We start from the raw sequence: 57,671 nt of genomic DNA on the forward strand, positions 1-57,671 counted from the left end.
ACTCGATGGGTATCACCCAGCACACGACCGGTGTCGACAACGTCAAATCGGTTGCAAATCTCCAGATGCTGACCGGCAACCTCGGAAGACCCGGCACGGGTATCTGCGCACTGCGTGGCCAGAACAACGTGCAGGGCGCCTGCGACATGGGAGCGCTTGCAAACGTGTACTCCGGGTACCAGTCGGTTATCGTTCCCGACATGAAGAAGAAGATGGAGACTGCATGGGGCTGTGAGATTGCCGAAGGAAAGGTCGGACTGACCGTCACCAAGCTGATCAATGTTCTTGCAGATGAACCCGGCAAGATCAAGGGCCTGTATATCATGGGTGAGAACCCGATGATCTCCGATCCGGACCTTCACCATGTTGAGAAAGGATTAAAGAACGCCGAGTTTATCGTCGTTCAGGATATCTTCCTGACCGAGACTGCACAGCTTGCACATGTAGTGCTCCCGGCAGCCTGTTTCGCCGAGAAAGACGGCACCCAGACATCAACCGAACGCCGTGTCCAGAAGTGGAGAAAAGCACAGGACCCACCGGGACAGGCAAAGGCCGACTGGCAGATTATTTCCGAGCTCGGAGCAGCAATGGGATATGCAAAGCAGTTCCCCTACAAGAGTGCAGAGGAGATCTTTACCGAGGTTTCAAAGGTTACGCCGTCCTATGGCGGCATGAGCTATGCACGGCTCGAGAAGCCCGAAGCACTCACCTGGCCCTGCCCGGCCGCAGATCACCCGGGAACCCCGATCCTGCACAAGGAGAAGTTTACCCACCCGGACGGTCTAGGTATCTTCACCCCTATCGAGTTCAAACCCCCGGCAGAAGTCCCGGACAAGGACTACCCGCTCATCATGACCACCGGGCGCTGCATCTGGCAGTGGCACACCGGTTCGATGACACGCCGCTCAGAGAGTCTCGAGCGCGAGGAGCCCACGGGCTGGGTTGAGATCAACCCCGAAGATGCAAAGGCACTGGACATCAAGGACAAGGAAATGGTCAGGGCAATCACCCGCAGAGGAGAGATCAAGATCGGCGCTCGCGTTACAAAGGACATCAAGAAAGGCGTTGTCTTCATGCCCTTCCACTATGCGGAATGCGCTGCAAACCTGCTCACCAACAATGCCCTCGACCCGGTTGCATCAATTCCTGAGTTCAAGGCCTGTGCTGTGAGAATTGAAAAGATACCGGTGGTGAAGTAACATGGCAAAGAAAGGCGATATGCTCTACGCATGGACCAATGACGCAGCTATCAAGGAGAAAGCAGAGCTCGGTGGCGCTGTCACCGCACTCTGGAAATTCGCGCTCGAGTCAAAAGCAGTCGATGCAGTCCTTGTTATCACCAAGGGTGCTGACCTCTACGATGCACAGCCGGTCCTGATTAAGGATCCAAAGGAACTCGCAAAAACCGCCGGCTCCCTCCACTGCGGTACCCTCCTGCTGCCAAAATATGTCAAAAAATACCTTGACGGCGCAAAAAACATGAAGATCGGTGTGACTGTCAAGGGCTGCGATACCATGGGCTTTATTGAGCTTGCCCGTCGCAAACAGATCAACTTAGACAACATCACCATGATCGGTGTCAACTGCGGGGGTTCGGTCAGCCCGATCTCTGCACGGAAAATGATTGCCGACAAGTTCGGTGTTGACCCGGACAAGGTCCACAAGGAAGAGATCGACAAGGGCCAGTTCATCATCGAGTACGAAGGCGGTCACAAGGGCATCTCCATTGACGAACTCGAAGAAGCAGGTTACGGCCGGCGCAGCAACTGCCGCCGCTGCAAGTATAAGATCCCCCGCCAGGCAGATCTCGCCTGCGGTAACTGGGGTGTCATCGGAGAGAAAGCCGGCAAGGCAACTTTTGTTGAAGTCTGCTCCGACAAGGGTGCAAGACTCTTTGACGGTGCGGTAAAATCCGGGGTCCTCGCGGCCGAAACAGCCAACCCGAAAGGACTTGAGATACGGGCAAAAGTCGAAGGTGCCATGCTCAAGCTCGGAGAGAAATGGCGAAAGAAGGATTTCACCGCTCTTGGGGCCAAAATGTGGGAGACCATCAACAAGGAGACCTCCCGGTGCATCAAGTGTTATTCCTGTATTGAGAACTGCCCGGTCTGTTTCACCGCAGCTGAAGCACTGACAAAGGGCTCTATCATGGTAAAACCCGGAGAGCTCCCCCCGAACCCGATGTTCCACATGAGGCGGTTTGCCCATATCTCGGATTCGTGTATCAACTGCGGTCAGTGCGAAGAACTCTGTGCAATGGATATTCCGCTTGCACTCTTCTCGCATGCAATCCGCGTTGAGGGGGACACTACCTTCGAACCAAAGCTGGGGAAAGCAACCTACAGCAATTAATTTTTTACCCGGAGGAATCTCACAAAAAGAGTTCAGTTCCGGGAAAAAACAGGACATCTCTCTCAAGAATAATACCGTACGTGAGTTTGAGTGCCGGGACATTACTCGCCTCTTGTCCCGGCATGCGACCCCCCAAAATCCCATTTATTCGCTTAAAACCGGAACATCAAAGTTCCCTTCTGTTTTTTAGGATATTTTTCGATGCTGAACCTGGAGGCTGGTCAGATCACGCGTGGCGGTTCAGCCGGGTTCCGGTGTTGAGGGGGCGCCCCGGGCCTATGATAATCGTGAGACGGGGCAACCATACGCCGTTTTTTCCGGGCTTGAACATCGTACCGGCAGGAGAAAATCCAGCCGTAAAAATGGCGATATTTTTGCACCGGAAGAACAATATCATATTCAGAGGAGGCTAAAAACCATTCAGTTGCCGGCAAGAAAAATGCGGGATTATCAACGAAAACGCAAAGGTCGTATCATTCATACCGGATTAGAGGTCTGGCTTTTTAGCAACGGGAAGGGGTGCACCTGATGGAATACCAGTTTGAACGGACGGACACTGCTGCCCTGTTCATTCTCGAAGGGCGGATTGACTCTTCAGGATCCCTTCAGCTCGACTCAGCAATGAAAGAGCGGCTCGTTCCTGCCGATCGTGCGGTGCTCTTTGATATGACCGGTGTATCGTATATGAGCAGTGCAGGAATCCGGGTCTTCTCGGGCCTCGAGAAACTGCTCCGGGAGAGAAACGGGCACCTGCTTCTCTGTGCAGTCCAGCCGGCGGTGGTAAAAGTCCTTGAGATCACCGGTTTCAACCGGATTTTCACACTCTGTTCCACGAGAGACGAGGCATTGCACCGGTGCCGCCTGGCAAAAAGCCCTGCAGAGATCGGGGAGGAAATAGCCCTTGAAAAAGCAGCCCATACGCGACTTTCTGTTGAATCCTTCCCGGACCACCCGGCAGTCCTGAAGCTCACCGGCTCCGGAGAAAAAATCTGCGCAGGAATTCTCAATCCCGAAGATCTCGTGCCCCGTATCTTTGCTCCCGATGAGTACTCCTTAGGTATCGGTGCCCCGGGAGAATCAGCAGCAGAAAGTTTTCCCGACCGGGGGGTACTCCTTACAACGGGAAATGCAATCTTCTGGCGACCGTTTGGGAGTTCTGATCCCCCGGATTTTCTTATTCCCCGGAAAGATGCTCCCCGGATCCTGCTGAATACCGCATTCTCCATCGCAGTAGACGGGCAGTTCCATGAGATACTTGTCGCCGAACCGGTCCGGCCGGAGGGAGTCAGTCTTTCTGACCTTTTCTCTGACATCATAGCACATGCAAAAGCCACACGAAAAGACTGCCCGCCGATCATCAGCGTCGTTATGTATGCGGGTATCAGCGATCTGGCCGGAACAACGGCGACCTGCATCACTAAAAACAATACGAGCTCATCCCCGCTCCCCAAGGACCGGACGCTGGTCTCGTTTGGCATCGGTATTGATACCACAGCCGACCTGTCGGCCTATAACCGGGAAACACTCGATGCTATCCTCTGCCAGAACGGGCCGGGTCAGGAGGAGAAGAACCTGTTCCTGTACCAGTCCGGCCTGATTTTTGGAACTCCTCCCGCGTTCACAACCCGGGACATCACCCGGCTCGTTACGACAACAACCGGGCAGGAACCCTGCATTGACCTCGTCCGGCTCTCTTCTGATACACTATTGTCCCGGGCAGTGCTCGGGGTCTGCTACATCTCCGCAATCGAGCATACTGACCGGATGCCGGTCCGCATCAGGGGAGAATGCCCCGGGTGGAACCGGACCTTTGAGACAATCACCCGCTGGCTGCATCCCGGGTGCCGGGATGTTGAACTTATTCCCCTGACAGGTGGCTTTTCCGGTACGCTCGTATTCCGGATCAATGCACGGGACAACCGGGGCAAACTGATGATGCCGCTTGTCATGAAACTGGGGGAGTGGCCGCTTATCGAGGCTGAGATCCGCGGATATACCGAGCATGTGAAACGTTACATCCAGAACAATGCGACCCAGATCATTGAGACAGAACGGATCGGGGACTACGGCGGCATTCTCTACAATTTCGTGGGGATCCGGGGGGTGGAGAGTAAAATATTCTCCTTAGAAGACTACTACCTGTCCCACAAGCCAGATGAAATCCTGCCGGTCTTTGACTCGCTTTTCCGGGTAGTTCTCCAGGGATGGTACGGGGAGCCAAAGAAGAAGGAGATCCCCCTGTACCAGGAATACAACCGGTTCTGGAAATACAACCTGATACGGGAATATGCGGCATCGCATTTTGGTGCTACACCGGACCAGGAGGAGATCGAACTCCCATTCGGCATCGGAAGATCCACAAACCCACTCTGGTTTGTTGAGACGGTCATACCCGGCCGGTTATCGCACAAATTAACCGTCTACGAGAGTTCGGTGCACTGCGACCTGAACATGAAAAATGTCCTGATGGATGAGACAAAGAACATGTGGCTGATCGATTTTGCCGATACCAGGTACTCGCATATCCTGCGGGACATCATCAAGCTCGAGGCAGTCATAAAAGGCGAGATGGTCCCGGTCAACTCCCGCAGGACACTTGAGGACCTCTCAAAGATGGAAAAGGTGTTTCTCTCTGCACGGTCACTCTCCGACATCCCCCTGCTCCCGGAAACTATCGATGACCCGGCCATGAAAAAAGCGTTCCTGGTTGTGCAGGAGCTGCGGCGGCATGCCAACCGGATCACGCTTGAAGATGATGACATCACGCAGTACTATCTCGGCCTGTTGCCATATACCCTGAACCTGCTCTCCTATATTTCCGTTAATGAATACCAGAAAGAGTACGGGTGGATCGCTTCATCGCTCATCTGCCAGCGTCTCATGGAAATGGGGAAGTGAGAGCGAGGCCGGGTTATAAAGGGCAAGGTTTTTCGTGAAGAAACCCGATTACCATTCATGAGAAAATCCGCCCTGCGATACGCATTCCTGTTCCTTGCAGTATCCCTTGTGGCCGGCATGGTCTTTTGTGCCGGCTGTACAACTACGCAGCCAACTACACAACAGAAGACCGGAAAACTCGATGGTTTTGATGATTTTGTCACCGCCAAAATGGGAGATTACGAAGTGCCGGGTGCCGTTGTCGGGATTGTCGAGAACGATACCGTTGTATACCTCAAAGGATTCGGCGTCCGGGAGCTTGGGAAACCGGAGAAGATCGATCCCGACACCCGTTTCCAGATTGCATCGGTGTCCAAGTATGTTACCGGGGCATCAATCGGCAGCCTGGTCGATGAAGGAAAACTGGACTGGGACACGCCGGTTGTGACATACCTGCCGGGCTTTGCGCTGAAAGACACGTACGCCGGAGAGCACGCGACCCTCCGCGACCTGCTCGCCCACCGCACCGGCTTCAAGCATTTTGACGGCGACCTGCTGGGCAGGCTCGGGTACTCGAACAAGGAGATGCTGTACCGGATGCGCTACTTAACCCCGGGCACCAGTTTCCGGGAGAAGTACATTTACTCGAATGCGGGTTTCTTCATTGCCGGGGAAGCCGCGGCAAAAGTAGACAACCGGAGCTGGGAGGACTTAACGGATGCCCGGATCATAAGGCCGCTTGGCATGACACGGTCAGGGGCACACCCGGAGACCCTCTACCTTGATGACAACCATTTCTACGGCCACGGCGGTGCCCCGGGGGATGTCCATACCATAGCATTTGAAGAAGCAGGTTTCCCCGCTGCAGGCCAGGTGGTCTCAACCGGCCGGGATATGACGCAGTACCTGCGGATGATGCTTGCCGATGGTTCGATTGACGGAAAGCAGGTCCTCACCCCGAAGACCGTACAGGAAATCCACGCCGCAAGCCTTGTCGCCCCGCACAGCGGGCCCTTAAACGACTTAAACGGGGCTGTGGGTCTCGGCTGCGACTCGTACCATTTCCTGGACCAGCGGGTCATCGAGAAGAACGGGGCGCTTGACGGAGTCCGCTCAATCGTGATCCTCATCCCCGGGAAAAAGACCGGCCTTGTCGTCATCGCAAACAAGCAGCTGACGGTTTTCCCCGAGGCGATCCGGGATGAGTTCCTTGAGCGGTATATCGGGAAGAGCGAAGTTGACCTGCAGGCTAAAGAGAAGGTCAACCAGCAGGGATGGAACTCGCTCATTAAATCCGTTGAACGACCCGCAGATGCAAAACCTGCAACGATCGCCCCCGCTGTCATCGCAGGAGCATACAAAAACGACCTGTACGGCACGATGCTGGTGAGCGAGGGCGCGGATGCCATGAACATGACATTCCAGCTTGGCCCGAACAAGTACCCGGGCACCCTCATGCACGTGACGGAGAATACCTGGTACTTCTCGTTCCCGAATCCGGATGACCAGGTCGGTTATCTCACATTCAAGACCAGTACACCGGGAGCAGTCATCGGATTTAATTCAGAGGAGATCGGCCCGTTCTCAAGGGCGTAGGAGATCTTCATGGTAAAAGGAAATGAGGGACCATGATGGGGAAGATTGCAGGTTTTATTATTGTAATTTTTATCTGTACTGAGGGTTGACTGAGATACCTGTGGTAAGATGCCAACGGGTCATTCCCTTCTTTTTACAGAGACACCTCCCCAGTCTTCCCGGCATGATCACAAGAAAGAAATGCCGGAAAAGATACCGTATCATCCATGCGCAAGGGAGCTGGTAATATTCTGAAAAATCCCACACCAATCATCATTGCAGGACTCATCTGCATCGTCCTCATTGCCGGCTGTGTCTCGTCCCCCGCAGGCCAGTCAGCGGAAGTCCGGACTCTGAACATGCCTTCAGGAACCACCGGGGTAAAAGACCTCAACCCAATCATCCCGCAATTCGATGCGTATGCCGGACAACTCTTCAGTAAAAGCAGGGTCCCGGGAATGGCAGTTGCTGTCGTAAAAGACGACTCCGTCATCTACCTCCGCTGTTTTGGGGTTAAGAACCTCACGACCCGGGAGCCGGTCGGTCCTGATACCCGCTTCCAGCTCGCGTCCATCTCTAAGACCTTCTCATCCGCTTCGATCGCATCTATGGTTGGCAGGAAAGAACTCTCGTGGGATGACCGGGTTGCCCCCCTGTATCCCGGCTTCCGGCTCTCCGACCCGTGGGTGTCTGACCATGTCACCATCCGCGACCTCCTCATGCACCGGACGGGACTTCCTGCCTATGGCGGCGATGAACTCCAGGAGATCGGGTACAACCGCTCAGAGATCATCAACAAACTCCGCCTGGTGCCGCTGACAGGGGATTACCGTTCATCCTACGCGTATTCAAATATCGGCATAACCTCGGCAGCAGAAGCAGCCGCAGGGAAAGCTGGGATGTCGTGGGAGGACCTCGTTGACGATCGGGTGATCGTTCCTGCAGACCTTACGAACACGAGCGCACGATTCGCGGACTTCGAGAGCGCCGCAGACCGGGCAGATACTTACTCCATGATGAACGGGACACCGGTGGCGGGCCCGCTCTTAAACGATGACGTGAACAGTCCCGCAGGAGGAGTGAGCTCCACGATCAATGATATGACACGGTACGCCCGGCTCCAGCTGAATGAGGGGAGTATTGATAGCAGGCAGATCATTGATGCCGCGGCCATCAAAGAAACCCACCGTCCGCAGAACATCATGAAGACCACCAGCACCAGTATTACGGCCTATGACCTCGGGTGGGAGACGGTTGCCGAGAACGGGAGAATACGGGTTGAACACGGAGGGGACCTGACAAGCGGGGTCTCTACGTACATCACGTTATATCCTGAAGAGAAGATGGCCATTGTTGTCCTTACAAACGGCTTTCCGGGCGGGCATGTCCTCAAAAAAGCGGTGATCAACGGTTGGGATGACCTGTACTTTACCGGGGCGGTCCAAAAGGACTGGTACAGCGAGATTGAGGCGGGGGTTGCCGCTGCAATGAAACCCGGCGCCTCGGCTGCCGGCCCTCTCGAACAGCTCCCGCCTGCACCGTTGGGTGCACAACCTTCCCGGCCCCATGCAACCTACCAGGGTTCGTACTCCCAGGACTATTACGGCATACTGCGGGTTGAACCGGATGAGGGCGGACTCCGGCTGTATGCCGGCCACCTTGAAGAACCGTTTTTCCTTGTGCCCTATGACGGGGACACGTTCAGTGAAAAGGGGACCGGAACCGCGGTGAATTTCACTACCGGCAGCAACGGGACAGTCACGGGCGTCCATGTTGCCATGTTCGACCACCCGTGGATCAAGGCGGACTTTGTAAAGGCCACCTCCTGATTTTTGCCAGATATGCCCGGGCGAGTGCACAGGCAGGGGGATCAACCCTGCGCGAAGTATTCCAGGTAAAAACCCGCAGGATCAATTCCCGGTTCGCGGTCTTTATATCCACTGCATCCCAATGCTCAAATAACTGCTTGTAGAAATCATTTGGAAAACTCTGACGTTCTCGGGGGCTTTTTCCCCCGCCACTGGGGCACCCCCCATTGCGATGACAACGTATTACCTGTAACCTTACCCGGGCTATCGCACTGCGCCCATCCCCCAACGGGGGACTGGTGGCGCAAGAGGGGGGCAATATATAATAAAAAAAAGTTTTCTACAGAGCACAAATAACAACTGACAAAAAGAAAAGGGTTTTGAGAATGACTGATATACAATCCGCACAATCAACGCTCGCGAGGCTCGTACTGTTCATGGTCTGCCTTGCGATCGCTGGCAGCGCTATTGTAGGAGCCTATTATGTTGCCGTGAACCTTCCGGCCCAGAAAGGGCTGACGGCTCCTGATAATGGCGTAAAGGCTGGTCAGAACAGATGCGAGATCTGCAAAGCCAACTGTGAAAACAAACCAGACCTTTATACCTGCCTGGCCTCCTGTATAATCTGATAATGCATCTTTTTTAGAACCGGTACCATCACAAAGGTATGAACACACAGAAAAGCAGGTGCGGGCGCCATGGACACCATTATTTGCCATTTCCGGCTCTGTTGAAACAGGCATGCACCAATCCGTTCACACCCGTTTTAAAAACCACATTTTTCAATCAGGAATTGGGGATTCTGCGTTCACCTATCTGCTGGCGCCACATTGCATAATACAAACCCTTTTGATCAAGAAGACTCTGGTGTGAACCGGTCTCAACGATCTTTCCCGCCTCCATGACATAGATCACATCTGCGTGCAGTATGGTAGACAGTCGATGAGCTATCAAAATAGTTATCTGGTCCCCACTCGTGGAAATATCCCGGATCGTATTGGTGATATCCTCTTCGGTCAGCGAATCGAGTGCCGAAGTCGCTTCATCAAAGATCAACAGGCGGGGATGACGCAGCAAAGCCCGGGCAATGGAGATACGCTGCTTCTCCCCTCCGGACAGCATCATACCACCTTCCCCGATGAGCGTCTCAATACCAGGGGCAGAACGGCTGAGTATCCCGTCACACGAAGCTTTGTGCAATACATCCAGGATTTGCTCATCGGTCGCATCCGACATCACGAACAGGAGGTTTTCCTTTATCGTGCCCGAGAACAACTGGGAGTCCTGCGTTACGAGACCTATCTGCCTGCGCAACGGGTTAAACCTGATAAGTGCTGAGGGCTCACCGTTAAAATATATCTCCCCGCTGTCAGGCCGGTACAATCCCGCCAGGAGCTTCATGAGCGTTGACTTGCCTGCACCGGAAGGACCGACAAACGCGATCGTCTCACCGGTCCTGACGTGGAAAGAAATCCCGTCAATCGCGTTGTAACTGGCAGTCTTGTGACGGAAGACAACGTCTTCAAAACGGATATCGCTAAGCTCGTCAATCTCGATCGGGTTTTCCGGCCGTTCCTCAATCCGCTTCTGCATCAGCTGGTGAAAATTACTGACGGAAGCTTCGACCTCGCGGTAATTCACGATGATGGCACCAAGGTCCTGCAACGGAACAAAGATGATAGCGGTGATGAACTGCATCGAGACCAGTTCCCCCGTGGTAAGGACGTTACGGAAGATTAACCAGAGGAGGATGAATAATATCGACTGCTTCAGGATGGAGAGCGTCGATCCCTGGAAAAACGTCAGCATCCGGACGCGTTTTACTTTCATCATCTCCAGGTTGAAGATCTTTAAATTCTGTTCCCGAATCCTCCTTATCTCGGGGAAGGTGAGGCCAAGACTTTTCACGAGCTCGATGTTCCGGAGGGATTCGGTGATCACCCCCGAGATCTCAAACGTTTCCCGGTTGATCTCTTTCTGCGTTGTCTTGATCTTTTTTGAGAGCAGCCAGGTGAGCGATCCAAGCACGAGGATACCAATGACAAACACCGGTACCAGGAGCCAGTTCTTGGTGAGGGAATACGCGATGAGAAAACCAATGCCCACAAAAGCGGAGAAGAGGACATTGATGAAGGAATTGAAGAAGGTCTGGGTATCCGACCGCACTTTCTGCAATATTGATAACGTCTCGCCGCTCCGCTGGTCCTCGTACTCGTCATAGGAGAGGCGGAGCGTCTGCTCCAGTCCGTCGTTGTAGATCTGCATGCCGAACTGCTGCACGGCAAGGCGGGCGAAATAATCCTGGAACGTTTTTGCAAACCGGGCGAGCACCGCGATCACTACGGCCACTCCCAGCCAGAAAAGCACCCCCGCAACCAGTGCATTTTCCGAAATGTGATTCGGGTTTAAGGCATAATCATCGATGATCATGCCAAAAATAATCGGGTCGACAAGGTTCAGCAGCTGGCTGATGCCCGCTAAAACGAGAGCGACAACGATAAGCCACTTCTGCGGCTTTAAATATTTCCAAAGGATCATCATTATTCTGGCAAACCGGCATTGTTTCTTTTTGTCATATATATTTGATGGCGTGTAAAAAAAGGGTCTGGCAAATTGCCGGCAAGGCCCCATCCGTCCCCGCTAAAGCAGAGAGGCTGGCCCTGCCTTTTTTGGTAAAACCTAAGAAACGCAATTAAAAAAACCTATTATCCATCATCGCACACCTGATAGCGCATGATTGATTCCGGCAAACCTGTTGTAGAGGATACCGAAGAGAACCGGCAGCTCTGCAGGAAGTACTGCATAAACTGCCAGAACTACAAGCGTCATTCCCTTGAAAAATACCAGCCCACCGAACTCTTCTGCTCACGCGGGCAGTCATCAGCCACGTCGATGAAAATTATAGGATGTTTCTGCCCGGCCTGCGAGCTCTTCACAAAGCACCATCTCCGCGGAGGATATTTCTGCGTCAGGCGCTAGACGAATTTTCTTTTTCTTTTGGGTAAAGTGTCAAAAGAGACCCCGACTTTTTTGGATATTACAACAATATTTTCAAAAATGTCGTCGTAAAAAAAAGGGCTGTATTGACACTTTACCCTTTATGGTACAACCTGTTTTGTCTGGAACTGTGGCCGGATCTTCTCGGAAAAGTATTTTCCAATCTCGCTTGAACGCATGAGATCCGCGTAGACTTTTGGAGGGACACCCGAATACCGGTACACAAGTCCGGATTGAAATTCTATCTCCAGGATTTTTGTGGGTTCGTCATATCCCACAGAGCGCAGAATTCGGGATTTAACGGGCATTCTTTCCAAGAGTATCACTACTGCCTTACAAGTGCGCTGAAGGGTTAAGGGTTTTTATAAAAGTATTGGATAGTCTGCGCTGCACCACTGTCAGTATTCCCGCGTAATGGTACAGCCATGGGCCGGTGCCGGGGTGGCTCCCACCAGGCCGGTATGGGGGGACAGGTCGTCTTATGGCAATCGAGAGGACTCGATATATGTGAAAGCGATAGGAGGTTTCGTGAAGAGACCGCCAGTGTACCTGAACCCGCAGACAGAGAGCATCACCCTTTGGGGAAAAAAGGATATGCAACCTTTATAATTCCCTGATACCATCATGCATATATGCCACCACATTTTGGTATCCCTTTTCTGACCGCGTGTACGGTTATGCTGGTACTTGCCTGTCTCTGCGCCGGTTGTGCTTCCAGCCAGAGCCCGCCACAGCCCGCAAGTGCGACCCCTTCTCCATCAGGTTCTGCAAACGCGATCACAATCAAAAACTTTGCTTTCAGTCCGGCAACGCTGACGATAAAAACGGGAGCAACGGTAACCTGGACCAATGACGACAGTGCGCCCCATACGGTTGTATCCGATGCAGGATCCCCGGTCCCGTTCACTTCACCCCAGCTTGCAACCGGGGCTTCATACCCGCAGACCTTCACCCGGGCCGGGACCTATGGCTACCACTGCTCGATCCATCCGTCGATGAAAGGTACAATTGTCGTGGAACCCTGATACCCCCTTTTTCCCGACCGCGGAGATCTGTTCGTTTTTCCCGCTCGTTAGTGAGACGGGTTCCGGCCGGGTTCCCGCATGGCGGTTGCAACCGTGGGCTGTGAGTAGCGTTCCGGGGGGTAATGGCGGGCCGGCCCGGGGATGAGTGGTGGGATCACAAACTCCCGAAATCCTCCCCCGCTATTACCAATAATTTCCCTGTTTGTTTTCATTCAGAGATTCTGTACGGGAACAAAACTGTTACCCGTCTGCATCATCATGGTCCGGGGCAGCTCAATGCCCAGTGCCTCTTTTAAGACCTCCTCTACCGTCTCTACGGGCACAAAGACCAGATCGGCCCGGACATCCCCGGGCACGTCCTGTAAATCCCGCTCGTTCTCTTTTGGCAGGATCACTTTTTTGATTCCTGCACGGTGTGCAGCAAGAACCTTTTCCTTGATTCCTCCCACCGGCAGGACTGCTCCACTCAGGGTAATCTCGCCGGTCATCGCAACGTTCGGATCAACCGTCTTTCCGGTGATCAGGGATGAGAGGGCCGTAAAGAGCGTGACTCCCGCTGATGGCCCGTCTTTCGGCGTTGCCCCGGACGGTACATGAACGTGGATGTCGCTCGTCATGAAATTGAACCCGTTCTGCGTGTTTGCAAGCCGCGACCGGATGAGGCTTAACGAAATTGTAGCCGACTCCTTCATCACGTCCCCGAGCTGGCCGGTGAGGGTGAGTTTGCCGGTCCCGGGCATGAACGTGCCTTCGATGAAGAGGATCTCCCCGCCGACCGGGGTCCATGCAAGCCCGGTGACTACACCGGGAACCGGTTCTTTCCGGGCCACTTCCTGACGGATTAACTCCTTTCCCAATATGCCGTCAAGCTTGTCCGTTGTGACAATGAAGGGAAGCTCGGCTGTACCGGAGACGATCTTCTCGGATACATGCCGTGCCGCTTTTGCAAGTTGCTTCCCAAGCCACCGGACACCCGCTTCACGGGTGTATTTCCCGATGATCACTTTCAACGCCTCATCATCAACCTGGAATTTGTCCGCATCGAGACCGTGCTCTTTGAGAGTCTCAGGGATCAGGTGGTCTTTAGCTATGGCGAACTTCTCGTTCTTCGTGTAGCCCGAGATCTCGATCAGTTCCATCCGGTCGAGAAGCGGGGCCGGGATTGTTGCAAGGGAATTGGCAGTAGCGATGAACAAGACATCAGAGAGGTCATAAGGGACTTCGAGGTAGTGGTCCGAGAAGGTATTGTTCTGTTCCGGGTCGAGGACCTCTAAGAGGGCGCTCGCCGGGTCTCCTGAGTAGGAGAGGGACAGCTTGTCGATCTCGTCGAGGATGAAGACCGGGTTTTTCGTTCCGGCTTTCTGTATGCCCTGGATGATCCTCCCGGGCAGGGCACCGACATAGGTTCTCCGGTGGCCCCGGATCTCGGCTTCGTCCCGGACGCCGCCGAGGCTGATCCTGACATACTTTCGCCCGAGCGCTTCGGCGATGCTCTTGCCTAAGCTCGTCTTTCCCGTGCCGGGCGGACCGGCAAAGAGGAGGATAGAGCCCTGCTTCTCGCTTTTAAGTTTCATGACCGCAAGGTGCTGGACGATCCGTTCCTTGACTTTCTCGAGGCCATTGTGATGGCTCTCAAGCACGCGGCGGGCCTCTTTGATATCGATGCTCTTCTTCTCTTCGGTGACCCACGGGAGATCGAGCAGGAGATCGAGATAGTTCCGGATCACCGAACTTTCATGATTCTGGCTGCCGCCGGTCTCGAGTTTCTTTGCCTCTGTCAGTGCCTTTTTGCGTACTTCATCCGGCATCTCTGCGTTCTCGATCCGCTCGCGGTACCCGCTGTCACCGGCAGTGCCTTCGCTCTCGCCCAGTTCATCCTGGATCACCCGGAGCTGCTCCCGCAGCATTGCCTCGCGGTTTGTCTTGCTCACGCGGTCGGAGACTTTTTTGGCCATCTCGATCCGGATGTTGATGTCTTCGCGTGTCTTGACGAGAAGCTCCAGGAACGAGATGTACCGTTGGCGGACCGAGACAATCTCGAGGAGTGCCTGCTTCTCGGCAAGGTGGATCGGCAGGAAGGGCATGACAAATCCCATGATCTGGTCGATGGATTCCATCCGGTCGATCGGCTGGGTGAACTGTTCTGAGCCGGAGAAGCGGCTGCTGATCTCGTGGATGGTGAGCTTGATATCTGCAAGGATCCGCTCTTGTAAGTCTTCTTCGAGATCCGGAAGATCCAGCACCGGCAGATACGACGCATAGAACCGTCCCTCCTTTTCGGACAGGGAGACTACCTTTACTCTCTGTATAACCTCGGCACAGATCAGGTAGCCGTCATCGGCCGGCTGCACGTGCGAGATCCGGAAAAGGTTGCCGGTCCTGTACAACGATTCGGCGGTCAGCTCTGACAGCCGGGTACCGCTTTTCAGCGTGAGACCGATTGCGTGTGCACCTTTGGTATCCTTCATCGCGTCCAGCAGGAGCACTCCGGTTGCCTGGTCAACCGGGAATTTCGTCCGGCTGTCCGGGAAGACAACGATCTCATAGAGCGGTATCACCAGTTTTTCCTGCGTATGATCATTTTTTTCCGATTGCATGGTTTCCTCATTCATTTAGTTCGAATTTGCCTAACTAAAGTCCGGCATAAAAAAAAATTACCTGACTTTCCCCAGGATCTCAATTAAGAGTTCCAGTTCGTGTTCATCCAGTAAATTTACCATTCGTTCAATCACCCGGCGCAAGGCATCGTGTTCTGCCTGTGCAATTTTCTTCCCCTTATCGGTCAGGCGGATGTACAGGATCCTGCCGTCTTCGGGACAGGGTTCCCGGTATACGCACTCCATCCGGACAAACCTGTTGACCATCTCGGTGATCGTGGGTTTTGAGTTCCGGGTGATCTCAGCAAGCCTGCTGAACGTCACATCTCTCTGTTCATCGATGACTTTCAGGTACCCGATCTGTTTGACCGTCATATCTGCAAGCCCGCATTCGGAGAAGATAGTACAGGAGCATTCGTTTTTCATCCTGAGGAGGTGTTCAAATACTTCCAACAGATGCTCATCTCTCTCCATCATACTCCGCTCCTTCGTTAGTTAGGGTTTGCCTAATAATAAAGATAGTGGTCCGGGTATTCCCTGAAAGGGCTCGACTCATGAGATCGCCAAAACCCTGTGGCGGATGAGGGAGAGATCCTGAAACACGTGGATAATCAAAACACCCGGTGACCTGTCACGGTTATACATTCCTGAACCCGAGCGATACCTTATGCACGATGAATTCAGCATTTTTCACCAGTTCATCGGGAACCTCGGAAATACCATTATCCATCCGGTTTTTTAATTGTCCGGATAACTCCAGAACCTCTGCCTTCACATCCCCTTCCGCATACTGTGCAAGATCAGATAAAAATGTGTATGCGGATGCAATATCACCGGTTACAAGGTTGATGAGAACCAGATCCCCGCAATAATATGCAGATTTTTTAAAGTCACGTGCAGTTACACTCATCTTTAAGGATTCTGCATAATTCATCCTGAGGTACAGGCCAAGGGCCTTCTGGAGTTCGAGAACTGACTGGTACCGCTCTGCCGGATCTTTCATAAGGCATTTCAGGATCACCGGTTCGATCGGTTTTGCACTCCCCGCAATTTCTGAGGGACGTCCTGGTTCCTTTGTTGCGATATTCATCCCAATCTCGATCATGCTCTCGCCGGTGAATGGCAACACTCCCGTCACGAGTTCATAGAGAATGACACCCAGCTGCCAGATATCCGTCCGCTCATCCTTATGCCGGCCACTGATCTGCTCCGGTGCTGCATAATAAGGCGTGAAAGAGGTTACGGTACTTGAAGACGACTCACTGATGACGCGGGAAAGTCCCCAGTCGGATATCTTCGGCACCCCGTTCTTTAAAAGAATATTCTGGGGTTTTAAGTCACGGTGGATTATCTTGTTTGCATGACTGAACTTCAGGCCTTCACAGATATTAAAGAGGATCCATGCTGCCTCCTCGCTGTCAATCGGTTTTTTCCTCTCCGCAAGGGAACTGTCACAGAGCTCCATCTCAAAATAAGGACATGGCATGATGTTGAAATTGTAGACACTGACAATATTGGGGTGGTCAAGGCGCGTCCAGTTCTGCAATTCTGCAATAAAAGATTTCCCGGTTGATTCATCCAGCGAGATCGGTATTTTCACGGCAACGTACTGCCCGTCTTTTCTCTTTGCCTTAAAGACCCGTGCAAACCCGCCTTTGCCGATGAACTCCGATTCAGTATAGCGGTCTGAAAGTTCCGGGGGCAGCCGTTTTAAGGTCACCGGCCCGGCAGCCTGCTTTTTCAGGATTTCTGAAGCCGGGATTATCCCTGCATCCTTACCCGGATAGGGGTCTGGCCGGTCAGAGACATCAATCCAGAATTCCTGGGTCTGATGGTATGTATTCTTATCAGTATCGTGATAGTCGAGGGCAATTTCAAGCGGAATATTTCCCTCTTTTTTGGGAAGGATCCCGATCTCCAGGTTTTTTGTTTCACCAGCGTCAATGGTTGTCGGTTTGATCCACCGCGTCTCAAATTCATCGGAGAACCTGAACGTTATGTCTGATGCGCAGGTATCTCCGGTATTTTTGATCTGGATGCCGACTTTATGCCATTTATCGGCTGCAAGGCGTGTCTGGTCAAGAGTGAGCGAAAGCAACGGTCGTACAATCTTTTTGGTTTCTTTGAGATTTCGGGTACTTGTTTCCGGTTCAGGTTCCGCCATTTTGGACACCGGTACCGGAACATACTGATTCCCCGGGCCAGGCACCGGGCCTTCGGAGGGTTCCTGCCGGATAGTAAGATCCGGAACCGTTGCAGACCTCCCTGTAGCAGGTGCTCTCTTTGCCCGGTTGTAAAAAAATCCGATACCGGCAGCTATCAGGATTAAAAAAATTACAGCCAGTACGAGCAATAATCCGGAATCTCCCGGCGGGGAGTCACGGGGAGCAATCGTGCCCGCCGGTGTGGATACGGCGGTCATTGGTTTCGGGGTTAAGGAGGCAACTGCCCCTTTTGTCAGCCGGATTTTGAGCCCATGATCTCCGTCACCGGTATAATGGTAGTAAGTTACCGTGTTTGTGCCCGCATGGAATTCTGAACTCAGATCATAGTACTGGTTGCGATACGCAGATTCGCTTACCGTCTTTCCCATAAGGTAATCGTAAATAGTGCTGTCTCCGGTATGCCTCCAGATCTTATCCCCGTTGATGGAGAGATAGGCATTCCACCCGCCATACCTGCCCGGTTCGGCACGGGCAGAATTGTAAACACCGATCTCCACCTTTTCTGTACCATCAAGGTTGAAAGTCCAGGTCTTTGGGGTTTCTGTATAATGAAGCAGCCCGAGATCATTCACCCCCTCGTTGAGCGGTGTCAGCGCGAGTACCGGTTGAGAGAGAACGAACCCCGCAAAAATCAGCAGGCAGATGACAGGGAAAAAATCTGGACGTGCTCTCATTGGTAAACCCCTTTTTTATGAGAATGGTCTAGATCTAGAATTATATCAGTCGGATAAATAATTTGCTGAACAATGAACGAGATAGTAAAACGATACTACCCATATGCGGGGAGACGGGCAAACCCTCGATCATCGGTGGCGAGGGGGAGGGCCTTCGTGTTCCGGGAATATGACCAGATCGCCATGACGATCAACGAGACCGAGATGTCGGTAAAAGGCTCAGAGCCCAAGTATGACGGTGCAAACACCTGGACGAACTTTGGCGATTTCGTTACGTTCATTGCAAAACCGGTGCCCCGCCCGAACATGCTGCAGGAGAACCGGGAAGTTGTCCGGTTTCCCTGATCGTTGCTTTTTCTGATCGTTATCCCGACCGGGACTCTCCCGCACAACTACCGGTATCAAAAAGATAATAGAGGGGTATCGACTACCAATAGTTATGACGCTCACGGAAGCTCAGAAGGCAGAAGTAATCGCAGCCATGCAGCAGTATGGCATGGCATACCAGAAGAAGGATGTAAAGGTGTTATCGGCGTTGTTCTCCCCCGAAATTACCGGATTTGGCAGCGGCCCCGATGAAGTCATCTCGAATCATACAGATTTTATCCGGCAGATAAAGCGCGATATAAGCCAGGCAACAGTTCTCTCGTTTGAATTTTCGGACAGGAAGATTTTTGGCGATGGCAGGATCGCGTGGGCAACGTCAAAGAGTACGATTACATTCACTATTGACGGGACAACGAAGCAGGTTATCCGTGGCAGATCGACGATGGTGTTGCGGAACACCGGGAGCCGCTGGCTCATTGAGCAGCTTCACTTCTCCATGCCCTATAGTGAACAGTCTGCGGGGCAATCGTTTCCCGGCGCATAAATCTCCAGGACTGGACTGGCGCTAAAGAAGGAATCTCTCTTAACCGATCTTTTTTAATCTCACAGAAACGAAAGGGCGGGGGCGAAGCACCCGAGAGCGTCAGAGTTTCTAAATGATTTCCCATGAAAATTATCCCCTTCAGGAATCATAATGGGGGTTGAAACCCCCATACCCCCAGATACGATAAACTCCGCCGACCTCAAAGGGCGCCCCGCGGGGGTTCAATGACAAAAAATACTAAAACCTCATTGCCCCGCCGTGCCTCGGAGAGGCCCTGAGGCGGGGGAGAATCATAAAAAACAATTTTCATGGTTCGGGTGTGAACTCCCGTTCATGTCCGTTTCTACAGAGCACTTTTTACTATTTTACGGTCCCACATTGCAGATGAAAGGCAATCCTTTTGTCTGGCATCGTCCTCTATTTTTGCGTAGGATTATGGTTCAGAAAAAGCGGATCGCAATTACAACAGCAGTAGGTATAGTGACCGGCATATACTGCGCCGGAAGCCTGCTTTTTGCCGCTCCCCCGGGAGTCACACCGGAACCCTGGTTCATGGTAATGATCTTTTACAGTCGTATGATCCAGGGGTTTATGATCGGTTTTGCTGACGGCATCTCTATCCACCCGGTAGTACGGGGAGGGGGAATAGGTGCAATCATGAGCCTCCAGCTCTGCATCGTTCCCCTGTTTGCCCATAATTACGTCCCTGCTCTACTGCTCTTTGTCTTTGGTATCATCTATGGTGTACTTGCCGACGGAATTGCAAGCTGGATGCTGCGGAAAAAAGATGCTGTATAAAATGAGCAGAGAGATGAGAACGAAAAAGCAGCATATCAGCGGATAATGGAATGATGAAATGACAACAATAATCGAAGCTCGGGATTTATCCAAAACCTACGGTGATGTACAGGCCGTGAATCACGTGAACCTCTCGGTCGGGAAGGGAGCGCTGTTCGGGCTCCTGGGCCCAAACGGGTCCGGCAAGACCACGATGATCAAGATGCTGACCGGCCAGACCCGGCCGACCGGAGGAACGGCAACTGTACTCGGGGTCGATGCTGTAGCGGACCCGGTTGGCGTTCGCGGAAGGGTGGGAATCATCCCCGAGCAGGAGACACCGCCCAGTTTCCTCACCGCAATAGAGTACCTGGAGTTTGTAGCCGCGGTCCGGAAGATTTCAGACATTGAAACAAAGGCTGACTGGTGGTTCGAGTTCCTCGACTTTGCCGACAAGAAGAATGTGCTCTGCAAGGATCTCTCGCGGGGCACCCGCCAGAAACTGATGTTTACGCAGGCCTTCATCCATGAACCCGAGCTCGCGCTGATCGATGAGCCCTTAATCAATTTCGACCCGATCATGCAGGACCTCGTCAAGGATTATCTTGCAGGATATGTCAAAAAGGGAAAGACGATCTTTATCTCGACCCATATCCTTGAAGTGGCTGAAGAGATCTGTTCGGGGTTTGCGATCCTCCACAAGGGCAACCTTCTTCACGCAGGACCCGTGGCCGAACTCACGTCCCGGGGCGAACACCTGCCCGCATTCTTCCTCTCGCTCGTCCGGAAGGATCGCCATGTTTGAGCTGTTCACCGCCATGCTGAAAGAGGAGTGGCGGGTCCATTCCACGATGTTTGGCAGCCTCTCCTTTGCCCTGTTCCCGTTCATGATCTTCGGGATTGCGTTCATGGGTGCGTTCCTCGTCCCCCTGATGCGGACTACGCTTCCTGCCGGCAATCTCACGCTGATCATCCACGCGAACTACCTGATGCTCGGGATCATGGTCGGCGGGTTCGGGCTCTTGGGCAACGAAGTGATGAACCGCCGCTTCGGCCAGGCAAGTCTCCTCGCGTACAGCGCCCGCAGCCTCCCGCTCTCCGAGCGGTTCATCTTTTTAAATTTCGTTGTCAAGGATACGGTCTACTACTTCTTCCTCTGGGTCCTTCCCTTTGGCTTTGGGTATATCGTGGCATCGCCGTTCACCAGAGTATCCCCTGCAAGTGCCCTGCTCCTCCTCCTCACCCTGACGCTCGCGTTTCTCTTCGGCCTCTGCGCCGTCTTCTTCCTCTCCACGGTCTACGCCCGGTCACGGACGGTGCTCGGCCTTGTCCTGCTGGCCCTTGGCGTGGGCTGGGGCAGTCTTGCGATCATAACCGGCACGAATCCCGTGCTCTTCTTCCCGCCACTACTGCTCAACAGCGCTTTCTCGTACACGAACCTGCTCATCTCCTGCGCCGTGCTGGCTCTTCTTTTCGCAGTCGCGGTCCTGCTCTTCAATCCTGAATCCGTGGGATCGGCAAAGATCTACAGGGACTCCTTTGCGCCCCTCATGAACCGGTTCTCGTTCCTGCCAAACCCCCCGCTCGCCGCCAAGGACACCATTGACCTGTACCGGAGCGGGAGCATGATCGGCCAGACGATCTTTTCGTTCCTCCTTCCCCTTGCCGTGATCTGGTTCTTCTTATCCCTGTTAGGCCCGTTTCTCCCGCCTCACGGCCTGCTCTTTATTTTCGCTATTACCACCGGTGTGATCGCGTCGACGATGTACACGTGGGTAACGATGTTCGATTCGTTCGGGCCGTATGCCTGCCTGCCCGTGGCCGTCAGCACGCTGATCACGAGCAAACTCACGACGTTTTCCGTGCTCCAGCTGATACCTGCGGCTTTCATCGCTGTCGTGGCGATTCTTTCCGGGGAGGCTGCATATCTCGTCCCTGCGGTTGTGCTCGGGTGCTCGGTCTCGTTTTACGCGGTGGGCGTCATGGCATGGCTCTGCGGGCTCTCCCCCAATGTTCTGGTGTATGACGTAAAGGTGCTCTTTGTGTACCTCATCCTTGTAGGAATCGTGCTGTCGGTTTTCACCGCGATTGCCTTTGCCAACCCATACTATGCACTCTCGGCAGTGATCCTCGCGATCCCGACGTGGCTGCTGGTACAAAAAGCAAAGGTCCGCTGGGATGCGGTGGACCCGGCAGGATTCTGAAAAGAAAAACGTGTGACACGGGATCAGAAAATACATTTTTTATCGGTTCTCTTTGTCACGATTGCGGGTATCTGCATCATTGCCTGTATCGTGACCTGGCTGACAAGAATCGATATGACCGGGTGTTCGCTTGAGGATAATAAAAGACGTTGCCTGAGTGCCCGGGAAACTCCATAAAAAACCTTTTATCCATCATCGTCCATCTCAACTATCATGATAAATCCCCGCAAAGATACGGTAGAGGATACGGAAGAGAACCGGCAGATCTGCCGGAAGTACTGCAAAGTATGTCCGAACTACAAGCATCATTCCCTTGAAAAATACCAGCCCACTGAACTCTTCTGCGCATGTGGAAAATCCACGGCCCCGTCAATGAAAGAGCTCGGCTGCTTCTGTCCGGCCTGCGAGATCTTCACGAAACACCATCTCAATGTCGGATACTTCTGCGTCAAGCAGTAGATGATTTTTTTGCTCTGTAGAAAACCTTTTTTTCACGTAATATATTGCCCCCCTCTTGCGCCACCAGTCCCCCGTTGGGGGACGGGCGCAGTGCGATAGCCCGAGTAAGGTTACAGGTAATACGTTGTCATCGCAATGGGGGGTGCCCCAGTGGCGGGGGCGAAGCCCCCGAGAACGTCAGAGTTTTCTCAATGATTTCTACAAAGCAAAAAAAACGGGTGAGAATTATTACCCTGCAACCCTACAGCCCGCCCTCAGGTTTCGGCATCTTCGGAAGCAGGTTGCGAAGGTGCCAGAAGAGAAGCCCGAGAACAACGCTTACGAGCACGCAGAACCAGCCGAACTCGCCGAGCATCGCCGCCCCGGCCCCGGTCGTTGCCGTGATCGCGGGGTAGAAGGTCTGGATGAAGTAGTTCCAGAAGCCATGGAGGAGGGCGGCCGGCCAGACGCTGCCGGACCGGAGCCGGATCCAGGCGAAGATGGTGGAGCCGCCAAAGATGGAGAGGAAGAACGTGACAATTGAGTACCATAGCGCACCCGAGCCGTGATATCCCCCGGCGAACATGACCGGCAGGTGCCAGCACCCCCAGATGAAAGCGGAGACAATCGCGATCCGGGTGAACGACTCAAACCTGCCGAGCTCGGGGACGAGCAGCCCCCGCCACCCAATCTCCTCGCCTGTTGCCGAGACGATACTGAGGCCAAGCGCGATCAGGATAGCCTGCAGCACCGGCAGCGTAAGCATGGCCGCCCCCTTATCCGGTAAAAACGGTGCAACGCCGGAGACCCACGCAGTGCCGAACATCGCGAGCCCGACCGCGACCGGGATGATGATCGCAAGGAGCCACCACCGGAGCTCGCCTGCCTTAAACCCGAATCCCGCAAGGTTCTTCTGGAAGTAAAGACGGGTCACGATAGCTGCGACCGCGGGACACCACATGAGAAGGAACCCCGAGTAGCGGAGGATGCCGGTGTCCACTGCAACCTGCGGTCTTGCTGCGATGATGTACCAGAAGATCGACGAGAGCGCGAACACGAGGATGAGGTATGTTACAACAACACGTTTCGGGTCGGTCGTCAGGGACGTTTCTGCCGGTTCTGCCATACTAGTGACTAGGGAGCCGCACAATATCAGAATATCGGGACCGGGAATGAACCTGCGGTCAACAAAATCATCGGGGGGCGGACCCGGTGCCATATTCTGCCGGAACCTGATGCCGGCATACCCATCTCATGCATATTCCGGCAAAGTCTGCGGTTTATTTCATGAGACGGCAATGATCTATCACAACAAGGAGCTGCAGTAGTATGTCCAGAGTATTGGCATCACCTTCAAAATATATCCAGGGACCCGGTGAGATTTTGCAAATAAAAGACCGCATTTCCCATCTGGGGGGACCGGTTCTTTTTGTCATGGGAAGGTTTGCGTATAAAAACCTGAAAGGTGTTATTGAAGAGAGTTTCAAAGATTCCGGCTCAACCGTGATCTTTGAACTATTCGGCGGCGAATGCACAAAAAAAGAAATTGACCGGCTACGAGCCATATACCAGACGCACCGCTGCACCGTTGTGGTGGGAGTTGGAGGGGGCAAGGCTCTTGATACCGCAAAAGGTGTGGCATATTATGAAAAAGCCCCGGTTGTTTCGGTTCCTACGATTGCGTCAACCGACGCTCCCACAAGCGCAATAGCCGTTACCTACACAGAAGACCATGTGTTTGACGGAAATATTCTCCTTCCCAAAAATCCGGAATTAGTACTGGTTGATACGGATGTCATTACCCGGGCACCGGTCAGGTTTCTTGTTGCCGGCATGGGGGATGCGTTATCAACGTATTTTGAAGCCGGGGCAAATGCTGCCTCGGATCATGATAATTTTGCCGGCGGAAAGACGACCAACACTTCTCTGGCACTGGCAAGATTGTGTTATGAAATCCTGATCCGTGACGGCCTGAAAGCCAAACAGTCTGCAGAGAACAGGATATGTTCCCCTGAGGTGGAAAATATCATTGAAGCCAATATTTATCTCAGCGGGGTAGGTTTTGAGAGCAATGGACTGGCCTGTGCGCATTCAGTTTACAATGCCTTTACGTCCCTCCCCTCGTGTCACCACATGTACCACGGGGAACTGGTTGCATTTGGCACTATCGTTCAGCTGGTACTGGAAAAACGGGCGGAACCGGAGATCGAAGAGGTACTCCGGTTCTGCACCAGCGTGGGATTGCCGGTCTCATTTGCTGAACTAAGCACGAGAGAACTTACCCGTGATGAGCTCATGAGCGTTGCCGTTACTGCTTGTTGTCCGAATAATTTTATGGACAGTATGCCGTTTGCCGTATCCCCTGAGATGACGTTTGACGCACTGGTAGCGGCAGATGCCCTTGGAAGAAAATACAAAGCACAGGAAAGTCACTGAACCTGAACCCTGTGATCCTTGAAATACCCCGCATTACTTACCTCTCTGTTGGATGGGGGGCCCAACATCCCCCCGCTGCAAAGGTTGTCTTTAGTGCTCGAAATGGATATGTGTCGTGTTCATCCCGTCCCTGTGGGAGACCGTAACCCCGTCCGCATAGGAATAGACCATGGCAGATGAGAGGCGGGAGAATGCTTCCGGATCGTTCATGAGCTCCTCCGGTGTGGGGACCGTTGTTGTGGAGGTAACCGGTGGACCCCGGGACTCAACATAGATATCCAGATGGTATTCGTCAAAGCTCATCTTCACCTTCGCCCCGTTCTTCATGGAACCGGTCGAGAACCCATCCTCAATACATTCAAAAAGAGCCGATCCCGCCCGGTGCATCACGTCCCTGCGGGCGCCCCACCGGCGCCCGTTCCGGTCAACAAAGGTAAAGACCGTGTCGGCAAGATCCTTTGTTGCAGGAATAAGGGTAATCTCATCCCATTGTTGAATCCCGATCCTGAAAAGGAGCGTGAGGCCGATTGCCATAAGGGTTGAGAGGGTGAGCGGGGACGTCAGAAGCGTTGCAAGCCAGGTATGCTCTGCAGCAAACGGGACTGCCGCAAGAGTACTTGCCCCGAGACCGAAGGTGAACGAGATCCCGATGATGAAGAATTTCCGGGTATCCATCATGCGGGACATCATTATCTCGATACCCAGCATCACCATGTAGCAGATCGCATAGACAAGAATGGCACCCATGACCGGAACCGGCATGACCATGAAGAAGAACGAGGCATGGGGAAAAAATGCCATGAGGATCAGCAGAGCCCCGGCAACGATCCCGATCCTGCGACTGGTTGCAGCCGAGGCCAGCGACAGCCCGATATTTCCGGAAGAGGTACTCTGGCCAAGTCCGCCAAATACGCCGGAGAGAATGTTGGTCAGGCCGTCGGTGAATATCCCCCGCCCGCAGTTCTGCATATCGGGCCGGGTCCACTTTGCATCATGGATCTTCTGGCAGGTGGTGACGTTGCCGATGGTCTTGAGGGTTCCTGCAAGGCCGGCGATCAGGAACGGCAGGAGCAGCACGGCATCGAATGACCAGCCCAGGATAACCGGGCGGGGAAGGGTGAAGAGCGGCAGGGCAATAAGGGAGAAGAGAAGAGTGGCGGGAAGCTGCCCAAGGAGGAATGCGGTGATGTATCCGGCGATGATCCCGATGATGGCAGTAAAGAGTTTCACTCCCCCTTTTCCCCAGACGCTGGTCGCGATGATGACGAGAAGGGTTACTGCGGCGATCGTGACGCTCGGCAGGTCCGCAACACCGGCCGGGTTCCGGAGCCCGATACAGCTCTCAATGGCAAACGGGATCCCGCCTACCCCGGCCATCACGATAACAAGGCCGGTCACCTCCGGAGGGAAGAGAACCCGGAGCCGGTGAACAATGCGGGAGAGGGCAACCTGGAACACACCGCTGACCGCGGTCATACCGCAGAGAAGTCCGTATCCTCCAAGAGTGAAGGCCCTGATGGAGGGCGGGATGAAAAAGAGGGCGGCAAAGGAGGGGCAGAGATACCCAGATCCGATGTAGCGGCCTTTGAGCGACTGGAGGATCGTGCCGATCCCGACGACAAGGATGGTCATCGAGAGGAAGAATGCGGCATCCGAGCTCCCCATGCCGGTTGCCTTGAACAGGATCATGGGGAAGATGAATGACGTGGCGATAAGGAGTGCATGCTGGATGCCGAGCAGGGCACAGGTTGCCGGAGGCGGCACATCCTCGACAGAATAGGTCAGTTCATAGGAGGGTTTTGGTATGCTGCTGCCTTCCATCTCATGCTCTCCTCCCATGTCCGTGAATTCCTTATGTTACTAACGTAAGCCATCTACCGCAATATAGTTATCAGATTATTCCGGTGCGGAAGAATCCTGCGAAGGGTGAATCCGGGGAAGAGGATGCCAGTATCCTGCGCCGGATATAATTACATCCAGGGCGGGCCTGCCGGAAAATTTGAAACGTGCATCATAAGATCGTGCGTTGTACCATCCTCTATTTTTTTCTGCTCTGCAGAAATCATTGAGAAAACTCTGACGTTCTCGGAGGCTTCGCTCCCACCACTGGGGCACCCCCCATTGCGATGATGACGTATTACCTGTAACCTTACTCGGGTTATCTCGCTGCGCCCGTCCCCCAACGGGGGACTGGTGGCGCAAGAGGGGGGCAATATATTACGTGAAAAAAAGGTTTCCTACAATGCAATTTTTTTAAACCGCTTAGATTCCCCGTTGCTTGAAAAAAAGAACATTACGATTTCTTTGGAGGGATTGCCAGCAGGTCATCTTCCTCCCCCGCTTCCCGCTTCTCCATTTTCCATCCTATGAAAGAGATCACGATGGCGGTGATCATCACAACCGCTAACAGAATGGTAGTAGTGGTGTTATTAGGCATGATGAAGGTGAGTATAAAGAAAACCGGGATGAGCCCGATTGCAATCATTTTCAATTGTACCTGGGTAACGTGCATTGTTGATCCTCCGCCTCTCTCTCCTGATGAAACAGTAGTTGGTTCGCCGCAGAGCCTCATATGAGTTTCGGAGTTCCGGTTAAGTATCGCGACAATCAGCACTTGCCGGCCCGCCCGGGACTCCGGGAGACCTGCACTCTCCCACACACACTTCTCCGACGGAGACTCATGGTGCCTGATGAGAAATGGACGATTTTTTCCCGAATTATTCGCGAAAAATGACAAGTTTAAAACGCACTTTTTCGAAATTCCCGAAATAATCACCCCGTTTACCCAAATTCGGTATAAAATAGCCCCTAAAATGATCCCTATTGGTGCCTTTTGGATAGCCGATCGCTTGCCGGATGGGCTGGACAAGGGGGAAAGGGAAAGGAACCCCCGTTTTGGGGCTCGGAACGAATAACTCTTACTTCGTCCACCGACATGAATTTCACAATACCTTCCGGACCCCCTGTTCGATCAAAATATCCATGAGTTTTCGATTGAACAAGCGGTGATCTTCACCGGAATGGGAGTCACTTTGGGCTTTGTTTTGGCATTTTGGGGGAACGGTGGCCGTGTAGGTGGAGTTGTAAAGTGATTGGTGAGGGGGATTTGGGGATGAAAGTTGAGAGGCCGGGGGGCTGCCGCCTCTCACTGCCGGCTGGTATAGATCCCGGACCCCACGAGCCAGGTATCGTCAATGGGGGTAACATAGCAAAGTTTCATGCCGGGTTTGCCTGTATCCGGGTTGTAGTAATCCACGTACACAAATCCCCCGCTGCTCTTTGCAACCGCAATCTCCCATGCCGTGATCTTCACCCCGTGCGTGTCGGTGAAATCCATCCGGTTTGTACCGATTGATTCAGGCTGGAAGGGCATCGCGAGCGTGGTACCGTTGTACGCGTACGCAAAGATGTACCTGCTCCCGTCAGCAAAAGTGCCGTTCCGGTCATTGAAATCCCTGACCGCTTTGGCCGCACCGTTCGCCAGCGCATACTGCCGGGCCTGCTTCACCCGCTCCACGAGCGGGTCCTTTTCCGTGGCATTAAACAGCGCAGGCACTTCGGGCATATAGATCCCGGAGCCGGCGAACCATGTGCTGTCGACCGGCTTAACGTACGACAGCTTGAACTCCTCCCGGTTGTCAGCGGGATTCATGGTGACATAATAGACCCATCCCCCGCCCTCCCGGGCGACCTCGATCATCCGTTCTATATGGTTCACCCCGTTAGGATCGGCTGCCCCGGCCCGGTTCGTGCCGAGCAGGTCCGGCCGGTAGGGCCATGCGAGCGTGGTCCCGTCCATCCCGTACGCAAACATGTAGAGATCGCCTTCAATGAACGTCCCGTTGGCGTTGTTGAACTCTGAAAGCGCCGCATTCTTCCCGTGTTCCTTTGCGTATGCGACGGCCCTGTCGACAAAATGGGTGAGGTCCGCAGATCGCGTATCGGCCGTTCCAGCCGGGGCTACCGTGACGGGTGATGTGACCGGGGTGCCGGTTGTTATCGTCCCGGGGTTCTGGGAATTTCCGGACGGCCCGAAGCAACCCGCGAGCGCTACAGCGGCCGCAATGAGAAGCAGCATCACTGCAAGAGAAGATATCTTCATAGCAATGGTTTTACCGGCAATTCCCTATGAAGATTGCTAACCGTGCGCGAAAGGTGACCGGGAGGTCCGGGACAGGAGTAATAGCGGACGGGGAGGGGAGTGGGGGGTGGTTTTAGAGGGAGCGAGAGGGGGTATAGTGTAGGGGGGGTGGAATTTTTATTACAGGGACCCTTTGAATTTTTATTAAGCGAAATCTGCTCAAAAGATTTAGTCAAAGTCCGGTAGAAAATTTTCAAGCAAGGTGTGATTGATAGGTGCGCAGCTTTCAAGCGGGGTCTGAGGGCTCGATTGAAATTTTCCGGGTAAGGTTTTTTTTCAAGCAGAATCTGCCCGGAATTTTTCAATCAAGGTCCAATGAAAAATTTTCAGGAAATGTCCGGTGCATTTTTCCCGCACGTTCGCACGGAGCCGCTCTCCCGGTTCGTACTCTTCATGGTTGCCTCTTTAAGTTGCCGGAAGCATAATGGGGAAATTCCCCGTCGCCAACTGTCCTTATTGCGCTTTTATTGTCCTGATAAGTGTCCGAAAATACTGCGCTCATTTATCATCAAAAAGAATCCAACCTGTTACTCTGGTGGAATAATTTATGCAGAAGAAACCAAACGGCCGGCCAGGTTCCCTTTTCCGGTGTAAGCTCATGCACGGTGCCATCATCCTTATTTTCCTGATTATTTTCGGATCCCTCATCTGCCTGCCGGCGGCTGCCGATCCATCAGGTACCCCGTTACGGATTGGAGTCCTTGCCAACAAAGGTACTGACGAATGTATTGCATCCTGGCAGCCGACTATCGATTATCTGAATACCGCCCTTCCCAATTACAAATTCACCCTTGTCCCTCTCACCTTTGCAAATATTACCCGTGCAACAGCAGACCAGGACATAGACTTTGTCCTGAGCAACCCTGCAATAACTGCAGACCTGGAAGCACATTACGGGGTCAGCAATATCCTGACCATGAATAACTATTATGACGGACACTATGTGAAGGAGTTCGGCGGGGTAATTATCACCAGCAGTAACCGGCAGGATATCAGGACCTCCCTGGATCTCAAAGGTAAACGCGTTGCTGCGGCAGGAGAAAACTCCTTTGGCGGATGGTATTCGGTACTCCGTGAACTTAAAAGTCAGGGGATAGACCCGGAACGGGATTTTGCCTCGCTCCATTTTTCAGAATCCCATCCTGGCGTGGTCATCAGTGTCCTGAACGGTGAGGCTGATGCGGGGATTGTCCGCACCGGAACATTGGAGCAGATGCAGGATGAAGGGAAAATCCGCATCTCTGACTTTTCAATATTTCCTCCCCCTGATAAATACCAGAATCACGACTTTCCTTACCTTTACAGCACCCGGCTGTACCCGGAGTGGTCACTGGCAAAACTCCCGCAGACTGACGATGCCGCTGCCTCCACTGTTGCCATAGCTCTTCTGAATATAACCCCGGATCATCCGTCGGCAAAAGCAGCAAAGATGGGGAGATGGACAATCCCGGTCAATTATCAGAGTATTCATGATTGTTTAAAGGAGATTGGGGCACCGCCCTATGAAAATACTGTAGTAACTACTCCCATGGATATTATCCGAGACAATCTCTGGTGGATCGTAGGGGGCCTTTTCGTCATTTCCGCTCTGGTATTCATAACCGCACGATATAGGGAGACGAACCGGTAGATCAATAATGACTGGCAGAACCTTTTAGCATAACAACGGCCAAAGGGATGAGGATCACATCATGCTCTCCCATGTCGGGAACCCGGCCACACAGGCAGCACTCCACGCGGTCGGGCTTGAACCAAATCCAGCCAGCAATGAGATCTTTGCCGGCGATCCTTCATCATTTTCATCACCGTCCGTCCCCAGGCAATTGCATTACCTGACAGGTACCATCATTCCCAAGGGTAACCCGGGTCCAGGGACGGGCAGTCCGTGTGTTCCTGACACATCCATGATTTTCTGAGGATTTTTAACGGGTGTTGTCTCTTATACTATCGATGCTAATCTAACCTTAAAGAGGAAGAGGTTTGCCATGAAATGGATTCTCTGTGTAGCGTGTTTATTCGCAATTGCTCTCTGTGCAGGGTGCAGCACTGTCAATAACGCACCGCCAGCATCGGCGGGCACTCCCAATCTCGTTGGAAACTGGACGGGTCCCGTGAAAGGCTATATTGAAGGGGTGGGTTTCCGGGAATCCGCCAATGTCAGTATGACACTCATGATCACCGAACAAAAAGACCGCTTGTTTACCGGGAATATGATCTTTCCCTTACAATCCGGCGCAACAAGAACCGAGGGATTTTCCGGGGTGATCAACCGTGATGGAAAGACCTTCAGGATCGTCGAATACACCAGCGGCTATAGCGATGGAACCATAGTATCAACAGATGAGATCGAATTAATTTACCTGGACGACACCGAACCTACCATGCTCACCATTGATATCCTGAAAAGAACTCCGTAGGAGGATAAATCTGCAGAATTTGTCTGCATGATTTTTTTCTTTTCGGATAATTCCCCGGCAACAAACGGATATCGCCCCCGTTTGCATTGCATGAATACGAGCGGAATGAGGCACGGCCCGGGAGATCCTTTTTTTATCGATACACGCCATTGACGAATTGTTGCGTGCCACATCAGATATCCGGTTTTTTGTGAACCAATAATTTATATTCATGTACACTGACACGGACATCTGGTGGCGCTATGGATCTGACTCCGGTTGCAGAAGCACTCCTGGAATACCGGTATCTTCTAAAAAACGAAACACCTGACGGACTTTTCCGCCGTGTGGCAGATGCCATTGATACTTCCGGATCTCAGGATTTCCTTCGGGTTATGGAAGAATTGTTGTTCTTGCCAAACTCCCCGACCCTGATGAATGCCGGAACATCCGGCGGCCAGCTCTCTGCCTGTTTTGTATTACCGGTGGAAGACTCCCTGCAGGGAATTTTTTCCACCCTCGCTACAATGGCACTGATCCACCAGAGCGGTGGAGGTACCGGGTTTTCCTTCAGCCGTATCCGTCCCGCCGGCGATCCGGTAGATTCGACATCAGGTGTTGCCAGCGGTCCGCTTCCCTTTATCCGTGTCTTTGACGAGGCAACAAACGCCGTTAAACAGGGGGGAAAAAGGAGAGGGGCAAATATGGCTGTACTCAACAGTTCCCACCCGGATATACTGGCATTTATCGATGCCAAGAACCAGGGCGCCCTTTCCAATTTCAACATCTCGGTCGGATTCGATGCACATTTTTTTAAATGCCTTGAGCATGGACGGCAGTATGATCTCATCAACCCCCGGGACGGTTCGGTAAAAAAGAGCATCGATGCACGTGAACTCTGGAATGCGCTCTGCTCCGCGGCGTGGCAGACAGGTGATCCCGGGGTATTGTTTCTCGATATCATCAACGAGAAAAATACGGTGCCGGGCCTGGGAAACATGGATGCAACCAACCCCTGCGGAGAACAACCGTTGTTTCCCTTTGAGAGCTGCAACCTGGGGAGTATCAACCTCTCCCGGTATATTGCACACGGGGATCTGGATGAGGACCTTGTACGGAGGGTCACCCGCCAGGGGGTGAAGTTCCTTGACGCAGTTATCGATATCAACAGATTCCCGGTACCTGAAATCCGGGAAAAAACCCTGCTTACCCGGAAGATCGGGCTGGGTATCATGGGACTTGCTGATGCCTTTATCCTCATGGAGATCCCGTACGAATCGAAAGAGGCGCTCAGGTTTGCCGATCGCACCATGGCGCTCATCTCTAAGGAGGCACATGAAACATCCCGGGAACTGGGTGAGGAGAAGGGCTCGTTTCCTGCAATCGACAAGAGTATCTATACCGCCGCAATGCGCAACGCCACGGTGACAACTATTGCACCGACAGGCTCGCTCCATCTCATTGCCGATACCAGCAGTGGGATCGAACCAGTATTTTCCCTTGCAGGTACCCGGCGGATGGGCAACAGGTCGCTCCCCCTCATCCATCCCTTACTGAAAAAATATCTCCGGTCCCTCAGCACCGGAGAGGATATCCTTACTGCGGTGAAACGGACAGGTACTCTTGCTTCCTTGCCGGTACCCGAAGCCATGAAAGAACTTTATAAAACGGCTTCGGAAATTTCAGCAGATCACCATATCCGTATGCAGGCGGTATTCCAGAAACATGTCGACAATGCAGTCTCAAAGACCGTGAATTTACCGCAGGATGCTGGTGTGGATGAGATCAGCAGGATCTTCCTGCTCGCCCGGTCACTCGGATGCAAGGGAGTCACCATCTACCGTTACAACAGTAGAAAAGATCAGGTACTCTCACGGGGCTGCGAAATGTGCCGGGTTAACGTGTGACCGGAGTTCCGGGAATGTATTTCCTGGCAGCCGAAAACGTACACACGGCTCATGCCGGCCGGATCCCTTACCCCACTTCCTGTCCCGTATCCCGGACAACGGCACAGGCGCGGTCCCGTCCCGGTTCTCCCGTGACAGGGTATGGTAGGACAACCGGAACCCGGATAGTACCTCCGGGAATGGTGAAATTGCCGTGGTCATGACCCGGGAACACAGCGGTGAGAGACCCTGATCTCCTGTCCTGGCCCATTTTCTTTTCAGATTCCGGATCCACGAACGTTCCGATCTCACGGGCCCGCACGAACATTTATCTTTGCCGGTGCTTATTGCAACCGTACAAGAGAGCTCCACGGCAGGCTGTATAAAAACATCTTCCGTGAGCGTGAAGGAGGGATAAAAGATGTCACAACAGCTTGGCGGGCAGCCTGTTCTGATTCTTAAGCAGGGAACGACAATGAGCCACGGGCAGGAGGCCCAGAACAGCAATATTGCTGCTGCAAAAGCGATAGCAAACATAGTCCGTTCGACACTCGGGCCAAAAGGCATGGACAAGATGCTCATCGACGGTGTAGGGGATATGATCGTGACGAATGATGGCGCCACCATTCTCAGGCAGATGGATATCGAACATCCGGCAGCAAAGATGATGGTTGAGATCGCAAAGACCCAGGATGATGAAGTCGGCGACGGGACGACCACGGCTGTCGTACTTGCAGGAGAACTTTTAAAGAATGCGGAGGGGCTGCTCAGGCAGCAGGTTCACCCGACCGTTATTGCCGAAGGATACCAGCATGCTTCAGTAAAAGCGCTGGAAATCCTTTCCGGAATTGCAATCTGCGTGAAACCAACTGATCGTGCAATGCTGACAAAAATTGCACAAACCGCGATCAGTGGCAAGGCCGCAGAGGCGTACAAGGATCTTCTCTGCGATATGGTTGTAAAGGCAGTAACGATGGTTGTAGATACCGATGGTACGGTAGATATCGGGCACGTGAACGTTTTAAAGAAAGTCGGCGGTAAGGTGGAGGATTCCGAAATCATTGAAGGTATGGTCATCGATAAGGAAAGGGTGAACCCGGAGATGCCAAAGGAAGTGAAGAATGCACAAGTCCTCCTCCTCAACGCTGCCCTCGAGTACAAAAAAACGGAGGTTTCTGCAAAGATCAATATTTCCCGGCCCGGCCAGGTGCAGGCCTTCCTTGACGGGGATGAGCAGATGGTCCATACCATGGCAGACAAGATCGTGGCAAGTGGTGCAACCGTCGTATTCTGCCAGAAGGGTATCGATGACGTTGCTCAGGCCTGTCTCACAAAAGCCGGCATTTTTGCCGTTCGTAGGGTAAAGAAGAGCGATATCGAAAACCTTGCGCGGGCCACCGGCGCAACGATTATCAACAGTATCCATGCTATCTCCGAAAGTTATCTCGGAACTGCCGGCATTGTGGAAGAGAAGAAGCTCTCCGGCCTGGTGATGATCTATGTCTCGGCATGCAAAAATCCCAAAGCGGTCTCGATCATTCTCCGGGGCGGGTCAGAACATGTGATCGATGAGCTTGAACGAGGTATACATGATGCGCTTATGGTTGTCAGCGATGTGATAAAGGACAAAAAAATTGTCCCCGGCGGCGGGGCTCCCGAGATCGAGCTCTCGCTCCAGCTGCGGCGCTATGCATCAACCACGGGAGGCCGTATCCAGCTTGCAATCGAGGCATTTGCATCTGCGCTCGAGATCATCCCGCGTTCCATTGCCGAGAATGCCGGGCTCGATCCCATCGACATGATCGTTGCGATCCGGGCTGCGCATGAAGCCGGCAACAGGACCTTCGGGCTGGATGTCTATGAAGGAAAACCAGTTGACATGCTCAAGGCGGGCATTGTTGAACCCCTGAAGGTGAAGACACAGGCAATCATGAGCGCTGCCGAGGCTGCGGTCATGATCCTGCGCATCGACGATGTCATCACATCGTCGCGATCCGGCGGCCCTCAGGCGGGAATACCTCCGGGCGGTATGGGCGGTATGCCGCCGGGCATGCATGACTATTAGGTTTGCATGTCACCATTGCAGGTGGAGCCGGGTTCAGGTGATTGTGGAGGGGGCGGGTATCTTATGTGGGAACGAAAGAGAAAGAGCACCCAAATCTTTAATATCTTGAACTCAATTCTCACATTGGAGTGATCTTTATGGCGGAGCCTAAAAAAACGGTCATTGAATACCTGAGCGTGTCCGACCGGGCCTACAAGGAATCCAAGCGTCACGTGAAAGTGGGTGACATCATGAGCCGGAAGGTCATCACGACCACACCCGAGACCACGATGATCCAGGCCGCAAAGATGATGGGTGACAAGCACATCGGGAGCCTTATTGTCATGAAATACAAAACACCCGTTGCTATTGTAACGGAGAGGGACCTGCTCTCCCGGGTCCTTGCTACCGGCATGGACCTGAGAAAGACCCTGGTCGGGGATGTCATGTCGTACCCGCTCATCAAGATATGCCCGACGTTCGAGGTCCGGGAAGCGGCACGGACTATGATCAACAAGAAAGGGAGGCTGGTCGTCTATGTATGCGGCAAACTTGCCGGAATTATCACAGCATCCGACCTGATCAGTGGCATGCCCGAGGCCCCGGAGACCTCGATGGTTGTCGATGAATTCATGACACGGGAGATCGTCAGCGTCGATGAAGATGAGACCGTTCTTGCCGCAGCCGGAATTATGGGGCAGCAGCGGGTTGGCAGCGTGATTGTCACCCGTAACGAAAAGCCTCTCGGGATATTTACCGAACGGGACCTCCTCTCGACATTCATTGCCCGTTCACGATCGCTTGATATTCCGATCGGTGAAGCATGTTCCGGACTCATGACATCATCTCCTGCCGGTATCAGCATCCATGAAGCCGCAAGGATCATGGCTGCAAATCATATCCGGCGGCTTCCCATCATGAAAAAGAAGCAGATTGCCGGGATAATCACTGCACGGGACCTGGTAGAAGCATATGCAAAGTAATTATTTTTTGCAGGGAGGAACATTAAAAACGAGAGAAAAAATTCCGTGAAGGGCTCCAGCCAGGATCTATTATTAACATTACCGCCGCCGGATCACCATGAACCAGAAGCCAATAGTGGTTGCCCCGATAACGACAGCAGGATCAACCGGCGATTCCGGCGTGGATGATGGCCAGGGCGTGGGGATAATTATCGTTGACTTCTTTTCGGGGATCGTCGCGGTTGTCACCCGTGTAGCAGGAGGCGTCTGAGTCATTATATCGTTTGGGATCGGAGAAAGCAGGGCATAGAAATCGGTCCGATCTCTGCCGCCCACGGTGACTGTCCCCGAATAATCCTGATACAATCTTTTCTGTACACGCACTTCCAGTGTTCCCGTTTTCTCGGTATAATACATGAACGGACTGGTGCCAATTTCGACGTTGTCCAGCCAGATTGTAGCGCCGGGAGGGGTGGTCTCGAAATAGATATTACCCCCGGTCCTCCCGGGAGTTGTTGTCGTTGTATCCGGAAAGGCGGACACAATACCTATCTGGATCAGCAGGAGCAGGAACACCAGACAGACAAAGAAAGGGAATCGTTTCATGCCAGTACTTCCTAAGCGATAACCTGAATCAATTAACAGGGGAGCGAATTAGTATATTTTTACCAGGACTGCCGGCGATTTTTCCGGCGTCCGTTTGCCGTAATACGGTACCTGATTTCTTTTAAAATTGTGGTTGTCGGTGTAATTATAATCATAGGATGCCTGGAGTTCTGACGAAGGAGGTGTCCCCTCGCAGTTCGTCATCTACCCGGGTGCCGGACACCCCCCGGCGCGACCCGTGAAATTCCGGAAAAATGAACCGGTGAAGAACCGGTTGAACCGTTCACCATTCAGACCAGCGCCGGGACAAAGAGTGCCAGCAGGGAGAGATCTTCAGGACCGGCACTCACCGTATGATGGTTTTTCGGGGGGGTAACAAATGTCTGGCCGGGCGTTATCGTAACTTCCTTGTCACCGATAACAAAGATCCCCTTCCCGCTGACAACCAGGTTCCATTCCCACTGGGTCTCGTGGTCATGATCCGCAACCTCGCTGTCTTTCCAGACCCTGACGAGGTGGTAACTGAATTTGCCCCCGGTATCTTTTCCGGTCACGATATCTTTTAAGAAAACTCCCTTCCACGCGGGATGTGAATACCAGGGTTTTGCATTCGCCTCGGTTTCAGTGCCGGGGAAAATAACACTTCCCTGTTCAAAGATCTCAGTAATATGTTTCAGGTCCATAATTTCTCACGCTCCGGTCAGCCATAAAAATATGGCTGGAAGGATCTATTCGCCTTTTACAGCCGGGAGGACGTCTTTAAAGACCTCAAGTCCCTTCTCCACGTTCGGGCTCGAATTGGCAAGGCAGAAGTGGGTGATACCGGCCTTCTTGAACCGCTCGATCTCCTTGATCAGCCCTTCAGCATCCGTAGCACAGATGTAATTCTTCTTGATCAGGTCGTGGCTGACGAGTGCTGCATGGGCCTGGACTTCCTTGGGTTCGTAGACCTTGTACTTGAACATCGAGGGAACCAGGACCCCTGCCCAGAAACGGTGGCCTTCGATGGCGCAGGTCATGTCTTCATCGATGGAGTACCAGATGAGCATGGCCTTCTCCATCTTCTTGGGATCCTTTCCTGCCTCCCGTGCGCCTTTCTCGAAGTTCGGGATCGTTGAGTTCTTCAGGAGTTCCGGGTCGGCTGCAACGGTCATAAGGTGGTCGCCGTACTTTCCTGCCATGTAGGCACCCTTCGGTCCCATCCCGCTGATGTATAAGGGAACCACGTCACTGGGCTTGGTGTACAGGAACGCCTTGTCGAGCATGAAATACTTGCCCTTGAACGAGACCGGCTCCTTGCTCTTCCAGAGTTTCTCCATCACCTCGACTGCCTCGATGGTCATCTCCTGCCGTTCCGGCACGGTCGGCCATTTCCCGTCCACCGGTGCTTCGTTCATCGCTTCCCCTGCTCCTACAGCACAGCCGACACGATTCGGGTACATCTGCCGGAGGGTTGCAAAGGTCTGGGCGACAATTGCCGGGTTGTACCGGATGATCGGGCAGGTGATACAGGTAGAGACGAATACCTTCTTGGTTGCCTGGAGAACTGCACCCATCCAGGCCCATGCCTGCCCGCACTGCGCATCGTCATGATACCACGGGTGGAAATGGTCATCAACCCAGATCGAATCGAACCCGATCTTCTCTGCCCGCACGGACTGTTCCAGTGCATCCATCGGCTTGTACTGCTCGATCGATGCGAAATATCCAACTTTTGTTTTCATGAATACTACCTCGCACCGGTAAAAGAGGAGGTCACGGACGGGCGTTTTTGTGTGATCCAAATCCAGATATACCTGCATCGATCATGTACAGATCGGGTTAATCAGCCGGCGTTCACTGACTTAAGAGGCGTTACTGTCGAAAGTTGTAGCCTTTTTTATGGGTTGTCGAACACCAGCCGGCCTCGCCCATGAGGTCTGCTCAGTTCCGGTTTTTGTGGAATTCTGTTTCCACACGGGAACGTTATCCCAATCCCTACATAAACGTACTTTTTATTGCTCGCCATTGGGTTTGCCCCCAGGGAACGCTGATATTGACGATGTTGTTATCCTGTTCACCGGCAGCGGACCTCCGGTTATTGCTCGCCATTGAACCTGACAGAACCCTCCCGGACACCCGGAATCCCCTCGGGTACCTGACAGGAGAACGGGATGGCGGCTCCATCCATAAAGATACGCAGGGGTTATTGAGAGAAATGCCTGCTTTTTAATTCCCTGTTTTCTTTCACCGCATCGGTGACATCCACCATAAAAGAAGCTATCTCTCCGGACGGGAGTTTGAAAACATAGTGTGAGATCCAGGGGAAGTCCTCGCGGTTGCGGTACTTGAGCGGGGCTACAAACTCCGGCTGTTCCGTAGTCAGGACACGGAGGAGCAGATCGTGCACCATAGGTTCCGGCAGTTCCGGGAACTCTTCGAAGAGTCGTTTTCCTACCAGTTCTTCCTTGGTCATTCTCAGGAGGGCCGCAGTCACCTTGTTGACATCCTTGATGATGTACTCCACCCCGTTCCCGACCGGCTCGTAGATCAGGACCCCGTTGCAGGTATTTTCGAAAAAGGAGTGGTACCGGACTTCCTTGAATTCGGTCAGCCGGAGTGCCTCCTCCGCCCGCTTCCGATCCGTGATATCAAGGATGATACCGTTCCAGACAGTCTCGTTTTTAAGCCGGACGGGTTGTGAGTGGACCCGGATATACATCTCCTCACCCTTCGGCCTGATGAACCTGCCCTCGAATTCCCACGGGGCAACCCGCCGGATAACATCCTCGATCGAATGAATCCAGCGCTCATGGTCTTCCGGTGCTATGCATGCACCGTACCGCTGGATCCATGTGTCGAGCGGGTCTGGGTCCAGGCCATAGACTTCGCTGGATCGTTCATCGACATAGTTCATTCCCCACTCTCCGGAATCCCGGGCATAAAACTGGTACACAATTCCCGGCAGGTTGCTGGTAATACCCCTGAGTCTCTCTTCGCTCCTGCGCGATGCCTCCTCCGCTCTCTTGCGATCAGTGATGTCAAGAAATATGCCGTTCCAGACGGTCTCGTTCTTCAGCCGGACGGGTTGCGAGATCCCGCGGATATACATCTCCTCACCGGACGGTTTGATGAACCGGCCTTCGAAATCCCACGGTGCAACCCGCCGGACAACATCTTCGATTGACCTGCCCCACCGCTCACGATCTTCTAGGGCAATACAGGCACCGAACCGGTCGAACCAGGTGTCCAGCGGTTCGGTGACAACGCCATAAATTTCCGGGGAACGCTCATTGACATAATACACACCCCATTCACCGGAATCCCGGGCATAGAACTGGTACACAATACCGGGGAGATTGCTCACGATACCCCGGTACCGCTCTTTTAACTGTTTTTCCGCCAGCTTTTTTGCCGTAATGTCGAGAAAGAGGATGAAGAACTCCTTAGGGGCATTACCCACACTGCCAGCAACGGGTGCAAATACGATCTGGAAATACGCGACACCGCTTTTCTTTGTTGTTGTCAGGGTCTCTGTTTTCAGACGGTCGAAATTGCACGACAGGGTGAGTTCGGCAATCTTGCCCTTCTGGATCAGGTCCTGGATCGTGTTCTTCGAGCACATGATGTCGTAGAGCTTGAGATCCGCGAGATCCATGAACCGTGCAAGGCCGAGAATATCAAGAGAGGCCCTGTTTGCATTGAGGATCGTGCCGTCTTCATGGAAGAGAAAGATACCGCTCGGGACTTCTTCAAACAACGTGCGGATCTTCCGCTCGCTGTTCTTTAATGCATCCTCCGTTTTCTTCCATGTGGTGATATCGCGTAGACTGATCATGATCCCCGGTTTTCCGGTGAATGCAAGGGAGGGGATGACGGTCGAGACAAATTCGGTAAGAAATATCCGTTCTGTCCCCCGTTCGATCAGCAGCATCTCGTTGATGAACGCCTGGGACTGGATAATCCGTCCAATATTTTCCTGGACCGTGGGATTATCGAAAAAGGGGAGGCTGAGCCGGGATAGTTCGGTGCCGATAATGTTCCGGTCCTTCCGTATGCCAAACGTAGTTAAGAAACTCCTGTTGACCATCAGGACATGAAGATCGGCATCGAGGATGAGAATTGCATCGGAAAGATAGTCGAAGAGATCATCGAACGGGACGTTCTGTGATGAAGTGTATAACTTCGCCTTGCCAAACGGCTTCATCACCACATGCCCCTGGGACTGGAGGACCTCGAGATATTTTGCCACAGCCCCGCGGTTCATTGTTAGTTCCCGGGCAATCAGGGAGATGGAAACCGTCTCAGGGTATCGCTCGTGGAGAAATTCGCGGATTTGGGTATAACGGTCTTCCTTTGCAGTCATGTGTGAATAGGTAAAGGTTCCCGGCTTTTTAAGAGAAGAATGTATCGAAATTTCAACAGGATCCATGTATAATTCCGGTATCGTCCGGGTCAGGTCTAGCGGGCGGTTGTGCAGCCGTAGGCCGTGTGCTACGGGGGCGACCCGGATTAGGAAGATCGCATGAGGGAGCTCTGCTTAGGCATAGTATGGGACAGGGCTTAGCTTATGAAAGTCGTATGACGGCTGCCTGCACCGGATACCCGGCTCCTCAGAAAACTATCGGGACCGGCTTTTCGTTGTCACCACACTGCAACATTCAAGTATATCCGGGAATCAATACGGGAATATATGTCCGCCCGATCTCCGTATACCCCTACCGGCCCTGAACCGGAGGACCGGTACAGCAACTTTTCCATCAGCGTGCCGGAATACTATAACTTCGGCTATGACGTGGTCGATGCGTGGGCGGCAAAAGAGCCGGACAAGCCGGCCATGCTCTGGGTGGACCGGCAGGGACAGGAAAAGGGGTACACGTTCCGGGATATGAAGACCGAATCCGACCGGGCTGCACACATCCTGCATGACTGCGGGATCTCCCAGGGTGACCGGGTATTCATCATGCTCCCGAGGATCCCGGAATGGTGGGTGCTCATCGTCGCCCTGATCAAACTTGGTGCCGTCTACACCCCCGCTCCCACGATGCTTACTTCCCATGACATCTCCTACCGTCTCAGGATTGGCAGGTTTGCGCTGGTTATCACCGACCTTGAGAACGCACATAAGGTAAACGAGGCTGTGAGGGAGGGATCGTTTATCCCCGGATGCATGGTTGCTGACGGGGAAATGCCGGGCTGGATCAGCTATTCCCGAAAACGTACGTCCCGTATATCGCACCCGGTGGCAGCGGGGGACTCCCCGCTCCGGGTAAAGACGAAATCGTCAGATCCTCTTGTGATCTTCTTCACCTCCGGCACGACCGGCAACCCCAAGATGGTACTTCACGACCACAGTTACCCGCTCGGCCATACCGTGACAGCACTGCTCTGGCAGGATTTGACCGCCACCGATCTCCACTTCACCATCTCCGATACCGGCTGGGCAAAGAGCGCGTGGGGAAACCTGTTCGGTCAGTGGATCGCGGGGGCGGCGGTTTTTGTCTATGATACCCGGGGAAAATTCGATCCCGCAGAAATCCCCCCGCTCCTTGAGAAGCACGCGATCACAACGTTCTGCTGCCCGCCCACAATCTACCGGATGCTGATCCTCCTTGACCTCAAACAGTATAACCTCTCAAGGCTCCGCCACTGCGTGAGTGCGGGCGAGCCCCTGAACCCCGAGGTGATCCGGATCTGGAAAGAGAAGACCGGCCTTTTGATCTACGAAGGATACGGCCAGACGGAGACGGTCCTCTGCATCGGCGCATTCCCGGGCCATGAATGCCCGCCGGGATCCATGGGAAAACCGGCCCCGGGCTGGCGCATCGAGCTCCACGATAAGGACGGCAGGCCCGTGGGGGTCAACCGCGAGGGAAGGATCGCGATCTCGCTTGAACCCCGGCCGGTCGGACTGTTCTCAGGGTATCTAAAAAACGAACCGGCAAGCAGGAAATCCTTTGTAAAAGGCTGGTACTACACGGATGACAAGGCGGCAATGGACAAAGACGGTAATTTCTGGTTCATCGGCCGGGATGACGATGTTATCAAGGCTTCGGGATACCGTATCGGGCCGTTCGAAGTCGAGAGCGCCTTGCTGGAGCACCCGGCAGTTGCTGAGGCGGCAGTCGTGGGATCTCCCGATCCGATCAGGGGACTGATTGTAAAAGCCTTCGTTGTTCTCAAGCCCGGCTTTCTGCCATCCGGCCAGCTCGTAGCCGGCCTGCAGGAGCACGTAAAAAAGGTGACCGCCCCGTACAAGTACCCGCGGGCGATTGAATTTGTCGATGCCCTCCCCAAGACTTATTCAGGTAAGATACGGAGGAATGAGCTCCGCGAACGGGAGGCAAAAAAGGGTAAACCGGCATAAAACCTCCACGGGACCGAAGGGTTACCGGTTTGACCGATCAAAATAACGATCCGCTTTCAATGAAAATTCTGTGTCGGCAAACTGTAATTCTGCCCTATTCGTATCTGCCGTGATTACAATTCCATTCAGGAACTCGATCGCTTTCACTTTTTCTCCAAATACACTGGAAATTATGGGGAATAACGTGATGTCATGTGCGATTGCAATAAGCAGATCCTGCTCGCCTGAATAAGGGCAGGATAACAGGTTTCTTAATACATAGTCAGAATACTGGTGAGGATCATGCAGAATATCCCCGGGGATCTCCTGGTCAAGCCATTTCCTGATACCCTCGCGCCAGCCCAATTCATCCCTGATAGCAATTAATTTGTCCAGATTTATTACCGGACTTTTTATTTCCGGCTCACATCCCAGGATCCGGGCAGGGGTATCCAGGGGATATCCATCGCGAATAGATTCGGCAGTCATCCTGCACCTGCGTGCTATGGTATGCCCGAGAAAAAGAGGTTTCCCCGGAAGAATTTTTCCTAAAGAGGCCCCGAATTCCCTTGCCATGAGGATTCCTTCGGGGGTTATTCCAACACTTTCGCGGAGATGATCAGGAATTCCTTCAAAGGAATTTCTCTTCGAATGGCGGATTATGACGATTGTTTTCCGGTTTTTCGGGGCTTCTTTTAAAATATCCAGGACGAAATCCCCAGGTTTCATGCGCAACTACCCCCCAACAGGGTTCCTTTTTCTCCCAAGGATGCCTTTATGAAAATTTTTCCCATGATATCCTCCCGGAATGCCTCAGGTGATGCATCCTTTTTTACCGGTTGATTCATAGAGATACATTTTTCCGGTATATATGCCGGCTGTCATGCCCGTTAAACCCCGCAAATGGACAAAGGAAAAGATGGCCTGTTTTGGAGGTGAAACCGAAGCAATATCGCTCAACACTGTCCTTAAATACGGGGATAAGCTCGATATCGAAAACCAGCAGTACATCCAGGAAATCATCCACCGCTGGCCCATAACAATGAGAAGCCCACTGAGAAAAAGCAGTGATTGCTGTACTGGCAGCACATGGCTACCACGGGGAACCTGTTGAGTAGAAAAGAAAAATTATTTTTTTACCGGAGTGGCGATTGGTGCCACATTCGGCTTGCAGCCTTCGCCACGGAAGAGTGCCCATTCCTCGCAGGAGGTTCCATTCGGGAACTTGCACATGCCGTACTCGCTGCCATCAGGGTTCTTCAGGATTTCTGATGTGGCCCCAACTTTGCCACAGTTTACGGAGGCCGGGTTTGCCATGCCGACCACTGCCGGTGTTGTCGTCACGGGTGTAAACGGTTTACAGCCTTCGTTGCGGAAGAGTGCCCATTCATCACAGCTGGTGCCATTGGTGAATGTACACATTCCGTACTCGTTCCCCTGTGCATCTTTCCTGATCTCGATCTTTCCACCTACTTTGCCACAGTTGACTGATGCAGGATTTGCTAAGCCGGAACTGGTCGATGCTGCCTTAGTGACGACAGGTGTGTGAGTCGCAGGTATCTGTGCGGGTGTTACCTGCTGGGTGCAACCGGCAACGAGAAGGCCGGCAACAAGGCAGAGGCCCATGATGATCAGGAGAGCGTTTTTCGATATCATGATTGATCAGGGTAATTATGTCAGATACTGAATAAAAACCTGACTATGTGTTCTCGGTTAATTCCACATCCCCGATCCAAACCACTATCCGTTGACGTGCGGATAGAGAGTTATCTTGACAAAACAGCCGTGATAAGATAAAAAACGCATGGGAGGGATTCTGCCCCTAAGCGGGATGGGGGGGTTATTGGAAAAGGTACTGGTCAAGCCAGCTGAGCTCTTCTCCCACCTTGCGTGCCTGCGTTTCCGGAGTTTTCATGTGGTGCGGCTGGCCATTAAAGAGGACGAACCGGACGGGCGCTGTGCTCCCTTCTTTGTAGGCCCGGTACGTGACCCAGGCGCTCGCGGGATCTACCTGACCGTCATTCGTGCCGATCATCATGAGGAGTGGTGTTCTTCTCTTGTCCGCCTGGTAAACAGGACTCACGTGCCAGAATGCCTGCGGATCCTGGTACGGGCTTTTTGCGTAATACATCTTGTCCATGACGATACCGTTCGTGTTGGCTACCTGGGAGTTCTCGTCCGCAGTCCCCGCTCCGGCAACTGCCGCTTTCAGCGAAGGGTCCCGGGTGACCAGGGCAAGCGTGAGGATCCCGCCATTCGACCAACCGGTGACTCCCACCTGCGAACGGTTGATAATGCCCCTTCCGGCAAGGTAATCGATCCCGGTCTCGATGTCCTCAATCGGCAGGTCATAGTAATTCCCACCCTCAATGGACCGGGCAAAAGGCAGGCCGAAGTTCGTGCTTCCGTGGTAGTTGACCGAGAGCGTGACCGCACCCCGGTCCGTGATCAGGTGGTAGGGGAATTCCCAGGTGTCGCGCCAGCTGTCGAAGTCCCCGTAGTTCGGCCCGCCATGGATGACGAGGACCAGCGGGTACTGCTTTCCCTTTTGATAACCCGGCGGGTACCGGATGACACCATAGACCGTATCGTTACGGGCCCCTTTCCAGGAGGTCACCTCTGAAGAACCCAGGTCTTTTCCCTGGAGGTTCTGGTTTAAGTCAGTTAGCTGCACCGGGTCCGTGATCGCCGTACCCTGTACACTCGCCCGGATGATCTGGGGTGGTGCAGAGGCTGAATTGCGGTTGTACACAACGGAGGAACCGGCCCGGTTGGTCTCGATGGCAAAGATGTTCCCCTGGTCCTTTCCGGCAAGAAGAGTCACCTGCCAGCCGGTGCTGTTGTGCACGAGACGGGCGACTTTCGGGTTGGTGCCGTCAGCCAGGAGGAGATAGGCCCCGCCATTGAACGGATTGACTTCGATATCGCTGTTGAAGAGGTCGATAAACAGGCCCCGGTCCCAGCCGAGCGGGACCTCTTCAAGCGAACGGGTAGCCGGGGAGTATGCCTGGAGGTAGGCAGCATCTTCCACGGGATACCGCAACCCGCCGTTTTCGAACCGTTCGATATACACGACATTGCTGTCCGGTGACCACGCGAACTGGTTGGTGTCCTGGTACCCCTCAAGGGACGAGAAGAGTTGCCGCTCCTCCCCGCTCTTTGTGTCGAGGAGGACGTACCGGAAGGTGGAGCCGGCCTGCCAGGATAAGGGGTCCGGCGCTGCCTTGTACAGGACGTACTTCCCGTCCGGCGAGGGCGCCCAGATGGTGATGACATCGTTGTTGGACGAGAGCGGGGCAATCGTCCCGTCCTTCAGTGCATAGGTCTTCAGGATCACCGGTGCCGGCGTCTCGTCCACGACAACAACGTCACCGCTGCCACCAACAGCACCGGCCGGTGTCCCGGTGAAGACGAGACGGTCGGTCCCGAGCCAGGCAAAACTCCCGGCAAGTTCGTCCGTCACGTTCGGGAGGCGGATCGCCTTCGTGTCATGGACATGGGTGAGGTACAGGGAAACGGGCCCGCCTGCCCGTATCTGCGCTGCATACACGACCGTGTTCCCGTCCGGTGAAAGGGCATAGGACATGACCGAATCGCCTGGACCTGAAAGAGAAGTCTCTGTTGCAGCACGGACATCGATATACATCAGGGTACCGTTGTCTTTAGGCGGGTTCAGGTCCGTCCCGACCGATCTGATGTACAGGAGGTTCCCCCCGTCCGAAGAGAGGGTGAAATGGCCCGGGGTTTCCATGGAGAGAATATCAGCCGGCACGAGACTGCCGGATCCTCCTGCTGATACCGGGATTACCAGCAACGCAGTGATAAGCAGGGCTGCGAGAAGAAAATGGGGGAGAAGACGCGGTGTCATATGTCTAATTGGATCATTTCCGGGTCTTTAAACAATGGGTGGACTAAAAGGAAAAAGACGCAATATTCCGGGAATGAGGAATATCCCCCACGAGTAGTCCCTGCTCATTTTTTACGAGTTTTTTTAAGGTTTTTTAAAAAAGATATTCGCGATGGTTATCGCCTTTGTGCAGCGCCAGGGTTTGGGCCCTTGTTTTCAGGTCTCACTTTGGGCACCTGGAGGTCAGGGAGGAGTTACACAAAATGCATCAGCGTATCAGGTTTTTGCAACGCCAGATGGCAATATCATTCGTGAGTGAAACGGAATCAGTTATCGAAACGGTTGATCTACGTAAGTCCAATAATACAATGAGAGCAATTTATGCAGTGAAAGATTCTTAATCACGCGGTGAATTGCCCTCATAGTATCACGTAAAATTGACTGTGCAACAGCCTCAGTTATCGCATTTAATCGGAAGCGGACGATACTGTGGTTTTGCCGTAGCGGACGACTGCAAGACTTAAGTACTGCCTGCCTGAGTGAATCATCAGCCCCAGTTCTACAAACTGATTCAGGATCATCGTGACCTCAGCTTCGGTCACGTGAGTGTGATCCACCAGCTCGCGGATCGTTTTTCCAGCATCGCATTGCAGATATACATCCGCAGCGAGTCCATCGAATACATATTCTTCCTTTTTGCCGGTCGTGCGTGTGTCCACGATACGAATGGATTGCACGGAAGGGAAAACATCCAGCGTCGCATCGCTGCGGGAGTGCCATTCTTTCAGGGCAGCTTCGAGACTACGCGTATAGTTCGCCGAGTCGTCGGGATACTCTGCTTCAAAATAGACAGCAAGATCGTTTAAGTCCCGTTCGGCAAGGGAATAATAGATATACCGGTACGCCCGCACGGGTGCCAGACGGGTAATCCCGTAAGCGCCCGGATCTGTCCGGTACCGGCTGAAACGGTCGAAACGGATGTGACCATACCCGGCTGGCGGATCCAGATGCACGATCTTTGGGATAAGCTGGTGCATTGCAGCATATTCGGCCGGATCTTCTCCAGGAAATCCCCAAAGCAGGTTCCATAAGACTAAAATGCCGGATTCTTTTCCCCATTTCAGGATCTGAATATTATGGACAAGGGTCGTTCCCTTGCATATCAACCGGAGAATACTGTCGCTCAAGGATTCAATGCCTGGCTGCATCTTTGTAACCCCTGCATGAGCCAGGAGCAGAACCTGTTCGCGGCTGAGGCTTGCTTTCACCTCCCAGAACAATGAGAGATCGTGCTGGTGTGCAAGTTTCGGTAGTACGGTCCGGAAATAGTGAGGTGCCAGTATATTGTCCACCATACTGAGATTCCTTCCGTAATGTACGGATAAATAGTGCAGTTCATCCAGGACGCGGTCAGATGATTTGTACCGGAAGATCAGATCCGTACTATTTAAACCACAAAAAGTACACGGGGATTTTTCCCCCCACCAGCATCCCCGTGAGGTCTCCATCAGAATACTTGGGGTAAAACCGACTGGCTTCTCTACGAGCTTCAACTGCTCAAAATAATCCGAGTAATCGGGATAGGGGAGAGCGTCCAGATCATCCACCCGGGCGGTTTCACCCGCCGACAGGGCGTGGGGTCCTCCTGCGCGGGCAATGATGCCGGGAACAGGTGGCGGGGTAGCACCATGCAGAGAAGCGTGCACGAGCGCCGGAACGGCTGTGTCTCCTTCGCCGGTACAAACATAATCGATGAAAGGGAAACAACGGCATAAGACATCGCCCATTGCCCCGAAACAGTTGGAACCGCCAAAGATGATGTGTACATCCGGAAACCGGGATTTGATGCGCTTTGCGAGAGCAAGCGATGCGCAATGCTGTTCAAACGATGAGCTGAACCCTACCCAGTCATACTGCGACCAGTCTACGTTATCCACGCAGGCATCCAGAAACGCCGGTAAACGTTCACGAATACAGAGGAATTCGCGTACAACAGCGGGTGGAAACGTATCTTTGTATTCTCCCCAGAGAACCTCGTGCACATATGCATAATCCGCATCTGCGTTTTCACCCGTCAGCGACGGGGCAAAAAGCCATTCCCCGACAAGGAGACCCGGTAGCATGTTTTTTGCAATCAGATCGCAGAGTTGCACCCCCAGCTCGTGAGCGAGCCTGATATTGAAATAGTGAATGTCACTGGCGATACCCTGTCGTCCCAGGGCGCTCTTGAGCAATGAGATGCCAAGGGCAGGCTTGTCAATTGCACCAAACGGTGCGTACACAAATGCCACCCTGGGTTTGTTAAAAGGCATCGCAATCTCGTTCTGGCGGAATCAAAGTGGTGAGTGAAAATATTCGCACGTCGTACCGATCCAAGGGTAATGTTTGATCCAATGAACCACCATTTAGGAATTCAAACCCTAATTTAGGAGTTGCAATTCCAATACCGCAGCGGGTTTTTGCCCTTTTTTCCGGATTTCAGCGCCACACGTTGTTCACCTGTTGTGGGTATGCTTCGTCCGGAACAACAACGATTTTTCTGCGATACTCGTTGTCTGCTCCGGTTACGCCCAACCGGTTCTTACATCTTATTTCCGGTTGCCGTCAGCACAGGACTTTTTGATAAGTCAATCAGATGAACCCGGGTCGCTTTGTATGTTCCTATCGTTCTTTCACACAATCGGATACCCGATGGTTTTCGGGAGCCGCTCTTCCAATACGGCAGCGAGTCCTTTGCCTTCTGCGGATTTCAACACTACGAGTTGCTCCTCTGTCAGTAGAATCCCTGCCTCTTTTGCGGCTGCTTTCGGATCGGCTACCAGTTTCCTGCGAAACGCGACATCCATCACTGCCCGTCCGACCAGTTCGTGCATCTCTTTCTCGGTTGCCATTGACATCTCCCCCTTTTGCATACAGTATTGAACATTATTTAAAGATATTGGTTGTGTCACAAGATCGGCTAAGTTCTCATTGATAGCAAAGATACCTAAGCGTTCCATGATATCAATCTTATCGAAAACGGATTACCGCAAACCCAACAACGAAACCGGTTAAGTAGCCGCCGCGGGGGTGTCCCTTCGGGGGTGGCGGAAGCATCCTAAATCTGGGTGAGTGGCGAAGTTTCCACTACGCGTGTCATCACACTCAATTATACGACAGATTTCAAAGACTTTCAATAGTTATTGACAGCAGAACTGTCATTTTAGAGACATAGTGGCGTCCCATCTTTTCGTTACGAAATGCCCGGTAATGCCAGGGGCCGGTATATCGTACGAGGATTAATCTCAAAATCACTTCCAGTCCACGAGTAGTTCATCGCATCCATTTGTGCTTCACACGTTTTGAAATCTCACCCATGAGTCGTTCAATCATGTTTGAATTCCAGGGAATATCGATTCCATTGATGGATAATCGGGCAAATGTGACGAGTGTATTTGAGAATGTGTTAAGAAATTCGACCTGAATTTGAAAAGATTAAGATATGTCTTTTAGTCTGTAGTGCGTACGATCTCCTCTAAAGGGGCCCGGGGGATTTCGGGAGCCGCTCTTCTAATACAGCAGCGAGTCCTTTGCCTTCTGCGGATTTCAGGACTGACAGTTGCTCCCCGGTCAGGGTAATCCCGGCCTCTTTTGCTGCCGCTTTCGGATCGGCTACCAGTTTTTTGCGAAACGCGACATTCATCACTGCCCGTCCGACCAGTTCGTGCATCTCTTTCTCGGTTGCCATTGATTTCTCCTCTGTATTGAATAGAGTATTGAACATTATTTAAAGATATTTGAGTATTCATTGGTTATGATCTCCTCCTTTCATTAAGGAACGAAACCGGTTGCGTACACGGCCCGCAAACAGGATAATGTGTGCGGTAAGCCCCAGCACCAGTGACGTACCTGCGAGGATTGTCAGTCCTGCGAGCAGCACTACCGCCAGTATTTCCTGCCCCGTGATCAGACTATCAACCATCCATTTGAGTTCATGTTCCCAGATATACAGGACAAGCATCACTATCAGGACCGTGAAAACTATGGAAAGAATACTATAGAAGCTGTAGATGATCTCCTCCCGGGTGAACCTGCTCCGCGTCCGGATCTTCGGGATTAAGCCGGTGCGTAAGAATTCAAATGATTTCTGGCGTAATTGCGGTATCTCAAGCCAATCCATCAGAATATAGTAGCCATCCAGTTCCAGCAGGGGATTCAGGTTCAGGAGTGCACCGAGGTACGCTACATATGCGGCCTGGAACAACGCTCTCGTCCACGCGGTAGGTGGAAGCATAATGACGAGAATTGCAATTACGCCTCCAATGATCACATTCACCACCGGTCCTGCAAGTGAGACCATGATTCGCGGTATGCGCCCCGACATCCACATATCGCTGACATCGACAAAGAATGCAGGCATGCCATAGTAGAACATGATCCCGGCTTTGTGGATCCGTCTCCCGAATGATTTGCAGGTAAGGCCATGACCCGATTCGTGCCAGAACAACACGATCCAGTTTGCGATAATCAGAACGATCAGGCCCTGGCCGTACGACTCATTGAAGGCGAACAACTGGAATGTGTCTGATGGTTCCAGGAGGACAAAGCACGCGAATCCGGTGACTGACAGGAGGAAAAACGCAATGAGGGCGACCCGCGTGAAAAAGGCCCGGCCGATGCAGCGATAGAACCGGGTAAAAAATGCATCGGCCTTGCGCCAGTCAAACTCACGCTGAAACGTAGCGTCTGCTATATGCTGGAGATGCGATGCAAAGCCGGTCGCCTGCACGGGAGGGGGGCAGGAAGGGGAGTTCTCAATTAAACCATTCTTTTCAAGCTGGAGGATGAGGGTATCCAGCCGCTCGAACGGGAATGATCCATATCTGGCATAGTATGCCATCGCGAGGTCGGTGAGGGTATGCTCACCGTCCATCAGCTCCCACAGGAAATAATTCTGCGGGTCGATTTCGAGATAGGTACAGGTGTCAGTATTATGCAAGACGTAGTACGTATCACCAAGCCTGGTTGGATCATAGTGCATCTGCACATGCAAAGCACGCCGGGGTTTTGGTTGCGCTGCTTCTGGCATCGGATGTCCTGTATCAGTTCAGGATTTGACCTGTGCCTTAAAATCCATTCGGGTTTGCATAAAAAAGGGGCACAATACCCCGGGTATTTCTCATCCCCGGTTTATTTTATTTCCCCTCAGACAATAAGCAGGGAATGCAGGCATGACGAGGAACCCTGACCACCCGCAGATTACCCCCTTGTTCCCCCATCCCGGTCACGTATTGATTCCTAACCTTTTTCATATCGTAACCCAAAAGCCGGTCTGAAAGATCATGAACGGGAAGCTTTGCTGGTATGCACTGGTACTGATGCTTATCGGTCTCTTCTGCAGTATTCCCGTCTTCGCCGCAGAACCAGGGGAGGATTACCGGGCCCCGTGGGTGACAAAAACAACAACGTCCGGGGCAACCATCAACTGGGAGCAGGAACCGGCGGGAGCCGGGATCGTAGAATACACCACGGCAGATTATTACTCCCGGAATCATAAATTCGACCGTAAAATTACCGACTCCGCAGTTTCCCAGTATCACCATGTGTCACTCAGCGGGCTCGAACCCGGTACCAACTACCAGTACCATGTAATCCCTTCGGGCCAGGAGAACGTATTCGGCACCCGCATGTTCCGCACCATGCCGGTCAGCGGACCGTTTACCTTTATTGTCATCAGTGATTCACAGGAAGGTCATAATTATACTGAGGAGAAACGGTTCAGGTACGTGGCAGATGCCGTAGCACTTGAGCCGGACGTGCTCTTTATCCTCCACGGGGGGGATTATGCCGGGCATGATAACGGGTCGTTATGGGGCAAATATTTCCAGGTGGCCGACGGGATGCTCGCGAATGCTGCCATCTTTCCCACCATCGGAAACCATGAATATCATAATGCCAGCGGGGGGGACAACCCACCTGCAGCAGCCGACCAGTTCCATCAGTCATATGAGATGCCCCTGAACTATTCCTTTGACTGTGCCGGGGTCAGGTTTATTATTCTTGATACTCCGGACCCAAAAACTGCTGATGGAGATGACCCGCAGACTTCCCTTTCCCTTGCAATGAGCCAGGAATCCTGGCTCAGGGAACAGCTGGACAATAATCTCGCAGGAACATTCACGATTCATCACCACCCAATCTGGGATTATTACAATACTACCAGTAATCCTCATCTTCAGTCATGGGAAACCCTGTACCATACCTATAATATCAGCGCAAATTTCGCTGGGCATACCCATAATTACCAGAGATATTCAGTCATGGGGATCCCCTATTTCATTGTCGGTAATGCCGGGGGCAGATTTGGGGACCTGACCAGTGGGGAACCCACTCCGGCAGAGTACCAGTTCGGAGAAACAAGGCAGCTCGGGTATCTTAAGGTCTTTGTTGATCCGGCAAATAATACGGCGACTGCACAGGAAATTTTTGTCGCTTCAGTAAAAGTGGACGATTCAAATGAGACACCAGAAGTTCACAACCCGCCGGTTGTTGCAGATTCAATCACATTCCCCCTGAAACGACCAGCCAGCCTTCCGGAAATGAATCCCACAGGAACCCCCCCTGCCGGAAGACCGGCCGGGTCTTCTCCCGGCATGCCTGTTGCTGTAATTATCATCGTCATGGCACTGGGAATCGGGATGGTCATCATACGGAAAATAGACTCCCGCTGATTGTGTTCTCCTGATTAAAATCCGTTACCTTTTTCCCTGTCACGGCCAATTTTCCGTAATCAAGGAAGATCCATGACAGATGACCCTGCTATCTCCCAGCGCCGCATTCCGCTCGACCGCATCAGTGTCCTGATCGATTCGATCTACGCGTTTGCCATGACCCTGCTCGTCATTACGATCAATATACCCTCAAAGTACGAGCATGCCAAAGAAGCCGCTCCGGTTTTTGCAATCATCATGGCAGACCTTCCGGACCTGATCCATTACTTCATCGCCTTCATCCTCCTTGCCATCCTCTGGTATTTCGAGCACCAGCGGTTCCGATCTCTTATCGGTCTCGATCGCCCGCTCCTCTGCCTCAACATGGCCAGTCTCGCGTTCGTCTGTCTTCTCCCGTTCTCAACAAATGTTGCCGGCGACTATCCTTTCGATCATGTCGGGGCAATCCTCTTTGAATTCAATATCTTCATTATCGGTCTGATTGCCCTTATCCAGTGGGTCTACATCCGGAACAGGTGCAGGAATCTTGTTCCTGGCCTGAGTCTTTCACATATCTCCCGCGAAATCCTCTGGTCCGCTGTCTTCCCCGCACTCTCGTTTATCGGGATTATACTTGCTCTCTTTCACATCCCGTTCACTCTCAGCATCTATATCCTCGTCCCGTTCATCATGGCCTTCCTTTTCTGGGGAGAACCCGTCAGGAATTAAATTCTTTTTTATTCATATGATCCAACGGTGAGTGTCTGCGGGATCGATAAAAGTAAGTCCCGTAATACAATAAGAGCGTTCAGGCAACTTTGCATCCGGTATTATACCGGACTGTGCAGTTCTGGATCTAACCGGGATTACCAAAACAGGAACAGACGGTTGACAAAAATCTTAAAAATTTTAAAGAGAACCGGAACCGGGAGGAATGCAACTTTTATGGAACACATTTTTCCATGGGCCGGTTTTTGTTGAAACTCCATTTGGATGTGTAAATCGGGTAATTTTTCCAATTTCACAATATTTAATATATGGTACAATGATTATGGTTTAATGTCTGAACCTTTCCGGATTTTGCTTGCAGTGGCTGCAACAGTAGTCATTGTTCTTGGTGTGCTCTACGGTATCGGGGCACTGAACCTGCATCAGCCGACGGGAAATATCCCTACGGTGACTCCTGCACCAGCAACCGCAGGGGAGACTGCTTCCAATGAAACCTCCACATCCTATATTTTTATCCAGGAAGGGTCTGACGGGACATTTGTTCCCGCTCTTTTTGGAAATTATACATTGACCCTGCACAACGTCACGCCGTACACGTTCTATATCAGTGATCGCCCGGTGCGGGATGCAGGCTTTGTCCCGATGAACAGTTTCCTGGATACGTTCGTGTGGGGCCCGGAAAATCCCCCGAACGCTGCTATCATAATTCCTGATGCCCAAAAGCAGGAAGACACCCTGCTCGTCACTCTCACAAATCCAGTATATGTCCCGGAGAAGGAGATGCTCACGTACGATGCAATGGTCCTGGAATCGTATCAGGGAAAGGGACTCAGTCACCTCAAACAGATGAATGATCCGGCGATTCAAAAGTCGTTTGGCAGGGTTACGGTTATCATTGACAGCTGTCCTGATTTTAAATTTTACTGTTACGACTGCAAGCAGGACCCTGCTATGGCCTGCAGGTATTTTATGGGGGGGTGTGGCTGGGTACGAGTGGGGACCTGCTGGCATACATGGACGGGATGCCGGCCATGCAATCCTAAGCAGATCATTGACGAATGTAATACCAATTTTAATGACTGCAGTATATCATGCCAGGGCGAGACGCCTGGGTGTGGATTCTGTGAACCGGGATTTCCCGTGTAAAATAAATTTTTTGTCAGGCCCCGGTGCGGGAGAACCTGTATCATGGAGAACAATTTCCCGGCCGTAACTTTTCCGGAATTTTTTTGTTGTGTCACAAGATCGGCTACGATCTCACTGGCAGCAAAGATACCTAAGCGTTGCATGATATCACTCTTATTAAAAATGGATTACGGTAAACCTGTCAATGAACCGCCGCGGGGGCGCACCCGAAAGGGGGCGGGCGCTGTTGCATTAACGGGACTGAATAGAAATGACCTCGTCGTTACCTATCAATATTGATTCTTTAAACGTTCCGAAGATGCAACAGAATATAAAAAAGCAATACATTTATGGCTCAAAATTTGAGATCAGCAGCATGCATTCTGCTAAACAGTATTTTGTCGTTTTTTCAGTGGTTCTGACTATTATTGTCGTTGTAACAGCGGGTTGTACGGGGACTACCCCTGCGGCATCTCCCGCTTCCACCCCGGCCGCAGCTGCTATCAGCACCGCAACATCGCTCTCCCCAGGGGTCACACAACGGACAGCCTTTCCCAACCTTGTCGGAGTCTGGACAACGACCGGAGCAGCAATCGGGCATAAGAAAGACAGCGGGTTCTTCATAGCAAATACGACACAGTTCACCATCACGGAACAACAGGGACAGGCTTTTACCGGTACAAAGGATTATTCAAAGAACGGGACTGCGAATTACGAGAATATATCCGGTGTCTTTTCTGATGATGGAAAGAAGATCTACATTGCCGAACACGAAGGGGGCTATCTCTTCGGTGAAATTATCGGACCAAATGAGATTGCAATAGTATACCTTCAGGACGGCAACGATGCAGCAGCCCGGGCTTTTCATCTCACCCGGCAACAGAACTGATTCCTGTTCTCTTTTTTTTCAGTCTGAATCCTGAAATCCGGGGAACCTATCTCGGGCCGCGGAGTTTTCGCCCGGACAGAAGATAATCTTTACCGGAACGGAGGACATTTTGGGCTTTGTTTTGGTACCTTGAGGGGACGGAGGCCGTGACGGGGTCGGATGAGGGGGTGAAATGCTTGGAAATGGGGGGTTTGGCGGTGTGAGTAAGGGAGGCGGGACGTTTTTTGCCACTTGCCAACAGCGGGAGGCAGGGGTTGATCTGATAATATCAGCGATTAAGAAATTCCAGCACACGGTCACCGAACCGGCCCGGGAACTGGTACATCAGCCCGTGCCCGGCACCGGGGATCTCGACAAGCTCTGCACCGTAAATCCTCCCGCTGATGATACGGGAATTTATAGGGGGGACTATCACATCATCGGTCCCGGTGACAACAAGTGTTGGAAGACAAACTTCCCCAAGGCGGGAGAATGATCCCGTCCATGTAAAGAAAGCATCTACCTGGCGTGCTACAACCTCATTTCCCGGCACCGGCTCATATACTTCCGGACAATAGCGGAGAGGATCATGAAGAGCAAGCCACGATGATGGGAAGATGAGGGAAAACATCCGGTTGATTATATCCTGCACCGTCCCGCTTTTATCCATGAGCCGGGTTAAGATCTCCGGCTGCATCTTTATCGATTCGGATCCACCGCAGTCACCGGAGACCAGGATGAGCCGGGTCACTTTTGCCGGAAAACTAAGCGCAAGTTCCTGTGCAACAGAAGCTCCCATGGAAAAACCGATGATACTTGCCGGGGAGATGCCAAGAGCATCCATCAGCGTTGCCGTATCGTGGGCAAGTACGGGGATGGAGAACGATGTCTCCGATCCGCCGGAATATCCTGTACCCCGGTTATCAAAGATGATGACCCGGAAATGCCGGGAGATTTTTTCAAGAACGGGAGGGTTCCACATGTCCATCGTTGACCCCAATCCGTTGATGAAAACAACCGGATCCCCGGATCCAAGTTCGCTGTACGCAAGCGTCACATCGTCAACAGGCACGATCTTTACCGGGATCCGGGTCACGACACGATCTTGTGTCACTGAGACTAATTATTTTTCTCTGCAACGAATGGTTTTTCCGATAAAATAGGATGTGTGGATTTTATACGACAATGAGGGGGGTT

At 52.7% G+C, this 57,671-nt stretch carries 52 protein-coding genes and 1 pseudogene; 29 read left to right on the forward strand and 24 right to left on the reverse strand.

The features are described 5' to 3' along the window. The 7 genes from WC593_14450 to WC593_14480 all read left to right on the forward strand — a co-directional run. A partial coding sequence (locus WC593_14450; GenBank protein MFA4826349.1) for a molybdopterin-dependent oxidoreductase occupies positions 1-1,199 on the forward strand: 1,199 nt, incomplete at its 5' end. 1 nt (position 1,200) lies between these two features. Continuing rightward, on the forward strand, positions 1,201-2,352 hold the full coding sequence (locus WC593_14455) for a Coenzyme F420 hydrogenase/dehydrogenase, beta subunit C-terminal domain (protein ID MFA4826350.1): 1,152 nt from the start codon (positions 1,201-1,203) through the stop codon (positions 2,350-2,352). A 232-nt stretch (positions 2,353-2,584) separates the two neighbouring features. Further along, positions 2,585-2,881 carry a hypothetical protein gene (locus WC593_14460; GenBank protein MFA4826351.1) on the forward strand — a complete coding sequence of 99 codons (297 nt, stop codon included), beginning with the start codon at positions 2,585-2,587 and terminating at the stop codon, positions 2,879-2,881. Next, entirely contained in the window at positions 2,881-5,250 is a 2,370-nt protein-coding gene (locus tag WC593_14465) for an anti-sigma factor antagonist (protein MFA4826352.1), read from the forward strand. Before WC593_14460 ends, WC593_14465 begins: the two co-directional genes overlap by 1 nt. A gap of 57 nt (positions 5,251-5,307) precedes the next feature. Continuing rightward, positions 5,308-6,825, forward strand: coding sequence for a serine hydrolase domain-containing protein (locus WC593_14470; protein MFA4826353.1), 1,518 nt, complete (start codon positions 5,308-5,310; stop codon positions 6,823-6,825). Between the two features lie 206 nt (positions 6,826-7,031). After that, positions 7,032-8,633 carry a serine hydrolase gene (locus WC593_14475; GenBank protein MFA4826354.1) on the forward strand — a complete coding sequence of 534 codons (1,602 nt, stop codon included), beginning with the start codon at positions 7,032-7,034 and terminating at the stop codon, positions 8,631-8,633. A 365-nt stretch (positions 8,634-8,998) separates the two neighbouring features. Beyond that, positions 8,999-9,241, forward strand: a complete 243-nt coding sequence (locus tag WC593_14480; GenBank protein ID MFA4826355.1) for a hypothetical protein — start codon at positions 8,999-9,001, stop codon at positions 9,239-9,241. 157 nt (positions 9,242-9,398) lie between these two features. On the opposite strand, the gene WC593_14485 is transcribed toward WC593_14480, so the two are convergent. Continuing rightward, positions 9,399-11,153, reverse strand: coding sequence for an ABC transporter ATP-binding protein (locus WC593_14485; protein ID MFA4826356.1), 1,755 nt, complete (start codon positions 11,151-11,153; stop codon positions 9,399-9,401). A 192-nt stretch (positions 11,154-11,345) separates the two neighbouring features. Here WC593_14485 and WC593_14490 point away from each other — a divergent pair, with 192 nt between their 5' ends. Next, entirely contained in the window at positions 11,346-11,591 is a 246-nt protein-coding gene (locus tag WC593_14490; protein MFA4826357.1) for a DUF2769 domain-containing protein, read from the forward strand. Between the two features lie 119 nt (positions 11,592-11,710). Here the strand turns inward: WC593_14490 and WC593_14495 are convergent, their stop codons facing one another. Beyond that, positions 11,711-11,935, reverse strand: a complete 225-nt coding sequence (locus WC593_14495; protein MFA4826358.1) for a KTSC domain-containing protein — start codon at positions 11,933-11,935, stop codon at positions 11,711-11,713. Between the two features lie 306 nt (positions 11,936-12,241). On the opposite strand from WC593_14495, the gene WC593_14500 reads away from it, so the two are divergent. Then, on the forward strand, positions 12,242-12,634 hold the full coding sequence (locus WC593_14500; protein MFA4826359.1) for a cupredoxin family copper-binding protein: 393 nt from the start codon (positions 12,242-12,244) through the stop codon (positions 12,632-12,634). A 212-nt stretch (positions 12,635-12,846) separates the two neighbouring features. On the opposite strand, the gene lon is transcribed toward WC593_14500, so the two are convergent. The 3 genes from lon to WC593_14515 all read right to left on the reverse strand — a co-directional run bounded on the left by lon (position 12,847) and on the right by WC593_14515 (position 18,130). Then, complete coding sequence (lon, locus tag WC593_14505) at positions 12,847-15,231, reverse strand: endopeptidase La (GenBank protein MFA4826360.1); 2,385 nt, start codon at positions 15,229-15,231, stop codon at positions 12,847-12,849. Positions 15,232-15,288: 57 nt separating this feature from the next. After that, positions 15,289-15,708, reverse strand: a complete 420-nt coding sequence (locus tag WC593_14510; GenBank protein ID MFA4826361.1) for a MarR family transcriptional regulator — start codon at positions 15,706-15,708, stop codon at positions 15,289-15,291. 160 nt (positions 15,709-15,868) lie between these two features. Beyond that, positions 15,869-18,130, reverse strand: a complete 2,262-nt coding sequence (locus WC593_14515) for a protein kinase (GenBank protein ID MFA4826362.1) — start codon at positions 18,128-18,130, stop codon at positions 15,869-15,871. A gap of 156 nt (positions 18,131-18,286) precedes the next feature. Between WC593_14515 and WC593_14520 the strand changes: the two genes are divergently transcribed. The 7 genes from WC593_14520 (at position 18,287) to WC593_14550 (ending at position 22,441) form a co-directional block, all read left to right on the forward strand. After that, positions 18,287-18,475 (forward strand): hypothetical protein, encoded by a 189-nt coding sequence (locus tag WC593_14520; protein ID MFA4826363.1) that lies wholly within the window; start codon positions 18,287-18,289, stop codon positions 18,473-18,475. 94 nt (positions 18,476-18,569) lie between these two features. After that, positions 18,570-19,001: a nuclear transport factor 2 family protein gene (locus WC593_14525; GenBank protein MFA4826364.1), complete on the forward strand. Its 432-nt coding sequence runs from the start codon at positions 18,570-18,572 to the stop codon at positions 18,999-19,001. A gap of 435 nt (positions 19,002-19,436) precedes the next feature. Beyond that, on the forward strand, positions 19,437-19,799 hold the full coding sequence (locus tag WC593_14530; GenBank protein ID MFA4826365.1) for a hypothetical protein: 363 nt from the start codon (positions 19,437-19,439) through the stop codon (positions 19,797-19,799). 58 nt (positions 19,800-19,857) lie between these two features. Further along, entirely contained in the window at positions 19,858-20,583 is a 726-nt protein-coding gene (locus WC593_14535; protein MFA4826366.1) for an ABC transporter ATP-binding protein, read from the forward strand. Next, a complete protein-coding gene (locus WC593_14540) occupies positions 20,576-21,982 on the forward strand; it encodes a hypothetical protein (protein ID MFA4826367.1) in 1,407 nt (468 codons plus the stop codon). Before WC593_14535 ends, WC593_14540 begins: the two co-directional genes overlap by 8 nt. A gap of 12 nt (positions 21,983-21,994) precedes the next feature. Next, on the forward strand, positions 21,995-22,159 hold the full coding sequence (locus WC593_14545) for a hypothetical protein (GenBank protein ID MFA4826368.1): 165 nt from the start codon (positions 21,995-21,997) through the stop codon (positions 22,157-22,159). Between the two features lie 36 nt (positions 22,160-22,195). Beyond that, positions 22,196-22,441: a DUF2769 domain-containing protein gene (locus WC593_14550; GenBank protein MFA4826369.1), complete on the forward strand. Its 246-nt coding sequence runs from the start codon at positions 22,196-22,198 to the stop codon at positions 22,439-22,441. Between the two features lie 241 nt (positions 22,442-22,682). Here the strand turns inward: WC593_14550 and WC593_14555 are convergent, their stop codons facing one another. Further along, on the reverse strand, positions 22,683-23,639 hold the full coding sequence (locus WC593_14555; GenBank protein MFA4826370.1) for a type II CAAX endopeptidase family protein: 957 nt from the start codon (positions 23,637-23,639) through the stop codon (positions 22,683-22,685). A gap of 110 nt (positions 23,640-23,749) precedes the next feature. Between WC593_14555 and WC593_14560 the strand changes: the two genes are divergently transcribed. Further along, positions 23,750-24,856: a glycerol dehydrogenase gene (locus tag WC593_14560; GenBank protein MFA4826371.1), complete on the forward strand. Its 1,107-nt coding sequence runs from the start codon at positions 23,750-23,752 to the stop codon at positions 24,854-24,856. Positions 24,857-24,946: 90 nt separating this feature from the next. Here the strand turns inward: WC593_14560 and WC593_14565 are convergent, their stop codons facing one another. The 3 genes from WC593_14565 to WC593_14575 all read right to left on the reverse strand — a co-directional run bounded on the left by WC593_14565 (position 24,947) and on the right by WC593_14575 (position 28,958). Continuing rightward, complete coding sequence (locus WC593_14565) at positions 24,947-26,677, reverse strand: solute carrier family 23 protein (protein ID MFA4826372.1); 1,731 nt, start codon at positions 26,675-26,677, stop codon at positions 24,947-24,949. 472 nt (positions 26,678-27,149) lie between these two features. Beyond that, positions 27,150-27,515, reverse strand: coding sequence for a hypothetical protein (locus WC593_14570; GenBank protein MFA4826373.1), 366 nt, complete (start codon positions 27,513-27,515; stop codon positions 27,150-27,152). A gap of 486 nt (positions 27,516-28,001) precedes the next feature. Then, positions 28,002-28,958, reverse strand: a complete 957-nt coding sequence (locus WC593_14575; protein MFA4826374.1) for a cache domain-containing protein — start codon at positions 28,956-28,958, stop codon at positions 28,002-28,004. Between the two features lie 586 nt (positions 28,959-29,544). On the opposite strand from WC593_14575, the gene WC593_14580 reads away from it, so the two are divergent. The 4 genes from WC593_14580 (at position 29,545) to WC593_14595 (ending at position 33,300) form a co-directional block, all read left to right on the forward strand. Further along, the gene (locus WC593_14580; protein ID MFA4826375.1) at positions 29,545-30,627 is read left to right on the forward strand and encodes a phosphate/phosphite/phosphonate ABC transporter substrate-binding protein; all 1,083 of its coding nucleotides are present in this window, start codon (positions 29,545-29,547) and stop codon (positions 30,625-30,627) included. A 61-nt stretch (positions 30,628-30,688) separates the two neighbouring features. Then, positions 30,689-30,913 (forward strand): hypothetical protein, encoded by a 225-nt coding sequence (locus tag WC593_14585; protein ID MFA4826376.1) that lies wholly within the window; start codon positions 30,689-30,691, stop codon positions 30,911-30,913. Between the two features lie 69 nt (positions 30,914-30,982). Then, positions 30,983-31,414 (forward strand): hypothetical protein, encoded by a 432-nt coding sequence (locus WC593_14590; protein ID MFA4826377.1) that lies wholly within the window; start codon positions 30,983-30,985, stop codon positions 31,412-31,414. 242 nt (positions 31,415-31,656) lie between these two features. After that, on the forward strand, positions 31,657-33,300 hold the full coding sequence (locus WC593_14595) for an adenosylcobalamin-dependent ribonucleoside-diphosphate reductase (protein MFA4826378.1): 1,644 nt from the start codon (positions 31,657-31,659) through the stop codon (positions 33,298-33,300). A 67-nt stretch (positions 33,301-33,367) separates the two neighbouring features. Here the strand turns inward: WC593_14595 and WC593_14600 are convergent, their stop codons facing one another. After that, a complete protein-coding gene (locus WC593_14600) occupies positions 33,368-33,607 on the reverse strand; it encodes a hypothetical protein (GenBank protein ID MFA4826379.1) in 240 nt (79 codons plus the stop codon). Positions 33,608-33,700: 93 nt separating this feature from the next. Here WC593_14600 and thsA point away from each other — a divergent pair, with 93 nt between their 5' ends. Beyond that, positions 33,701-35,344: a thermosome subunit alpha gene (thsA, locus tag WC593_14605; GenBank protein ID MFA4826380.1), complete on the forward strand. Its 1,644-nt coding sequence runs from the start codon at positions 33,701-33,703 to the stop codon at positions 35,342-35,344. 137 nt (positions 35,345-35,481) lie between these two features. Continuing rightward, on the forward strand, positions 35,482-36,306 hold the full coding sequence (locus WC593_14610) for a CBS domain-containing protein (GenBank protein MFA4826381.1): 825 nt from the start codon (positions 35,482-35,484) through the stop codon (positions 36,304-36,306). Between the two features lie 78 nt (positions 36,307-36,384). On the opposite strand, the gene WC593_14615 is transcribed toward WC593_14610, so the two are convergent. The 5 genes from WC593_14615 to WC593_14635 form a co-directional block, all read right to left on the reverse strand. Next, entirely contained in the window at positions 36,385-36,891 is a 507-nt protein-coding gene (locus WC593_14615; protein MFA4826382.1) for a PEGA domain-containing protein, read from the reverse strand. Positions 36,892-36,939: 48 nt separating this feature from the next. After that, entirely contained in the window at positions 36,940-37,095 is a 156-nt protein-coding gene (locus tag WC593_14620) for a hypothetical protein (protein ID MFA4826383.1), read from the reverse strand. Positions 37,096-37,181: 86 nt separating this feature from the next. Then, positions 37,182-37,574 (reverse strand): cupin domain-containing protein, encoded by a 393-nt coding sequence (locus WC593_14625; GenBank protein ID MFA4826384.1) that lies wholly within the window; start codon positions 37,572-37,574, stop codon positions 37,182-37,184. 45 nt (positions 37,575-37,619) lie between these two features. After that, the gene (locus WC593_14630; protein MFA4826385.1) at positions 37,620-38,615 is read right to left on the reverse strand and encodes a TIGR03557 family F420-dependent LLM class oxidoreductase; all 996 of its coding nucleotides are present in this window, start codon (positions 38,613-38,615) and stop codon (positions 37,620-37,622) included. Positions 38,616-39,076: 461 nt separating this feature from the next. Continuing rightward, positions 39,077-41,302, reverse strand: a complete 2,226-nt coding sequence (locus WC593_14635; GenBank protein MFA4826386.1) for a PAS domain S-box protein — start codon at positions 41,300-41,302, stop codon at positions 39,077-39,079. Positions 41,303-41,563: 261 nt separating this feature from the next. On the opposite strand from WC593_14635, the gene WC593_14640 reads away from it, so the two are divergent. Further along, the gene (locus WC593_14640) at positions 41,564-43,237 is read left to right on the forward strand and encodes an AMP-binding protein (protein ID MFA4826387.1); all 1,674 of its coding nucleotides are present in this window, start codon (positions 41,564-41,566) and stop codon (positions 43,235-43,237) included. A gap of 21 nt (positions 43,238-43,258) precedes the next feature. On the opposite strand, the gene WC593_14645 is transcribed toward WC593_14640, so the two are convergent. Further along, on the reverse strand, positions 43,259-43,945 hold the full coding sequence (locus WC593_14645; GenBank protein MFA4826388.1) for a histidine phosphatase family protein: 687 nt from the start codon (positions 43,943-43,945) through the stop codon (positions 43,259-43,261). 154 nt (positions 43,946-44,099) lie between these two features. On the opposite strand from WC593_14645, the gene WC593_14650 reads away from it, so the two are divergent. Beyond that, positions 44,100-44,330 (forward strand): hypothetical protein, encoded by a 231-nt coding sequence (locus WC593_14650; GenBank protein ID MFA4826389.1) that lies wholly within the window; start codon positions 44,100-44,102, stop codon positions 44,328-44,330. Between the two features lie 14 nt (positions 44,331-44,344). On the opposite strand, the gene WC593_14655 is transcribed toward WC593_14650, so the two are convergent. The 7 genes and pseudogenes from WC593_14655 to WC593_14685 form a co-directional block, all read right to left on the reverse strand. After that, positions 44,345-44,872: a DUF333 domain-containing protein gene (locus tag WC593_14655; GenBank protein ID MFA4826390.1), complete on the reverse strand. Its 528-nt coding sequence runs from the start codon at positions 44,870-44,872 to the stop codon at positions 44,345-44,347. A gap of 184 nt (positions 44,873-45,056) precedes the next feature. Continuing rightward, a complete protein-coding gene (locus tag WC593_14660) occupies positions 45,057-47,084 on the reverse strand; it encodes a prolyl oligopeptidase family serine peptidase (GenBank protein ID MFA4826391.1) in 2,028 nt (675 codons plus the stop codon). 446 nt (positions 47,085-47,530) lie between these two features. Further along, positions 47,531-49,345, reverse strand: a complete 1,815-nt coding sequence (locus WC593_14665) for a RiPP maturation radical SAM C-methyltransferase (GenBank protein ID MFA4826392.1) — start codon at positions 49,343-49,345, stop codon at positions 47,531-47,533. Between the two features lie 390 nt (positions 49,346-49,735). Beyond that, positions 49,736-49,954 carry an Os1348 family NHLP clan protein gene (locus WC593_14670; protein ID MFA4826393.1) on the reverse strand — a complete coding sequence of 73 codons (219 nt, stop codon included), beginning with the start codon at positions 49,952-49,954 and terminating at the stop codon, positions 49,736-49,738. 271 nt (positions 49,955-50,225) lie between these two features. After that, positions 50,226-50,516: pseudogene (locus tag WC593_14675) on the reverse strand (ISH6 family transposase). Positions 50,517-50,577: 61 nt separating this feature from the next. Beyond that, positions 50,578-50,790: an Os1348 family NHLP clan protein gene (locus WC593_14680; GenBank protein ID MFA4826394.1), complete on the reverse strand. Its 213-nt coding sequence runs from the start codon at positions 50,788-50,790 to the stop codon at positions 50,578-50,580. A gap of 57 nt (positions 50,791-50,847) precedes the next feature. Beyond that, complete coding sequence (locus WC593_14685; GenBank protein ID MFA4826395.1) at positions 50,848-52,131, reverse strand: hypothetical protein; 1,284 nt, start codon at positions 52,129-52,131, stop codon at positions 50,848-50,850. 253 nt (positions 52,132-52,384) lie between these two features. Between WC593_14685 and WC593_14690 the strand changes: the two genes are divergently transcribed. The 4 genes from WC593_14690 (at position 52,385) to WC593_14705 (ending at position 56,495) form a co-directional block, all read left to right on the forward strand. Further along, positions 52,385-53,773, forward strand: a complete 1,389-nt coding sequence (locus tag WC593_14690) for a metallophosphoesterase (GenBank protein MFA4826396.1) — start codon at positions 52,385-52,387, stop codon at positions 53,771-53,773. Positions 53,774-53,845: 72 nt separating this feature from the next. Further along, the gene (locus tag WC593_14695) at positions 53,846-54,481 is read left to right on the forward strand and encodes a TMEM175 family protein (protein MFA4826397.1); all 636 of its coding nucleotides are present in this window, start codon (positions 53,846-53,848) and stop codon (positions 54,479-54,481) included. 330 nt (positions 54,482-54,811) lie between these two features. Then, complete coding sequence (locus tag WC593_14700; GenBank protein MFA4826398.1) at positions 54,812-55,627, forward strand: hypothetical protein; 816 nt, start codon at positions 54,812-54,814, stop codon at positions 55,625-55,627. Between the two features lie 355 nt (positions 55,628-55,982). Further along, complete coding sequence (locus WC593_14705; protein MFA4826399.1) at positions 55,983-56,495, forward strand: hypothetical protein; 513 nt, start codon at positions 55,983-55,985, stop codon at positions 56,493-56,495. Positions 56,496-56,763: 268 nt separating this feature from the next. Here WC593_14705 and WC593_14710 read toward each other — a convergent pair whose 3' ends face one another. Next, the gene (locus WC593_14710) at positions 56,764-57,588 is read right to left on the reverse strand and encodes an alpha/beta hydrolase (protein MFA4826400.1); all 825 of its coding nucleotides are present in this window, start codon (positions 57,586-57,588) and stop codon (positions 56,764-56,766) included. Positions 57,589-57,671 lie beyond the last annotated feature (83 nt).

Origin of the sequence: Methanoregula sp. (assembly GCA_041645435.1) — an archaeon.
In the GTDB taxonomy this organism is placed as follows: domain Archaea; phylum Halobacteriota; class Methanomicrobia; order Methanomicrobiales; family Methanospirillaceae; genus Methanoregula.

What these genes read in the sequence shown, in the direction of transcription:
- WC593_14600 (MFA4826379.1), bottom strand. Translation starts at nt 33,607, where the DNA reads ATGTTCGTGCGGGCCCGTGAGATCGGAACGTTCGTGGATCCGGAATCT.
- WC593_14690 (MFA4826396.1), top strand. Translation starts at nt 52,385, where the DNA reads ATGAACGGGAAGCTTTGCTGGTATGCACTGGTACTGATGCTTATCGGT.
- WC593_14550 (MFA4826369.1), top strand. Translation starts at nt 22,196, where the DNA reads ATGATAAATCCCCGCAAAGATACGGTAGAGGATACGGAAGAGAACCGG.
- WC593_14630 (MFA4826385.1), bottom strand. Translation starts at nt 38,615, where the DNA reads ATGAAAACAAAAGTTGGATATTTCGCATCGATCGAGCAGTACAAGCCG.
- WC593_14655 (MFA4826390.1), bottom strand. Translation starts at nt 44,872, where the DNA reads ATGATATCGAAAAACGCTCTCCTGATCATCATGGGCCTCTGCCTTGTT.
- WC593_14640 (MFA4826387.1), top strand. Translation starts at nt 41,564, where the DNA reads ATGTCCGCCCGATCTCCGTATACCCCTACCGGCCCTGAACCGGAGGAC.
- WC593_14560 (MFA4826371.1), top strand. Translation starts at nt 23,750, where the DNA reads ATGTCCAGAGTATTGGCATCACCTTCAAAATATATCCAGGGACCCGGT.
- lon (MFA4826360.1), bottom strand. Translation starts at nt 15,231, where the DNA reads ATGCAATCGGAAAAAAATGATCATACGCAGGAAAAACTGGTGATACCG.
- WC593_14585 (MFA4826376.1), top strand. Translation starts at nt 30,689, where the DNA reads ATGCTCTCCCATGTCGGGAACCCGGCCACACAGGCAGCACTCCACGCG.
- WC593_14500 (MFA4826359.1), top strand. Translation starts at nt 12,242, where the DNA reads ATGCCACCACATTTTGGTATCCCTTTTCTGACCGCGTGTACGGTTATG.
- WC593_14610 (MFA4826381.1), top strand. Translation starts at nt 35,482, where the DNA reads ATGGCGGAGCCTAAAAAAACGGTCATTGAATACCTGAGCGTGTCCGAC.
- WC593_14530 (MFA4826365.1), top strand. Translation starts at nt 19,437, where the DNA reads ATGGTTCAGAAAAAGCGGATCGCAATTACAACAGCAGTAGGTATAGTG.
- WC593_14455 (MFA4826350.1), top strand. Translation starts at nt 1,201, where the DNA reads ATGGCAAAGAAAGGCGATATGCTCTACGCATGGACCAATGACGCAGCT.
- WC593_14650 (MFA4826389.1), top strand. Translation starts at nt 44,100, where the DNA reads ATGCCCGTTAAACCCCGCAAATGGACAAAGGAAAAGATGGCCTGTTTT.
- WC593_14705 (MFA4826399.1), top strand. Translation starts at nt 55,983, where the DNA reads ATGCATTCTGCTAAACAGTATTTTGTCGTTTTTTCAGTGGTTCTGACT.
- WC593_14670 (MFA4826393.1), bottom strand. Translation starts at nt 49,954, where the DNA reads ATGGCAACCGAGAAAGAGATGCACGAACTGGTCGGACGGGCAGTGATG.
- WC593_14515 (MFA4826362.1), bottom strand. Translation starts at nt 18,130, where the DNA reads ATGAGAGCACGTCCAGATTTTTTCCCTGTCATCTGCCTGCTGATTTTT.
- WC593_14615 (MFA4826382.1), bottom strand. Translation starts at nt 36,891, where the DNA reads ATGAAACGATTCCCTTTCTTTGTCTGTCTGGTGTTCCTGCTCCTGCTG.
- WC593_14565 (MFA4826372.1), bottom strand. Translation starts at nt 26,677, where the DNA reads ATGGAAGGCAGCAGCATACCAAAACCCTCCTATGAACTGACCTATTCT.
- WC593_14660 (MFA4826391.1), bottom strand. Translation starts at nt 47,084, where the DNA reads ATGACACCGCGTCTTCTCCCCCATTTTCTTCTCGCAGCCCTGCTTATC.
- thsA (MFA4826380.1), top strand. Translation starts at nt 33,701, where the DNA reads ATGTCACAACAGCTTGGCGGGCAGCCTGTTCTGATTCTTAAGCAGGGA.
- WC593_14555 (MFA4826370.1), bottom strand. Translation starts at nt 23,639, where the DNA reads ATGGCACCGGGTCCGCCCCCCGATGATTTTGTTGACCGCAGGTTCATT.
- WC593_14580 (MFA4826375.1), top strand. Translation starts at nt 29,545, where the DNA reads ATGCAGAAGAAACCAAACGGCCGGCCAGGTTCCCTTTTCCGGTGTAAG.
- WC593_14490 (MFA4826357.1), top strand. Translation starts at nt 11,346, where the DNA reads ATGATTGATTCCGGCAAACCTGTTGTAGAGGATACCGAAGAGAACCGG.
- WC593_14480 (MFA4826355.1), top strand. Translation starts at nt 8,999, where the DNA reads ATGACTGATATACAATCCGCACAATCAACGCTCGCGAGGCTCGTACTG.
- WC593_14695 (MFA4826397.1), top strand. Translation starts at nt 53,846, where the DNA reads ATGACAGATGACCCTGCTATCTCCCAGCGCCGCATTCCGCTCGACCGC.
- WC593_14680 (MFA4826394.1), bottom strand. Translation starts at nt 50,790, where the DNA reads ATGGCAACCGAGAAAGAGATGCACGAACTGGTCGGACGGGCAGTGATG.
- WC593_14535 (MFA4826366.1), top strand. Translation starts at nt 19,858, where the DNA reads ATGACAACAATAATCGAAGCTCGGGATTTATCCAAAACCTACGGTGAT.
- WC593_14470 (MFA4826353.1), top strand. Translation starts at nt 5,308, where the DNA reads ATGAGAAAATCCGCCCTGCGATACGCATTCCTGTTCCTTGCAGTATCC.
- WC593_14635 (MFA4826386.1), bottom strand. Translation starts at nt 41,302, where the DNA reads ATGGATCCTGTTGAAATTTCGATACATTCTTCTCTTAAAAAGCCGGGA.
- WC593_14525 (MFA4826364.1), top strand. Translation starts at nt 18,570, where the DNA reads ATGACGCTCACGGAAGCTCAGAAGGCAGAAGTAATCGCAGCCATGCAG.
- WC593_14620 (MFA4826383.1), bottom strand. Translation starts at nt 37,095, where the DNA reads ATGACGAACTGCGAGGGGACACCTCCTTCGTCAGAACTCCAGGCATCC.
- WC593_14475 (MFA4826354.1), top strand. Translation starts at nt 7,032, where the DNA reads ATGCGCAAGGGAGCTGGTAATATTCTGAAAAATCCCACACCAATCATC.
- WC593_14700 (MFA4826398.1), top strand. Translation starts at nt 54,812, where the DNA reads ATGTCTGAACCTTTCCGGATTTTGCTTGCAGTGGCTGCAACAGTAGTC.
- WC593_14510 (MFA4826361.1), bottom strand. Translation starts at nt 15,708, where the DNA reads ATGATGGAGAGAGATGAGCATCTGTTGGAAGTATTTGAACACCTCCTC.
- WC593_14465 (MFA4826352.1), top strand. Translation starts at nt 2,881, where the DNA reads ATGGAATACCAGTTTGAACGGACGGACACTGCTGCCCTGTTCATTCTC.
- WC593_14590 (MFA4826377.1), top strand. Translation starts at nt 30,983, where the DNA reads ATGAAATGGATTCTCTGTGTAGCGTGTTTATTCGCAATTGCTCTCTGT.
- WC593_14485 (MFA4826356.1), bottom strand. Translation starts at nt 11,153, where the DNA reads ATGATGATCCTTTGGAAATATTTAAAGCCGCAGAAGTGGCTTATCGTT.
- WC593_14595 (MFA4826378.1), top strand. Translation starts at nt 31,657, where the DNA reads ATGGATCTGACTCCGGTTGCAGAAGCACTCCTGGAATACCGGTATCTT.
- WC593_14575 (MFA4826374.1), bottom strand. Translation starts at nt 28,958, where the DNA reads ATGAAGATATCTTCTCTTGCAGTGATGCTGCTTCTCATTGCGGCCGCT.
- WC593_14625 (MFA4826384.1), bottom strand. Translation starts at nt 37,574, where the DNA reads ATGGACCTGAAACATATTACTGAGATCTTTGAACAGGGAAGTGTTATT.
- WC593_14540 (MFA4826367.1), top strand. Translation starts at nt 20,576, where the DNA reads ATGTTTGAGCTGTTCACCGCCATGCTGAAAGAGGAGTGGCGGGTCCAT.
- WC593_14645 (MFA4826388.1), bottom strand. Translation starts at nt 43,945, where the DNA reads ATGAAACCTGGGGATTTCGTCCTGGATATTTTAAAAGAAGCCCCGAAA.
- WC593_14685 (MFA4826395.1), bottom strand. Translation starts at nt 52,131, where the DNA reads ATGCCAGAAGCAGCGCAACCAAAACCCCGGCGTGCTTTGCATGTGCAG.